This is a genomic window from Methylorubrum rhodesianum (assembly GCF_014199985.1).
GTDB lineage: Bacteria > Pseudomonadota > Alphaproteobacteria > Rhizobiales > Beijerinckiaceae > Methylobacterium > Methylobacterium rhodesianum.
On the sequence record NZ_JACHOS010000011.1, the window covers coordinates 165,029 to 218,412 of the forward strand.

Annotated in this window: 58 protein-coding genes and 1 tRNA gene (1 of these 59 cut by a window edge); 42 read left to right on the forward strand and 17 right to left on the reverse strand. The window is 69.0% G+C overall.

Annotated features, from left to right (window positions below; genetic code table 11):
* Both cysN and HNR01_RS17225 read left to right on the forward strand, forming a co-directional pair.
* A protein-coding gene (gene cysN / locus HNR01_RS17220; RefSeq protein WP_183668859.1) for a sulfate adenylyltransferase subunit CysN crosses the window boundary here: on the forward strand, positions 1–816 show its 3' portion. It extends 597 nt beyond the left edge of the window; the window shows 816 of its 1,413 coding nt (coding positions 598–1,413); the start codon falls outside the window, past its left edge; the stop codon is at positions 814–816.
* Between the two features lie 185 nt (positions 817–1,001).
* Positions 1,002–2,042 carry an alginate O-acetyltransferase AlgX-related protein gene (locus tag HNR01_RS17225; protein WP_183668861.1) on the forward strand — a complete coding sequence of 347 codons (1,041 nt, stop codon included), beginning with the start codon at positions 1,002–1,004 and terminating at the stop codon, positions 2,040–2,042.
* On the opposite strand, the gene HNR01_RS17230 is transcribed toward HNR01_RS17225, so the two are convergent.
* Positions 1,954–2,901 carry a YihY/virulence factor BrkB family protein gene (locus tag HNR01_RS17230; RefSeq protein ID WP_017485560.1) on the reverse strand — a complete coding sequence of 316 codons (948 nt, stop codon included), beginning with the start codon at positions 2,899–2,901 and terminating at the stop codon, positions 1,954–1,956. The two genes, HNR01_RS17225 and HNR01_RS17230, sit on opposite strands and share 89 nt — an antisense overlap.
* Before the next feature lie 107 nt (positions 2,902–3,008).
* On the opposite strand from HNR01_RS17230, the gene HNR01_RS17235 reads away from it, so the two are divergent.
* The 3 genes from HNR01_RS17235 to HNR01_RS17245 all read left to right on the forward strand — a co-directional run bounded on the left by HNR01_RS17235 (position 3,009) and on the right by HNR01_RS17245 (position 8,316).
* Positions 3,009–3,899: a DMT family transporter gene (locus tag HNR01_RS17235; protein ID WP_183668863.1), complete on the forward strand. Its 891-nt coding sequence runs from the start codon at positions 3,009–3,011 to the stop codon at positions 3,897–3,899.
* A 170-nt stretch (positions 3,900–4,069) separates the two neighbouring features.
* Positions 4,070–5,758: an acyl-CoA dehydrogenase family protein gene (locus HNR01_RS17240; protein WP_183668864.1), complete on the forward strand. Its 1,689-nt coding sequence runs from the start codon at positions 4,070–4,072 to the stop codon at positions 5,756–5,758.
* A 146-nt stretch (positions 5,759–5,904) separates the two neighbouring features.
* Positions 5,905–8,316, forward strand: a complete 2,412-nt coding sequence (locus HNR01_RS17245) for a putative bifunctional diguanylate cyclase/phosphodiesterase (protein ID WP_183668866.1) — start codon at positions 5,905–5,907, stop codon at positions 8,314–8,316.
* A 32-nt stretch (positions 8,317–8,348) separates the two neighbouring features.
* On the opposite strand, the gene HNR01_RS17250 is transcribed toward HNR01_RS17245, so the two are convergent.
* A complete protein-coding gene (locus HNR01_RS17250; RefSeq protein ID WP_153874556.1) occupies positions 8,349–8,549 on the reverse strand; it encodes a hypothetical protein in 201 nt (66 codons plus the stop codon).
* Positions 8,550–8,627: 78 nt separating this feature from the next.
* Positions 8,628–9,902: a glycosyltransferase family 4 protein gene (locus HNR01_RS17255; protein WP_183668868.1), complete on the reverse strand. Its 1,275-nt coding sequence runs from the start codon at positions 9,900–9,902 to the stop codon at positions 8,628–8,630.
* A gap of 225 nt (positions 9,903–10,127) precedes the next feature.
* Between HNR01_RS17255 and HNR01_RS17260 the strand changes: the two genes are divergently transcribed.
* From HNR01_RS17260 to HNR01_RS17280, 5 genes are all read left to right on the forward strand, one after another.
* A complete protein-coding gene (locus HNR01_RS17260) occupies positions 10,128–11,432 on the forward strand; it encodes a glycosyltransferase (protein WP_183668870.1) in 1,305 nt (434 codons plus the stop codon).
* 248 nt (positions 11,433–11,680) lie between these two features.
* Positions 11,681–12,034: a phasin gene (locus tag HNR01_RS17265; protein WP_017485553.1), complete on the forward strand. Its 354-nt coding sequence runs from the start codon at positions 11,681–11,683 to the stop codon at positions 12,032–12,034.
* Between the two features lie 188 nt (positions 12,035–12,222).
* Positions 12,223–12,972, forward strand: a complete 750-nt coding sequence (locus tag HNR01_RS17270; RefSeq protein ID WP_183668872.1) for a phasin family protein — start codon at positions 12,223–12,225, stop codon at positions 12,970–12,972.
* Positions 12,973–13,193: 221 nt separating this feature from the next.
* On the forward strand, positions 13,194–14,675 hold the full coding sequence (locus HNR01_RS17275) for a DegQ family serine endoprotease (RefSeq protein ID WP_017485551.1): 1,482 nt from the start codon (positions 13,194–13,196) through the stop codon (positions 14,673–14,675).
* Positions 14,676–14,939: 264 nt separating this feature from the next.
* A complete protein-coding gene (locus HNR01_RS17280; protein ID WP_183668874.1) occupies positions 14,940–15,191 on the forward strand; it encodes a hypothetical protein in 252 nt (83 codons plus the stop codon).
* A 120-nt stretch (positions 15,192–15,311) separates the two neighbouring features.
* Here HNR01_RS17280 and HNR01_RS17285 read toward each other — a convergent pair whose 3' ends face one another.
* Together HNR01_RS17285 and HNR01_RS17290 are read right to left on the reverse strand one after the other, a co-directional pair.
* Positions 15,312–15,542: a hypothetical protein gene (locus tag HNR01_RS17285; protein WP_153874559.1), complete on the reverse strand. Its 231-nt coding sequence runs from the start codon at positions 15,540–15,542 to the stop codon at positions 15,312–15,314.
* Between the two features lie 130 nt (positions 15,543–15,672).
* Positions 15,673–18,714, reverse strand: a complete 3,042-nt coding sequence (locus HNR01_RS17290) for a glycosyltransferase (protein WP_183668876.1) — start codon at positions 18,712–18,714, stop codon at positions 15,673–15,675.
* Positions 18,715–19,053: 339 nt separating this feature from the next.
* Between HNR01_RS17290 and HNR01_RS17295 the strand changes: the two genes are divergently transcribed.
* Together HNR01_RS17295 and HNR01_RS17300 are read left to right on the forward strand one after the other, a co-directional pair.
* Positions 19,054–20,325, forward strand: coding sequence for a hemolysin family protein (locus HNR01_RS17295; RefSeq protein WP_309236218.1), 1,272 nt, complete (start codon positions 19,054–19,056; stop codon positions 20,323–20,325).
* A gap of 78 nt (positions 20,326–20,403) precedes the next feature.
* Positions 20,404–21,117 carry a Sir2 family NAD-dependent protein deacetylase gene (locus HNR01_RS17300; RefSeq protein WP_183668878.1) on the forward strand — a complete coding sequence of 238 codons (714 nt, stop codon included), beginning with the start codon at positions 20,404–20,406 and terminating at the stop codon, positions 21,115–21,117.
* Between the two features lie 5 nt (positions 21,118–21,122).
* Here HNR01_RS17300 and HNR01_RS17305 read toward each other — a convergent pair whose 3' ends face one another.
* From HNR01_RS17305 to HNR01_RS17315, 3 genes are all read right to left on the reverse strand, one after another.
* Positions 21,123–21,869 carry a proteasome-type protease gene (locus HNR01_RS17305; RefSeq protein ID WP_017485546.1) on the reverse strand — a complete coding sequence of 249 codons (747 nt, stop codon included), beginning with the start codon at positions 21,867–21,869 and terminating at the stop codon, positions 21,123–21,125.
* A 127-nt stretch (positions 21,870–21,996) separates the two neighbouring features.
* A complete protein-coding gene (locus tag HNR01_RS17310; RefSeq protein ID WP_017485545.1) occupies positions 21,997–22,851 on the reverse strand; it encodes a transglutaminase family protein in 855 nt (284 codons plus the stop codon).
* 602 nt (positions 22,852–23,453) lie between these two features.
* Positions 23,454–23,921: a hypothetical protein gene (locus tag HNR01_RS17315; protein ID WP_183668880.1), complete on the reverse strand. Its 468-nt coding sequence runs from the start codon at positions 23,919–23,921 to the stop codon at positions 23,454–23,456.
* Here HNR01_RS17315 and HNR01_RS17320 point away from each other — a divergent pair.
* The 3 genes from HNR01_RS17320 to HNR01_RS17330 are packed head-to-tail and all read left to right on the forward strand — an operon-like array spanning position 23,920 to position 25,073.
* The gene (locus HNR01_RS17320) at positions 23,920–24,309 is read left to right on the forward strand and encodes a glycosyl hydrolase (RefSeq protein WP_153874563.1); all 390 of its coding nucleotides are present in this window, start codon (positions 23,920–23,922) and stop codon (positions 24,307–24,309) included. The two genes, HNR01_RS17315 and HNR01_RS17320, sit on opposite strands and share 2 nt — an antisense overlap.
* A 7-nt stretch (positions 24,310–24,316) precedes the next feature.
* Positions 24,317–24,781 (forward strand): hypothetical protein, encoded by a 465-nt coding sequence (locus tag HNR01_RS17325; protein ID WP_017485542.1) that lies wholly within the window; start codon positions 24,317–24,319, stop codon positions 24,779–24,781.
* 40 nt (positions 24,782–24,821) lie between these two features.
* Positions 24,822–25,073, forward strand: a complete 252-nt coding sequence (locus tag HNR01_RS17330; RefSeq protein WP_017485541.1) for a hypothetical protein — start codon at positions 24,822–24,824, stop codon at positions 25,071–25,073.
* A 124-nt stretch (positions 25,074–25,197) separates the two neighbouring features.
* Here HNR01_RS17330 and HNR01_RS17335 read toward each other — a convergent pair whose 3' ends face one another.
* The 5 genes from HNR01_RS17335 to map all read right to left on the reverse strand — a co-directional run bounded on the left by HNR01_RS17335 (position 25,198) and on the right by map (position 31,641).
* Complete coding sequence (locus HNR01_RS17335) at positions 25,198–26,673, reverse strand: MFS transporter (protein ID WP_017485540.1); 1,476 nt, start codon at positions 26,671–26,673, stop codon at positions 25,198–25,200.
* A 620-nt stretch (positions 26,674–27,293) separates the two neighbouring features.
* On the reverse strand, positions 27,294–28,238 hold the full coding sequence (locus tag HNR01_RS17340) for an alpha-E domain-containing protein (protein WP_017485539.1): 945 nt from the start codon (positions 28,236–28,238) through the stop codon (positions 27,294–27,296).
* Positions 28,239–28,344: 106 nt separating this feature from the next.
* On the reverse strand, positions 28,345–29,784 hold the full coding sequence (locus HNR01_RS17345; RefSeq protein ID WP_183668882.1) for a circularly permuted type 2 ATP-grasp protein: 1,440 nt from the start codon (positions 29,782–29,784) through the stop codon (positions 28,345–28,347).
* A 259-nt stretch (positions 29,785–30,043) separates the two neighbouring features.
* Entirely contained in the window at positions 30,044–30,787 is a 744-nt protein-coding gene (radC, locus tag HNR01_RS17350; RefSeq protein WP_183668883.1) for a RadC family protein, read from the reverse strand.
* A 14-nt stretch (positions 30,788–30,801) separates the two neighbouring features.
* Positions 30,802–31,641 carry a type I methionyl aminopeptidase gene (map, locus tag HNR01_RS17355; protein WP_017485536.1) on the reverse strand — a complete coding sequence of 280 codons (840 nt, stop codon included), beginning with the start codon at positions 31,639–31,641 and terminating at the stop codon, positions 30,802–30,804.
* 291 nt (positions 31,642–31,932) lie between these two features.
* Between map and HNR01_RS17360 the strand changes: the two genes are divergently transcribed.
* From HNR01_RS17360 to HNR01_RS17385, 6 genes are all read left to right on the forward strand, one after another.
* Positions 31,933–32,145, forward strand: coding sequence for a DUF4287 domain-containing protein (locus tag HNR01_RS17360; protein ID WP_017485535.1), 213 nt, complete (start codon positions 31,933–31,935; stop codon positions 32,143–32,145).
* Between the two features lie 135 nt (positions 32,146–32,280).
* Positions 32,281–32,547, forward strand: a complete 267-nt coding sequence (locus HNR01_RS17365) for a zinc-finger domain-containing protein (protein ID WP_153874567.1) — start codon at positions 32,281–32,283, stop codon at positions 32,545–32,547.
* A gap of 15 nt (positions 32,548–32,562) precedes the next feature.
* Entirely contained in the window at positions 32,563–33,750 is a 1,188-nt protein-coding gene (locus tag HNR01_RS17370) for an FAD-dependent monooxygenase (protein WP_183668885.1), read from the forward strand.
* 34 nt (positions 33,751–33,784) lie between these two features.
* Positions 33,785–33,871 (forward strand) — tRNA-Leu (locus HNR01_RS17375).
* Positions 33,872–34,179: 308 nt separating this feature from the next.
* On the forward strand, positions 34,180–34,527 hold the full coding sequence (locus HNR01_RS17380) for a hypothetical protein (protein WP_246417536.1): 348 nt from the start codon (positions 34,180–34,182) through the stop codon (positions 34,525–34,527).
* A 125-nt stretch (positions 34,528–34,652) separates the two neighbouring features.
* Entirely contained in the window at positions 34,653–35,312 is a 660-nt protein-coding gene (locus HNR01_RS17385; RefSeq protein WP_183668889.1) for an SOS response-associated peptidase, read from the forward strand.
* 189 nt (positions 35,313–35,501) lie between these two features.
* Here the strand turns inward: HNR01_RS17385 and HNR01_RS17390 are convergent, their stop codons facing one another.
* On the reverse strand, positions 35,502–35,981 hold the full coding sequence (locus HNR01_RS17390; protein ID WP_183668891.1) for a DUF992 domain-containing protein: 480 nt from the start codon (positions 35,979–35,981) through the stop codon (positions 35,502–35,504).
* A gap of 244 nt (positions 35,982–36,225) precedes the next feature.
* Between HNR01_RS17390 and HNR01_RS17395 the strand changes: the two genes are divergently transcribed.
* Positions 36,226–36,660 carry a hypothetical protein gene (locus tag HNR01_RS17395; RefSeq protein WP_246417537.1) on the forward strand — a complete coding sequence of 145 codons (435 nt, stop codon included), beginning with the start codon at positions 36,226–36,228 and terminating at the stop codon, positions 36,658–36,660.
* 18 nt (positions 36,661–36,678) lie between these two features.
* Here HNR01_RS17395 and HNR01_RS17400 read toward each other — a convergent pair whose 3' ends face one another.
* The 3 genes from HNR01_RS17400 to HNR01_RS17410 form a co-directional block, all read right to left on the reverse strand.
* Entirely contained in the window at positions 36,679–37,791 is a 1,113-nt protein-coding gene (locus tag HNR01_RS17400; RefSeq protein WP_183668895.1) for a phosphatase PAP2 family protein, read from the reverse strand.
* 88 nt (positions 37,792–37,879) lie between these two features.
* On the reverse strand, positions 37,880–39,133 hold the full coding sequence (locus tag HNR01_RS17405; RefSeq protein ID WP_183668897.1) for a sensor domain-containing diguanylate cyclase: 1,254 nt from the start codon (positions 39,131–39,133) through the stop codon (positions 37,880–37,882).
* Positions 39,134–39,243: 110 nt separating this feature from the next.
* Positions 39,244–39,624 (reverse strand): hypothetical protein, encoded by a 381-nt coding sequence (locus HNR01_RS17410; RefSeq protein ID WP_183668920.1) that lies wholly within the window; start codon positions 39,622–39,624, stop codon positions 39,244–39,246.
* Between the two features lie 912 nt (positions 39,625–40,536).
* Between HNR01_RS17410 and HNR01_RS17415 the strand changes: the two genes are divergently transcribed.
* The 20 genes from HNR01_RS17415 to HNR01_RS17510 all read left to right on the forward strand — a co-directional run bounded on the left by HNR01_RS17415 (position 40,537) and on the right by HNR01_RS17510 (position 53,290).
* Entirely contained in the window at positions 40,537–41,076 is a 540-nt protein-coding gene (locus tag HNR01_RS17415) for a thermonuclease family protein (RefSeq protein ID WP_017485525.1), read from the forward strand.
* Between the two features lie 306 nt (positions 41,077–41,382).
* The gene (locus tag HNR01_RS17420) at positions 41,383–41,664 is read left to right on the forward strand and encodes a hypothetical protein (RefSeq protein ID WP_183668899.1); all 282 of its coding nucleotides are present in this window, start codon (positions 41,383–41,385) and stop codon (positions 41,662–41,664) included.
* 409 nt (positions 41,665–42,073) lie between these two features.
* Positions 42,074–42,442, forward strand: coding sequence for a 50S ribosomal protein L14 (rplN, locus tag HNR01_RS17425; protein WP_012253654.1), 369 nt, complete (start codon positions 42,074–42,076; stop codon positions 42,440–42,442).
* On the forward strand, positions 42,442–42,756 hold the full coding sequence (gene rplX, locus HNR01_RS17430) for a 50S ribosomal protein L24 (RefSeq protein WP_017485523.1): 315 nt from the start codon (positions 42,442–42,444) through the stop codon (positions 42,754–42,756). The genes rplN and rplX overlap by 1 nt, the downstream gene beginning before the upstream one ends.
* On the forward strand, positions 42,749–43,315 hold the full coding sequence (gene rplE, locus HNR01_RS17435) for a 50S ribosomal protein L5 (protein WP_012454049.1): 567 nt from the start codon (positions 42,749–42,751) through the stop codon (positions 43,313–43,315). The genes rplX and rplE overlap by 8 nt, the downstream gene beginning before the upstream one ends.
* Positions 43,316–43,356: 41 nt before the next feature.
* A complete protein-coding gene (gene rpsN / locus HNR01_RS17440; protein WP_003597141.1) occupies positions 43,357–43,662 on the forward strand; it encodes a 30S ribosomal protein S14 in 306 nt (101 codons plus the stop codon).
* A gap of 12 nt (positions 43,663–43,674) precedes the next feature.
* Positions 43,675–44,070: a 30S ribosomal protein S8 gene (gene rpsH / locus HNR01_RS17445; protein ID WP_012454047.1), complete on the forward strand. Its 396-nt coding sequence runs from the start codon at positions 43,675–43,677 to the stop codon at positions 44,068–44,070.
* A 17-nt stretch (positions 44,071–44,087) separates the two neighbouring features.
* Complete coding sequence (rplF, locus tag HNR01_RS17450) at positions 44,088–44,621, forward strand: 50S ribosomal protein L6 (RefSeq protein WP_012454046.1); 534 nt, start codon at positions 44,088–44,090, stop codon at positions 44,619–44,621.
* A 12-nt stretch (positions 44,622–44,633) separates the two neighbouring features.
* Positions 44,634–44,996, forward strand: coding sequence for a 50S ribosomal protein L18 (gene rplR / locus HNR01_RS17455; RefSeq protein WP_017485522.1), 363 nt, complete (start codon positions 44,634–44,636; stop codon positions 44,994–44,996).
* Between the two features lie 90 nt (positions 44,997–45,086).
* Positions 45,087–45,665 (forward strand): 30S ribosomal protein S5, encoded by a 579-nt coding sequence (gene rpsE / locus HNR01_RS17460; protein WP_003597131.1) that lies wholly within the window; start codon positions 45,087–45,089, stop codon positions 45,663–45,665.
* Positions 45,666–45,676: 11 nt separating this feature from the next.
* Positions 45,677–45,871: a 50S ribosomal protein L30 gene (rpmD, locus tag HNR01_RS17465; RefSeq protein ID WP_012454044.1), complete on the forward strand. Its 195-nt coding sequence runs from the start codon at positions 45,677–45,679 to the stop codon at positions 45,869–45,871.
* Positions 45,872–45,884: 13 nt separating this feature from the next.
* Positions 45,885–46,394 carry a 50S ribosomal protein L15 gene (gene rplO / locus HNR01_RS17470; RefSeq protein WP_153874575.1) on the forward strand — a complete coding sequence of 170 codons (510 nt, stop codon included), beginning with the start codon at positions 45,885–45,887 and terminating at the stop codon, positions 46,392–46,394.
* A 114-nt stretch (positions 46,395–46,508) separates the two neighbouring features.
* Positions 46,509–47,852: a preprotein translocase subunit SecY gene (gene secY / locus HNR01_RS17475; protein ID WP_017485520.1), complete on the forward strand. Its 1,344-nt coding sequence runs from the start codon at positions 46,509–46,511 to the stop codon at positions 47,850–47,852.
* Positions 47,853–48,007: 155 nt separating this feature from the next.
* On the forward strand, positions 48,008–48,610 hold the full coding sequence (locus HNR01_RS17480; protein ID WP_017485519.1) for an adenylate kinase: 603 nt from the start codon (positions 48,008–48,010) through the stop codon (positions 48,608–48,610).
* A gap of 313 nt (positions 48,611–48,923) precedes the next feature.
* A complete protein-coding gene (rpsM, locus tag HNR01_RS17485; protein ID WP_012454040.1) occupies positions 48,924–49,292 on the forward strand; it encodes a 30S ribosomal protein S13 in 369 nt (122 codons plus the stop codon).
* Between the two features lie 170 nt (positions 49,293–49,462).
* Positions 49,463–49,852 (forward strand): 30S ribosomal protein S11, encoded by a 390-nt coding sequence (rpsK, locus tag HNR01_RS17490; RefSeq protein WP_009866710.1) that lies wholly within the window; start codon positions 49,463–49,465, stop codon positions 49,850–49,852.
* A gap of 38 nt (positions 49,853–49,890) precedes the next feature.
* Positions 49,891–50,772 (forward strand): MBL fold metallo-hydrolase, encoded by an 882-nt coding sequence (locus HNR01_RS17495; RefSeq protein ID WP_183668901.1) that lies wholly within the window; start codon positions 49,891–49,893, stop codon positions 50,770–50,772.
* Positions 50,773–50,868: 96 nt separating this feature from the next.
* Positions 50,869–51,888, forward strand: coding sequence for a DNA-directed RNA polymerase subunit alpha (locus tag HNR01_RS17500; protein WP_017485517.1), 1,020 nt, complete (start codon positions 50,869–50,871; stop codon positions 51,886–51,888).
* Between the two features lie 231 nt (positions 51,889–52,119).
* Positions 52,120–52,536: a 50S ribosomal protein L17 gene (rplQ, locus tag HNR01_RS17505; RefSeq protein ID WP_108940095.1), complete on the forward strand. Its 417-nt coding sequence runs from the start codon at positions 52,120–52,122 to the stop codon at positions 52,534–52,536.
* A gap of 289 nt (positions 52,537–52,825) precedes the next feature.
* Complete coding sequence (locus tag HNR01_RS17510) at positions 52,826–53,290, forward strand: MarR family winged helix-turn-helix transcriptional regulator (protein WP_026105680.1); 465 nt, start codon at positions 52,826–52,828, stop codon at positions 53,288–53,290.
* Positions 53,291–53,384: the final 94 nt, after the last annotated feature.

Sequence of the window (53,384 nt, forward strand, 5' to 3'; positions counted from 1 at the left end):
CCGCTCTCGGCCAAGAACGGCGACAACGTCGTGCTGCCGGGCACCGCCGCGACCTGGTACGATGGCGTTCCGTTGCTGCGCTACCTCGAAGAGGTGCCGGTGAAGTCGGAGGAGCGCGCCGCCGCCTTCCGCATGCCGGTGCAGTGGGTGAACCGCCCGAACTCGGATTTCCGCGGGTTTTCCGGGTTGATCGCCTCCGGCTCGGTGGCGCCGGGCGACGCCGTCACCGTCGCGCCCTCGGGCAAGACTTCGACCGTCGCCCGCATCTTCACCGCCGACGGCGATCTGGAGCGGGCGAGCGAGGGCCAGTCGGTGACGCTGGTGCTCGCCGACGAGGTGGACGCCTCCCGCGGCGCGGTGATCGCGACTTCGGGCGCGCCGCTGACGCTGACCGACAGCCTCGACGTGCGCCTGTTCTGGGCCGCCGAGTCCGATCTCGTCCCCGGCGCCAGCCTGTGGGCCAAGGTCGGCACGCAGACCGTGAACGCGGTGGTGAAGGCGGTCCACCGCCGGATCGACCCGGAGACCGGGCAGGCCGGCCCCGCCGACAAGCTCGCGGTCAACGATATCGGCGACGTGACCTTGACGCTCGACCGGCAGATCGCCGTCGATCCGTATGTCGAGAACCGCGACACCGGCAGCCTGATCCTGATCGACCGCGAGACCACGGACACGGCGGCGCTCGGCCTCGTCCAGACGGTCGCCGCTTCGGGTAACGCCGCCGCTCCGGCGCCGACGGCATCCGAGACAGCGTCGCAGGAGCCCGCCCGCAGCGGCGGCCTGCTCGCTGGCATCAAGCGGCTGTTCGGCGGGTAGGACACGCATCGAAAGACCCCTCTCCCCTCTGCGGGAGAGGGTGGCCCCCGAAAGGGCCGGGTTGAGGGGAGCGCCGTTTCCGGAGAGTTCGGAGCCGGCCCCTCTTCCGCCTCGTTCCGCGCGGCAACCTCCCCCGCAGAGGGGGAGGGTTTGGCCGCGGCCCGCTCCCCCGCTAAAATCCCCCGATGACCTCCGTCCCCGACCCGGCCGCCGACGTATACGAGGGCCGGGACGGCTGGCTGTTCCTGATCCGGGGCACCAACCGCGTGCTGGAGCAGTACGGCCGGCCGGGCGTCTCGCGCCGGACGCTCTGGCGCTGGCGGCGGCTGATCGAGAGCCGCGTGCGGCGCTGCGCCGGGCTCGGCGCGACCTACCTCCACGCCCTCGCCCCGGAAAAACTCACCGTCTATTCCGAACGCGCGGAAGACCTCGCCTTCGATCCGGCCCGGGCTCCGGCCCTGCGGCTTGCCCGCTGGCTCACCGCCTCGCCCGGCGCCCGCGCGTGGGTCGATCTCGCGGGCGCGTTCCGAGCGGCGCGAGACGGCCCGCCGCTCTATCTGCGAACCGACACCCACTGGACCTTCGAAGGCTGTTCGCTGGCCTACCGCACGATCCTGTCGCGGATGGGCGTGCCCCCGCGCGACGACGTCGAGGCCCGGCGCCAGCGCACCGCCCTCCCCTTCTCGGGCGATCTCGGCCGCAAGTTCACGCCCCACCGCACGGAGCTCGCGGAGGGCACGGCCTTCGCGAGCGCGGCGCGGCGCATCCACGCCAACGACCTCCTGCTGGAGATGGAGGCGCTGGGGCGCGGCGGCGACGCGCATCTCGGCAGCCACGCGGTGTTTTGCAACGACGACCCTCTCGCCGATCCGCGCCGCCTCGTCATCTTCGGCGATTCTTACGCGCAGCACACTGCCCACAGCCCGCTCGCAACGCTCACCGCGCTCTTCGCCGACCGGTTCCGCGAGGTTCATTTCCTGTGGTCGACGGGCATCGACTGGCGCTACCTCGAACGGGTCCGCCCCGACTTCGTCCTCGGCGAGATGGCCGAGCGCTTCGTGATCGACCTGCCGCCCCAAAACATCCGGATCGAACGGCTCGCGGAACTCGCCCGCGAGCGGAAGCTGATGGGAACGATCACGGGAGCGGATTGGCGCTCACCCGCGCCGCCTCCGCCTGACGCGCCCGCATCCGCGCCTGAAGCCGCTGGCGCCGCGCCGCGATGACCGTACCGTTGATCTCGCCGCCGAACAGGAACATCGCCGCGAGCCAGTAGAGGAACACCAGGAAGATCATCGCGGTCGCAAGGCCGCCATAGGTCGAGGCGTAGGCGTTCGAGAAGCGGTCGAGATAATAGCCGAAGCCGAGGCCGGCGAGGAACCACAGGCCGAGCGTCACGGCGATGCCCGGCAGCACGGACAGCACCGGCCGGCGCCCGGCGGCGACGAACTTATGGGCGATCACCAGCACCAGCGCGATCAGGAAGGCGGTGACGCCGATCCGGCCGATGGCGACGGTGAGGCCTAGCGGCTCCAGCCCAGGTGCCACGAAGACGAGTTGGCGCCAGATCAGCGGCCCGAGCACCACGAGCAGCGCGAAGGCCAGCATCGCGAAGGCGCCGCAGACGACGTAGCCGATCGATTCGAGCCGGGTGAGCCACCAGGGCCGCATCTCGCGGATGCCGTAGGCGCGGTTGAGTCCGACCCGGAGCGACTCGACGCCGGAGGACGAGAAGTAGAGCGCGAGCAGCGCACCGAGCGTCAGCACGCCGCCGCGCTGCTCGGTGAGCAGGCGGTGCACCTCGCCGACGATGGGCTTGGCCACCTCCCGCGGCACGGCGTCGAAGATCAGCGTGCCGGCCTCGTCCGCCAGCGACTTGGTGCCGATCAGGCCAGCGAGCGCCGCGAGCAGGATCAGGAACGGAAACAGCGAGGTCAGCATCGACAGCGCGATGTGGCTCGCGATCGCCCAGCCGTCATGGGCGACGAAGCGCTGCGCGGCCAGCCCCGTCACGTCGAGGATCTTTTTGAGTCGGCTCAAGGGCGGTGGCGGCTTCTGCGGCTGAGTCGAGGCGAGCCGCTCCATACGGGCCATCGGATGCTGCGCGTCAATCTCGGGTGCGGGCGGAGCATAGCCGCCCTCAGCATTCTCCGGTTGCCACGCGCCCGGTTGCGTGCTGCCTGCCGGGCGCCATGCCGACCGTCCTCTCCAGCCTGATCCCGGCCGCCTTCGTGCTGATCTGGGCAAGCGGCTTCGTCGCCGCGCGCTACGTGGCGCCCTACGCCGAGCCGCTCGCTTTCGTGGCGCTCCGACTGGCCCTGGTGGCGATGGTGCTGGCCGGAATCGCGTTCGCGCTCCGCGCGCGCTGGCCCCGGACCGCCGACGGCTGGCGCGACGGCATGATCGCGGGCGTGCTGATGCAGGGCATCTACGTGGCCGGCGTGTTCTGGTCGGTGCATCACGGCCTGCCCGCCGGCATCGCGGCGCTGGTGGGCAGCCTCCAGCCGCTGCTGACGGCGGCCGTGTCGCAGCCGCTGCTCGGCGAGCGGGTCGGGCCACAGCGCTGGGCCGGGATCGGGCTCGGCTTCCTCGGGGCGGGACTGGTGCTCGGGCCGAAGCTCGGCGCGGTCGATGCCGCCGGCATCCCCCCCGTTGCGCTCCTCGTCTCGCTCGCCGCGATGCTGGCGATGACCGCCGGCACGCTGTGGCAGAAGCGGCGCGGCGCCGGCGCCGACCTCGTCACCAATGCCTGCCTGCAATTCGTCGGCGGCACCGCCTTCGCGGTCCCGCTCGCGCTCGTCGCCGGTGAGACGCATCTCGCCCCGAGCCTGCCGCTCGGCCTCGGCATGGCGTGGTCGGTCCTCGTGAACTCCGTCGGCGGCATCCTGCTGCTGCTGGCGCTGATCCGGCGCGGGGCCGTGGCCGGCGTTGCCTCGCTGCTGTTCCTCGTGCCGCCTGTCTCTGCGGTGATCGCCTATCTCATGTTCGGCGAGACGCTGACGGCAATGCAGGTTGCCGGCATGGCGGTTGCGGCCGGCGGCGTCGGTCTGGCGAGCGGTCCTCAGACACGCTCAACGCGGTGAACTGTATGATGAATTCAGCCTAAAGACGGGGGATGCGGCGATGAGAAACCACTATTGTGCCGGCGATCCTGTCTATAAAGAAACCAACCGTCCGCCTTCCTAGAAGTCCCGCTCAGTCACGCCGGAACGCCATCCACTTCGGCTCAGAGCGCCCGAGAAGAGAGTTCGCCATGGCAGCATCTCCCGCGATCCAGCCCGCCAACGACCCGAGCGATTTCGTCGCCCTGGCCAAGGACGCCGCCGCCGGCGCCAAGGCCCTCGTCGCCGAGGCGACCGCCCGCGTGAAGGCGCGGGTGACGGGCCCCGAGGGCAAGCTCGATGCGGGTGCGCTGGAGCGCGAGCAGCACGCCGCCCACGGTCTGTCCTGGCTTGCCACCTACGGCGAGGCGGTGCGCGAGCTCGCCGACTACGCCGAGCGGCTCAAGGGCGAGGGCACCTTCGGCGAGACCGAGGCTCTGCTCGTGAAGATCGGCGTCGGCGAGTATCTCGACCAGATGTTCGGCGGCATTCCGATGAGCCAGGGTGAGATCGTCCGCCCGACGGCGCTCGGCTTCACCAGCGCCGAACTCGCGTCCCTGCGCACGCCCGCCATCGACGCGGCGATCGCCGAGGGCAATACGCCGGCCAACCGCGCTGCGCTGGTGGCGAAGATCCGCGAGGCCACGACCTCGGGTGCGGCCACCATCGGCCTCTCGGGCCTCGACGAGGACATGGAGGCGATCCGCACCGAGATGCGCCGCTTCGGCAAGGCCGAGGTGGTGGAGCAGGCCCAGGAGTGGCACCGCGAGAACGCCTACATCCCGATGCCGATCATCGAGAAGATGGCCGAACTCGGCGTGTTCGGCCTCACCATCCCCGAGGAATACGGCGGCATGGGCATGCCCAAGGCCGCGATGTGCGTGGTCTCGGAGGAGCTGTCGCGCGCCTATATCGGCGTCGGCTCGCTCGGCACGCGCTCGGAGATCGCCGCCGAGCTGATCCTGTGCGGCGGCACCGAGGAGCAGAAGCAACGCTTCCTGCCGCGCATCGCGAGCGGAGAGATCCTGCCGACCGCCGTCTTCACCGAGCCGAATACCGGCTCCGACCTCGCCTCGCTTCGCACCAAGGCGGTCAAGGAGGGCGACGTCTGGAAGATCACGGGCAACAAGACCTGGATCACCCACCCCGTGCGCGCCGACATCATGACGGTCCTCGTGCGCACCAAGCCGGAGGAGAAGGGCCACCGCGGCCTCTCCATGCTGATCGCCGAGAAGCCGCGCGGCTCGGACGAGAACCCCTTCCCCGTCGACGGCCTGTCCGGCGGCGAGATCGAGGTGCTCGGCTACCGCGGCATGAAGGAGTACGAACTCTCCTTCGAGGGCTTCTCCGTGCCCGCCGCCAACCTGCTCGGCGAGGTCGAGGGCAAGGGCTTCGCTCAGCTCATGCAGACCTTCGAATCGGCCCGCATCCAGACCGCGGCCCGCGCCATCGGCGTGGCTCAGTCGGCCCTCGATATCGGCCTGCGCTACGCCGAGGAGCGGGTGCAGTTCGGCAAGGCGCTGGTCGAGTTCCCGCGCGTGGCCGACAAGCTCGCGATGATGGCGGTGGAAATCAATATCGCCCGCCAGCTCACCTACTTCTCCGCCCGCGAGAAGGACGAGGGCAAGCGCTGCGATCTCGAGGCCGGCATGGCCAAGCTGCTCGGCGCCCGCGTCGCCTGGGCGGCGGCCGACAACGCCCTGCAGATCCACGGCGGCAACGGCTTCGCGCTGGAATACCCGATCAGCCGCGTGCTGTGCGACGCGCGCATCCTCTCGATCTTCGAGGGAGCCGCCGAGATCCAGGCCCAGGTCATCGCCCGGCGCCTGCTGGAGCAGTGAGAGAGACTTGATCCGTCCTTGATCGGCGCTGTGCTGGTCGAGGACGGGCCACCTCTTCAAGATCAGCCGTATAGCCGGCTCATATACTTCCCCTCAACGAACGCCTGTTAGGCCGTGCTTCGACTTCCTCGGAGCACGGCCTTCGCTTGCCCATCCCGACATCAGACGCGCACGCCGCCGCGCTGATCCAGCACTGGCGCAGCTGCCGCACCCGCCCCGGGGCGATGCCGGGCTACGACGCCGTCGTCCTGGGCAGGCTCGGCCGCCTGGCCGATCGCTGCGCCCTGATCGCCACCCGCGAGGGCCGTGCCGAGCGCATCCTGTGGGGCGGCCCGGGGTTCCGCGACTGGTTCGAGGACGAGATCCGTGACCGGCCGCTCGCCCAGATGCCCGACGAGATCCGCCGGCCGATCGAGGAGATCGGGGTGGCCGCCCTGCGCACCGGCGAGCCGGCGGGCGCACGCTGCGACCGCATCACCGATGGCATCGTCACCACCTGGAGCCTCGTGGGCGTCCCGCTCGCCAACGGCGGCGGAACCCCCCTTCTCCTCATCCACGTCGACAGCGAGGGCGTGCGCACGGAATTGATGCAGGCGGTGTTCGGTGCCACCGGCCAGGGGCTGATGGCGCTCGGCGCCGTCCGCGACGCCGAGAGGGCCGTCGCCGACTTCAAGGTCGTCGCCCTGAACCAGGGCGCCGCCGAGATCTTCGGGCGGTCGATCGTGAGCCTGCAGTGGCAGCGGCTCAGTGATTTCGTGCCGATGCGGCTCGGCATGACGCAGCGGCTGTCCGGCATCCTCGGATGCTCCGAGCGGGCGGTGTTCGAGCTCGCCACGCCGCGCTCCGACGGGACGACACTCCACTTGAAGGTCGAGGCACAGGCCATCGGCGACCTCATCGCCGTCGCCATGACCGACGTCGGCGACATCAAGGCGCGGGAGGATTCGTTCCGCTTCCTGTTCGAGAGCAACCCGCTGCCGATGTGGCTGGTCGACCAGGAATCGGCCCGCTTCATCGCCGTGAACGAGGCGGCGGTCGCCCATTACGGCTACAGCCGGGACGCTTTTCTGGCCCGGAGCCTGACGGACCTCTCGGAAGCCGGCGCACGCGGTCCCGCCCGTGACGGCCACCTGCAGCGTCACCTGCGGGCCGACGGATCGCTGATCGAGGTGACGCTGTTCGAGCGGACCCTCGCCTTCGAGGGACGCCACGCCCTTCTCGGCGCGGCCATCGACGTCACCGAGCAGCGCCGCGCCGAGGCCCGCATCACCCACATGGCCCATCACGATGCGCTGACGGGTCTGCCGAACCGGGCATTGTTCGGCCTCCGCCTCGCCGATGCGATCGCCGAGCAGGCCCGGACGGGCGCAGGCGCCGCCCTGCTGTGCCTCGACCTCGACAAGTTCAAGTTCGTCAACGACACGCTCGGCCATCCGGCCGGCGACGCCCTGCTCCGGGTGGTCGCGGAACGGATCACGGCCTGTCTGCGCCGGGAAGATCTCGTCGCCCGGCTCGGAGGCGACGAATTCGCCGTGCTGCTGCACAATGCCGAGAGTGCGACCGTGGCGGCCGTCACCGGCCGGATCATCGAGGCCCTGTCGCGCCCGGTGCGGCTCGGCGACCGCGAATGCCAGATCGGCGTGAGCGTCGGCATCGCGCGCCTGCCCGAACACGGCACCGACTCCGATACGCTGCTGCGCAACGCCGATCTTGCCCTCTACCGGGCGAAGGCCGACGGCGGCAGCGTCGCCCATTGCTTCGAGACGGCGATGGACAGCTGGGCCCGTTCGCGGCGGCGGCGGGAGACCGACCTGCACGAGGCCTTCGCCCGGGGCGACCTCGCCCTGGCCTACCAGCCCGTCGTCGACGTCGGGTCGCGGGCGGTCGTGGGGTTCGAGGCGCTGCTGCGCTGGCACCACCCCGTCGAAGGCACGATCCCGCCGGCCGAGTTCGTACCGCTCGCCGAGGAAGTGGGCCTCATCGTGCCGATCGGCGCCTGGGTCCTGCGGCAGGCCTGCGCCGAGGCCAGCCTGTGGGCCGATCCGGTTCGCGTCGCGGTGAATCTCTCGCCGGTGCAGTTCCGCGATCCCGGTCTCGTGGCGACGGTGCGCGAGGCACTCGCGCTCTCCGGACTCGCGCCGCACCGCCTCGAACTGGAGGTTACCGAATCGGTGCTGCTCGTCGCGAGCGAGGCCAATGTGGCGATGCTGCACGCTCTGCGGGATCTCGGCGTGCGGATCGCGATGGATGATTTCGGAACCGGCTACTGCTCGCTGAGCTACCTGCAGAAGTTTCCCTTCGACAAGATCAAGATCGACCGCTCCTTCGTGAGCCAGCTCGGCGAGAACCCGCACTCGACGGCGATCGTGCGGGCCGTGATCGGCCTCGGCGCCAGTCTCGGCATCGTCACCGTGGCCGAGGGCGTCGAGACCGAGGCGCAGTTCGCGCATCTGCGCGCCGAGGGCTGCCAGGAGGTGCAGGGATACCTGTTCGGCCGGCCGAATTCCGCCCCGGCGATCCGCGGGCTGCTCCGGCGGGAACCGGACCTCGCAGCCTGAGCCGCCAGGCGGTCCAGCGCCTCGTCCGGCTGCTACTTCGTGATCTTCACCGAAACCGGGTCGCTCGACGGGAAGGTCTCCTCCAGCGCCTCGTCGAGGCGCTCGTCCTTCTCGTCCTTGCGGTTCTCGGGGATCGCCTTGTCGCCCCCTCCGTCCTGCTGGAAGCCTTTGGATTTGGTCTCGTCGGTCGGCTGGGTCTTGTCGGACACGTCTACCTCGCGGTCTGTCGTCATGCGCCGCGCGTCACCGCGCGACTCTGATGCGGACCAACGCGAGCGCGGCCTTCCTGTTTCGTGCGATCGCACCTTCGGTCACGGTCCCGCGGGTGCCGCGCCGCGCAGGCCCGGCCGTTCTGCCGCGCGTGGGGCGAGCCGCGCTTCGCGCATCACGAGGCCGTAGACCTGCTCCAGGCGGTCGAGATGCGCATCGACGCTCAACGGCGCCGACCAGTAGCGCTCGTAGGCGCGCTCGGCCATGCGCGCCGCCAGAGCGTCGTCCGACAGCCGGGTCAGATGCGCGGCCAGCGCCCCGGCATCGCCCGAGCGGAACCAGAACCCGTTCTCGCCGTCCTCCACCGCCTCGCGCCCGGCGCAGGCGTCGGAGACGACGACCGGGCAGCCGCAGGCGAGCGCCTCGTAGACGGTGAGCGGCTGGCCCTCGTACCAGATGCTGGGGAAGACGAGGGCGCGGGCACCCCGCATCAGAGCCTGCACCTCGGGCCCGCTCTTCCAGCCGAGCATGACCGCCTCGGGATAGCGCGCCTTCAGTTCCGCCGCGCTCGGTCCGTCGCCGACGAAGACCGGACGGATGCCGGCCCGCCGCGCGGCCTCGGCGAAAATCGGCGCGCCCTTCTCCGTCGAGATGCGGCCGACGAACAGGAAATCGCCGCGTGCCCCACGCTCCGGCGGCTGCCGCTCGACCGAGATCGGGTTGTCGATCCGGTGGAACACCGTGCGCGGGGGCAGGAGCGGCGCGATCACCCGCTCCTGCAGCGCGCTGATCGTGACCACGTGGCGGAACAGGCCGGGCAGCCCGGCGACATGCTCCAGGCCGAGATGGCGCACCACCCGCAGCAGCTTGCGCGGATAGGAGCGCGCGTCGCAATTCGTGGTGAGGCAGGCGGCCGACATCGGCGTGCGGTGGCAGATCCGGTCGGCCGGATACTCGTAGAAGCCGCCATTGGGGCAGACGAGGAAGAACTCGTGCATCGTGTAGAGGCACGGCAGACCCGAGCGCCGGATCGCCGTGCCGATCGCGGGCGAGAGCGCCTTGGCGAAGGCGTGGACATGGACCAGCGTGTCGCGGGGATCGCACAGCTTCAGCTCCGCGGCGAGGCGGGCGGAGGCCCGGGTGTTCCAGATCGCCTGGGCGGCGAAGGCGAGCTTGTTGGTGGTGGAGGTGATGTCGTCCTGCCCGAGGCAGATCACTCGCGCCCCGCTGGCGGCGAGCCGGGGATCGACCGGGCCGACCGCCGCGAAGACCGTAACCCGATGCCCGCGCTGCCGCAGGCCGACGGCCGAATCGAGGGCGACCTTGGCCTGGCCGCCGTTGATATGGGCATGGTCGAGAACGAGGACGACGTGCACGGCGGCTCCCGACTCTTTCCCACGCATCGTCCCGAGAGCCGGCACCCGCTCCCGCGGCGACCCGCGGCTGATCGGCCCCGTTTACCAGCCGGCAGTTGATCTCCCGTAAACCTTGCGGGCGGACGTTCGCCGCGCTGTTTCGGCCTCGTCCCCGGAGCGTCGTCCTTGCCCGAGAACCGGATCATCCGTCGCGAGGACGCGCTTAAACTGGAGGGGAGCGCAGCGATGCACGTGGTCATCCTCGCCGAATTCGCTGCGGCCAGCGGCGGCGCCGAGAAGGTCGCCGTGGAATCCGCCCGCGCCCTGGCGGAGGCCGGCGCGGAGGTGACCTACATCCAGGCGATCCGCGGTCCCGTCGATCCGCTGCTCGACCATCCGCGTCTGCGCCGGATCGAACTCGGTCTGTCCGACGTCTGGTCGTTGCCGGCTTGGCGCGGCGCGGCGTCGGGGATCTGGAACGGGGCGGCCGCCGCGCGCCTCGCGACCGCACTCGACACCCTCGACGCCCTGCCGCGCCCACCCGACTGCCTCCATCTGCATCAGTGGACCCGCGCGCTCTCGCCCGCCGTGCTGCCGGTATTGCTCGGCCGCGGCATCCCCGTCGTGCTGACACTGCACGACTACGCTCTCGCCTGCCCGAACGGCGTCGACTATCGCTTCGACCGGGCCGAGCCCTGCACCGTCGCTCCCCTCTCCGGCGCCTGCCTCGCGGCCCCCTGCGATCCGAAGAGCCGGCTGCACAAGCTCGTGCGCGTCGGCCGCGCCGCCGCCCTGCGGCTGGCGCTCGGGCAGGCCGCACTCGACGTCGTCCATGTCTGCGACGGCAGCCGCGCACGGATGGAGCGACGGCTCGGCGCCTTGCGCGTGCGCCACCACCGCATCGACAACCCGGTGCGGATCGAGCGGGGGATACCGGCGGAGCCGGCCGCCAACGACGCCGTCGTCTATGTCGGGCGCCTTACCCCGGAGAAGGGCGCCGACCTCGTCGCAGAGGCCGCGCGCCGGGCCGGAATGCCGGCGCTGTTCGTCGGTGCCGGACCGCTGGAGGCGCGCCTTCGGGCCGAGGGCGCCGAGGTGCTCGGCTGGCGGAGTCCCGAGGCGGTCGCGGCGATTCTGCGCCGTCGGGCACGCGCGGTCTGCGCCCCCTCGCGCTGGCTCGAGACCGGGCCGCTCACCGTCTACGAGGCGCTGGCTCAGGGGCTGCCCGTCGTCGCCTCGCAACGCTCCGGCGCCGCAGAGAAGGTCGTGGACGGTGAGACGGGCTTCGTCGTCGCACCGGAGGTCGTGGCGCTGGCCGATGCGTTCCAGGCCCTCAAGGACGACGCGCTGACCGCGCACCTCGGCCGGGAGGCCTACGACCGGTACTGGCGCGCACCGCTGACGCTCGCCGCCCATGGCCGGGCACTGTTCGATCTCTACGCTCGGCTCAAGGATGAATACCTTATGCGGCAGTGCGGCATGACCGGCGATCCCACCCTGCCCCAAACCGCGCTCAGCGGCGGCGCTCCCCTTGGCAGATCCCATTTTTAGTCACTATAATGCCGACTTGGTGCCTGATGCTCGATGCCGCCGGCGCAGGGTCGGAGGCAAAATCTAGATTTATAACAAAAGCATAACGCCCGCCCCTCTCGCTACGGACATTGTTCGGCATCGGCCCGAAACTGTTCTTGACTTTCATGTTGCACCGCAACATACGAGGTGCGGGCCGGTTCGCCGCGGGGAGGCCTTCGGAGCTCCCCGAAACCGAATTCTCCCGGTCCGTCTGACAGGAGAGACAGATGAGCACCCAGAGCTTCGAGATCCCCGCTGAGTTCCGTGACTTCGCCGACAAGAGCGTCGATCAGGCTCGCAACGCCTTCGGCACGTTCCTGAACGGTGCGGTGAAGACCTCCGAGCAGATCCGGAACTCGGCCTCGACCGTTCAATCGACGCTGCACGCTGCGGTGCTCAAGAGCCTCGACCACGCCAAGGTCAACGCCGAGACGACCTTCGACTACGCGCAGCGCGTCGTGCGCGCGAAGGACCCGCGCGAGGCCTTCGAGCTCCAGTCCGAGTTCCTGAAGACCCAGTTCGCCGCCCTCCAGGCCCAGGCCAAGGAGTACGGTGCCCTCGCTCAGAGCGTCGCCCGCTAATCCAGTCCGGCTTCGGGCCACGGCGTCGAAGGCGCCATGGCCCGTTTCGGGGGCATGGCGCCGAATCCGTCACCCGACGGGCTCGGCATAGCCCGTGCTCCGACGCTATGCTCCGCCGCAGCGCCAGTCGGCCCCGTTGCCGCCCGGGACACGCGCGGGGCAAAGGGTTTCGAACGAGGAGAAGGCCCATGTCGTCGAGCCGCCGCAGAGGACGCTCATCCGGAGCGCCCGCCACTCCCCAGCCGCCGACGCTGAGCGCACCTCAATCCGAGGTCGCCGAGGCGTTGCTGGCCGAGGCCCAGGCCGACCAGGGCCAAGCCGACAAGAGCCAAGCCGACAAGGGTCAGACCGACCAGGGCCAGGAACCCGAGCAGACGCCCGAGGCGAACGCGATGGACGTTCCGGCCGTGGAAGCCGCCGCGGCACAGCCGGCCGCGGAAGCAGATCCCGAAATTTCAGAACTATCCGCCGAGACGCAGGCCGACCGACCGGTCGAGCATCCGGCGCAAGACGCGGCGGAGGCCCTGGCCTCTGCGCCGGAGCCGATCGCTCCGGACACCGTCGAAGCCGTGGAAACGGCGGTCGACGCGCCGAGCGAGACGCTCGCGCCAACCCTGGTCGAGGCGACCCTGGCCGAGACCAAGCCCGCCCTGGGCGCCCAGCCGAAGCCGCACAGCGTCCATATCGGCGCGAGCTTCGCCTTTGCCCCCGCGCTCGCGCCCCTCACCGAGATCAATACGAAGCTGTTCGCCTTCGCCCGCGGCGAGGGCGAAGCGGCCATCGCGCATTTCCAGGCCCTTGCCCGCGCCAAGTCCCCGGCGGAGGCGATCCGTCTTCAGGTCACGGAGATGCAGCGCGCCGCAGACGCCTCGCTCACCTGCTTCAGCGAGATCGTGCGCAGCGCCAACCGCCTCAGCGACAGCGTTCGCCGGCACTGAGGCCGGTCCTCATCGCCGAACCCATCGGGGCGGTCGCCTGAGGGGCGGCCGCCCTTTTTCGCGTCCGGCATCGGCGCGTCGCCTCCGGCTCGTGGCCGCGACTTCCGGCCCCGACTCGTGGCCGGGTGACGCGGGGGAGACAGGTGCTCGCGCCCCTCGCCCCCCGCCGCCGCGGGGTCTACATAGCCCGCACCGCTCCAGCGTTCATCGGGAGACCCCGCATGCCCTCCTCGCCGCTTCTGCCGGCCTGTCTCGTATCCGCGCTGCTCCTCGCCGCCGCGCCCGTCGGCGCGCAGATGGCGAACACGCCGACGAAGCTCGCGCCGGAGAAGGCGGCGTCGGACAAGCCGTCCGAGAAAGCGGTGCCCCTGTCGAAGGGCGAGATCCAGCTCTCCTTCGCCCCGGTGGTGAAGCGGGCGGCGCCCTCCGTCGTCAACGTCTACGCCTCGCATGTCGAGAAGCGCTCCGCGCGCTCCAACGCCATGGAGGAGTTCATGCGCCGCTTCTTCGGCGAGGACCGGCCGGGCCGCGGTCCCGGCGGCATGCCCGGCGAGCGGGCGCAGCGCTCCCTCGGCTCGGGCGTGATCGTCGACGCCTCGGGCCTCGTCATCACCAACAACCACGTCATCGAGAACATGAACGAGGTGAAGGTCGCCCTCGCCGACAAGCGCGAGTTCGAGGCGCAGTTCGTGCTGCGCGATCCCCGCACCGACCTCGCCGTGCTCAAGATCAAGAGCCCGGCCGACATCGCGCCGATGCCGATCGGCGATTCCGACCACCTTGAGGTCGGCGACTTCGTGATGGCGATCGGCAACCCCTTCGGCGTCGGGCAGACCGTGACGCAGGGCATCGTCTCGGCGCTGGCCCGCACTCAGGTCGGCTCGTCGGACTACCAGTTCTTCATCCAGACCGACGCGGCGATCAATCCGGGCAATTCCGGCGGCGCGCTGGTCGACCTCAAAGGACACCTCGTCGGCATCAACACCGCGATCTACTCGCAATCCGGCGGCAGCCACGGCATCGGCTTCGCCATCCCCGCCAGCATGGTCCGCGCGGTGGTCGAGACCGCCAAGAACGGCGGAAGTCTCGTGCGCCGCCCCTGGCTCGGGGCGCGGGTGCAGACGGTGACGCCCGACATCGCCGAGAGCGTCGGGCTCGACCGTCCGACCGGCGTGCTGGTGGCGAGCATGCAGGCCAAGAGCCCGGCCGAGGAGGCCGGCCTCAAGCGCGGCGACGTGATCCTCTCGGTCGACGGCCAGACCGTCGATGATCCGGAAGCCTTCGGCTACCGCTACGCGCTCAAGGGCATCTCCGGCACGGCCGACCTCGGCATCCTGCGCGGCACCAAGCGGCAGACGATTCCGGTCAAGCTCGGTCCCGCACCGGAGACGCGCCCGCGCGACAGCCTCAAGGTTCGCACGCGCACGCCGTTTTCGGGCGCGACCTTCGTCAACACCTCGCCCGCGGTGAGCGAGGAGCTGCAGACGGATCTGCCGGAGGAGGGCGTGGCGGTGACCGCCGTCGATGATGGCTCGCTCGCGGGCCGGGCGGGCTTCCGCAAGGGTGACGTGATCGTGGCGGTCAACGGCATGCCGATCACCTCGACCAAGGACCTGGATCGGCTGACGCAGCGCAATCTCGGCCTGTGGGAGGTCGCGATCAAGCGCGGGGGCGAGGTGCTCACCTCGGTGTTCGGCGGATAAGTTCTCGATCGGCCCGGGTCCGCGCCCGGGCCGTGGCAGGCCCGGATCGGGCCGCGGCACGACGTGCGATTTCGCTCATCGGCTCGGCGGGCTTCCCGCTAGTCTCCCGGACAGGTTCTCGGAGACGCTCTTCGCTCCGGATGTTTCTTCGGCCTTCCGGCCGACGCAATCCGGTAACCGTACGAAGCAATCCGCTGGCAACCCGGCGTCCCTAGAACGGCGCCATACGAGAGCCGGAAGGCTCCGAACGGTGGGGCGGACATCATGCGGGACCTGATCAAGATCGCGGCGGCCGGAACGGTGATGGCGGCCTACGCCCTGCTCGCGCCCTCGCTCGTCGAGGCGGTGCCGGGCGCGACGGGTTCGGCGAAGGTCTTCACCCAGCGCCTGCCGCAGGCCGGCGGCACCGTTCCGGTGAGCGCCCGGATCGACGGCGAGGCGCCGATTCCGGGACAGGTCGTGGTGACCCGCCGGCCGCTTCTGGTCGGCATCTCGACGGGCGAAACCTCCCGATGACCGCCGCAGACACGCCTCTGCTCGCGGCGGCATTCCTTCTCGGCCTCGGTGCGGCCGTTCTCCTGAATACCCTGCTCGCCTGACGCCGATCCGACCGCGCCGGGCGTCACGGGTGCTGCTTCAGGCCGCCACGCTCGCCAGGGCGTGGCGATTGCCGTGCAGACCCGCGCAGAGATCATCGATCTCGGTCACGTCGAGGGCATCACCGCTGCTGGCGGCGATGGTGTCGATCAGGTCGTCCTTCCGGGGATCGAACGGGTGACCCTGCATCCGGTAGAACTGGTAGTAGCGCAACGCCGCCAGAAGCGTGTCGCGCTCGCGGGCGGTGACGGTGAGGTTCTGCGTGGTCATGGGCTTCCCCTTGGCTTGCAACGAACGCCGAGGCGAGACCGCGCGCGACTCGCCTAGCTTGACCGTTGTAGCCGCCGGGCGGCAGCCCCGTCTATGACATGTGCGGGGATCGCGCCGGGCATCGCCCATCTCACGGCTCGACGGGTGCCTCTCGCGCCCGGTGCGGACGAGCCAAGGGTCCCGCAACGGCTGCGGAGGAGATGCCTTCGGGCAATCCGTAATAGTCTTCGAGAATCCGCGGATAGACGGTGGGCCGGAACGGCTTGCGGGCGGCCCAGAGCACGTCGATCGGCAGCGCCAGCAGAGCCGCGTTCAGACGCTGCGGGTCGTCGGCCAGTGCCGGATCGAGACGGTGACCCTCCCCGCTCGCGCGCAGCCGCTCGGCCTGGGCGCCGAGGTCGAACACCACCGGCGGCACGCCTGCCGCGAGCGCCAGGGAGAGCGTGTAGCAGTACGTCTCCGGCGAAATCGACGGAAACAGCACGAGATCGGGATCGACGCGGGCGATGTGTGTCAGCGCCGCGGCATCACCGCGGTAGGGGCCGGTCTCGCGCACGCCCGCGGCCTCCATGGCCCGTGGATCGGCGGATCGGCCGATGATCGTGATGTCGAGCGGCAGTTGTCGCAGCCGGGCATCGAGGGCGAGGTTGTGGATCACGTCGAAGCCCTTCTGCACGCCGACCGATCCGATCACCGCGACCCGCAACGGCCCACTTTTCCGCTGACGGGCCTTGAGTTCGACGCCGGCGAGCGTCTCTTCATGCGGGCGCAGCGCGATGTTGTCGAGGAGGAGGACAGTGCCGATGCGGCCGGCGAGATCGGCGGACGGCGCGAACACCGCGCGCGCGCGGCCGAGGAACCCGGCCCAGACCCGCCGCCGCTCTGCCGGGTCGGGCAGGACGATGCCGTCGGCGTCGCGGTCGAGACGGATGCAGTCGCGGCAGACGGCGGGCTCCGCCAGCCCGCAATAGACGCCCTCGGGCCGCACGAGGTTGTTGCGGTGGCAGACCGAGGCATAGTCGTGCAGCGTCACATCGTAGCCGACGCCCGCCTCCTCGATCAGCCGCATCGCCGCGCGGGTCGAAGGCGCGTCGAGCCCCGCCAACGAGTGGACATGCACCATCGCCGGGCCGAGCCAGCCGATCAACTCGGCGAGGAGATCCGCGTCCCGGTCGAGGGAGAGCGGGTCGAGGATGGAAACGGGAAAGTCGATCGCGCCGATTTCGGGCAGGCCGAGCTTGATCCCGCCGGGTTCGTCGGTGCGCAGGTAGACCGTGGCCAGACCGGCCTCGGCCAGACGGGCGCTCAGCGCCTCGACATGGGTCTCGACCCCGCCGCCGAAATCGTGGGTCACGATCAGGGCGATGCCGCGCTCGGCGCTCGCCGTGGCACGTTTGGCGAAGCGGTAGAGGTCGAGCCGGCGGCGGGCAAAGCGCGCGGGATCGACCTCGATGTGGTTGTGGACCCGGCGCTGATAATCGGCGTGCTTGGTCAAGAGCGTGCGGAAGATGTCCGCCCCCTTCGTCGCGAGGAGCGTGCCGAAGGAAACGCTGCCGGAATGGAACACGAAGATGTCGTGCGCCAGGAGGTTGGTGAAGCCCGCCTTGAGGGCGCGCATGCAGAAGTCGTTCTCCTCGCCGTAGCCGCGCCCGAAGGTCTCGGCGTCGAGGAGGCCCACGGCGGCGATCGCCTCGCGGCGCATCGCCATGCAGAAGCCGACCCCCGTCGGCACCGGCGAGCTCGTGCGGGCGTTGCAGACGCGGGTGAAGGCGTCGATCTCGTCCGGCGTGACCTCGAGCCGGGTCTGATTGTCGACATTCGGCCGCGGATAGCTGCAGATCGTGGCGTTGTTGGAGAACGGTGTGACCGTCGCGACGCGGGGATCGGCGTCCATGTGCCAGAGCAGGCGGTCGAGCCAGTCGCCGTAGACGACGATGTCGGCATTGAGGAGAACCACGTCCTTGCCCTCGGCCCGCTCCAGGCCGCGGTTGCAGGTCCGCACGAAGCCGAGATTCTCATCGTTGACGAGGTGGGCGAACAGGCCCCTGCCGGTGAGGTCGGCGAGTGCCGCGCTCAGGCGCGGATCGGGGCTGCGATCGTCGATGACGAGGAGGGCGAAGGCTGTGGCCTGCGGCGCGCTCAGCACCGAGTGGATCGCCCGCAGGGTGTCGTCGTAGCCCTTGTAGACGGGCATGATCAGGACGGCCCGGGCCGCCGCGATGTCGGCGGCGGGCCGCACCCGCTCCCACTCGGCCGACGTCGGAGCGACCTGCGCCGGCCAGGTGCCGAGGCCGAACGGCGTCGGCCGGAAGCCGCGCGTCCGGCCAACGGCGAGATAGTGGAAGAATGGGTTGACCCCGGCGCCGAGCTCCCGGCGGTAATGCTTGCGGTAGAACCGTACCGAGAAATCGGGGCTCGGATCGCGATCTTCGTGGGCGCCGAAATCGAGGAAGTGGCGGACCGGATCGACGCCGGAGCGGCGAATGTCGGCGTTGGTGTCGAGGTAATGCTCGCGGTCGAAGGCGGCCGCCACCGTCTCGTAGATCTGCGCATCGGTGGCCTCGGCCGGATCGGCGGGCAGCATCGCGGCCGGCGGCTGGGTGCGCCGAGCGGGCGGAGCCGCAGCCTCGGAGGCCAGGAGCCGCCGCGTCGAGGCGAAATGGTAGAGCGGGCTGACGCCCAGGCGCCGCATATGAGCGTGACGCTGCAGGTAGGCATCGCCGGAGAAGGCATCGTTCGGGTCGAGCCCCCGCCGCCATCCCTTGGTCAGGTAATGGGCGAGCGGATCCTCTCCCCCCTCCAGGCCGGCGCGGCGGGCGTAGTACGGCGCATCGAAATAGGGTTCGACCACCGCGGCCTGGAGCGTCTGAAAATCCGGGCCGGGCTGCGTCGGGATCCGCAGCCGCTCCGCGCCGGAGAGACCGGCGTAGTGGAGAAGCGGATTGATCGGCGCCCGGTCGGCGAGGTGCCGGTCGAGGTAGTACAGGGTCGAGAACACTGCGGAGGGATCGCGGCCCTCCAACCAGCCGTGGTCGAGGTAGTGCCGAAGCGGATCGCCCCCACCCGCGGCCACGTCGGGATAGGCGGAGCGGTAGAAGGCGGGATCGAAGAAGGGAGCGGCGGCCACGGCATCGCGGCGCCCGGGCCGAAACAGCCTCGGCAGCTTGATCACGGCCACATCCCTCGAACACGCAGATACAGGGCCTCGCCGCCGGGATCGCCCCTCCGGAAAGCATGGGAACGAAGTGTGGCGCGGCCGGGGCGATTTCGTCCGCATACAGCATCGTTCGAAACGATGCCTGCCGGCCTGCAGACGAGGGCGCGGCGCGTGCCCATCCAATGACGCAGACGAGGTCGCCCACGCGAGAATGCGCCCGAACCTCTTCCCCCGCGACCGGGTTCGGCTCTAAGCATCGGTGCCGCCTCTGGTGCGGTCAGCAGTGCGGCTTGGCCCCGGGAGGGCACGATTTCGGACGGTCTCTGGTCATCGGCGCTCGGCCTCGTCGCGGTCATCGCGCTCGTCTTCGCCAACGGTTTCTTCGTCGCGGCGGAATTCTCCCTCGTCGCGGTGCGGCGCAGCCGGGTCGCCGAGTTGGTCAACGAGGGCCGGGTCAACGCCCGTGCGCTCCAGCGCGCCACCGACCGGCTCGACGCGCATCTCGCCGCGACGCAGCTCGGCATCACCCTCTCCTCCCTGGCGCTCGGCTGGGTCGGCGAGCCGGCCCTGGCCCACCTGATCGAGCCGCTGTTCCACTGGCTGCCCGACATGACCGCCGGCGTGACCGCGCACACGCTGGCCGTGGCCCTGGCATTCGCCGTAATCACCACGCTGCACATCGTGCTCGGTGAACTCGCGCCGAAAAGCCTCGCGCTTCAGCGCAGCGAGCGCACCGCGCTGGTGATCGTGCGGCCGCTGACCCTGTTCCTGTTCGTCTTCGGCCCGGCGATCCACCTCCTCAACGGCCTCGGCAACGGCGTGCTGCGGCTGCTCGGCCTGCGGCCCGGCGAGGGCGAAGGCCACCTTCCCTCCCCGAAGGAGCTGAGCCTGCTCGTGACCGCGAGCCACGAAGCGGGCCTCCTGCACGAGGCGCAGGAGGACGCCGTGGCGCGCATCCTCGCCATCGGCGAGCGGCGCATCCGCGAGATCATGACGCCGCGCAACGAGGTCGATTGGGTCGATCTCGACGACACGCAGGAAGAGGTCATCGAGGCGGTGCGCGCCTGTCGCCACGAGCAGCTCGTGGTGAGCCGCGGGCAGATCGACGACGTCGTCGGCGTGCTGCGCAAGCAGGATCTGCTGGACCAGTTCCTCGACGGCAAACCCCTCGACGTGAAGGGGGCGACCCGCGAACCCATCGTCGTCCACGAGGGGCTGGCGATCCTGAAGGTGCTGGAGATGTTCCAGACCAAGCCGGTGCGCATGGCGATCGTCGTCGACGAGTACGGCAGCCTGGAGGGCATCGTCACCCAAACCGACCTGCTCGAAGCGATGGCCGGCGAGATCCCGGAGCCCGGCGAGGAGCGGATGGTGGTCGAGCGCGAGGACGGCTCGCTGCTCATCGACGGCATGATGTCGGCGACCGACGCCTTCGACCGCCTCGGTCTCCCGGAGCGTCCGCGCTCGGACGACTTTTCCACGCTCGCCGGCTTCGTCATCGTCCAGCTCGGACGCATCCCGTCGGAGGGCGATGCGATCGAGACGCAGGGCTGGCGGATCGAGGTCGTGGACATGGACGGGCGGCGCATCGACAAGGTGCTCGCCACCCGCCTGCCGGAGGCTTGAGCGAAGCCATGACGGTCATCCCATGACAGCCACTCCATGACGGTCATGGCATGACCGAGATGCCATAATAGCGATACTATGACCCGTAACGTCTTCGTCCTCACCGGCGCCGGGATCTCCGCGGAGAGCGGGCTCGGCACGTTCCGCGACACGGAGGGCGTGTGGGCGCGCTTCGATCCGATGCGCCTCGCCACCCCCGAGGGCTTCGCCGCCGATCCGGTGCTGGTCCAGGAGTTCTACAACCAGCGCCGCCGCGATGCCCGCGCCGCCGCGCCCAACCCGGCGCATGCGGCACTCGCCCGGCTGGAGGCAGGGCTGGCGGAGCGCGGCGGCCGGCTGTTCCTGTGCACGCAGAACATCGACGACCTGCACGAGCGGGCGGGCTCGCGCCATGTCGTTCACATGCACGGCGAACTCCTGCGGGCCCGCTGCACCGCCTGCGGGACGGAGCCGGTCTGGCACGAGGATCTGACCGTCGAGACGGCCTGTCCGCATTGTGCACATGGCGGCGGGATGCGGCCCGACGTGGTGTGGTTCGGCGAGATGCCCAAGCACCTCGACGCCATCGACGAGGCGCTGGCCGAGGCCGACCTGTTCGTCGCGATCGGCACTTCCGGCGCGGTCTACCCGGCGGCGGGCTACGTCGCTCAGGCCCGCGCCTTCGGCATCCCGACGCTCGCCCTCACCCTGGAGGCCGCCGACAATGCCGGGATGTTCGAGGCGACCCGGCTCGGGCGCGCGAGCGAGACCGTGCCGGCCTTCGTGGACGAGGTTCTGAGCGAGACGAGGTAGCCCCTCTATCGCGGCGGGCCGTAGGGCGGACGCGGGATGGCCCGGTGCGCCGCCCTCAGCGCCGCCGACCAGCGCTCGCGCAGGTCGTGAAAATAGCTCTCGCCGGCCTCGATGCGGTGGCTCACTTCGAGGTCGAGGCTGCCGCGGCGCTGCACGGCGATGTCGATCGGCAGGCCGACGCCGAGATTCGAGCGCATGGTCGAGTCCATCGACACGAGGCCGACCTTCAGCGCGTCGTAGAGATCGGTCTCGAAGGTCACCGCCCGGTCGAGGATCGGCTTTCCGTACTTGTGCTCGCCGATCTGCAGGAAGGGCGCCTCCCGGCTGCACTCGATGAAATTGCCCGCCGAGTAGATCATGAACAGCCGCATCGGCTCGTCGCCGATCTGGCCGCCGAACAGGAACGAGACCTCCATGCGCAGGTTGGCGGCCTCGAAGCCGGCCTGCTCGATCTCGCGCACCCGGCGGATCGCCCGTCCCACGAGTTGGGCCGCCTTGAACATGGTGGCCGCGTCCCCGAGCTTGGGCGGCGTCTCGCCCTCGACGTCGTCCACGCCCTCGCGGAGCATGCTGAGCACCGACTGCGTCATCGAGAGGTTGCCAGCCGAGGCCAGCATCATCACACGCTCCCCCGGCACGTTGAACATGTGCAGCTTGCGGTAGGTCGAGATGTTGTCGAGCCCGGCATTGGTGCGGGTGTCGGCGATCATCACCAGCCCGTCCTCGACGAGCACTCCGACGCAGTAGGTCATGGCGGCACCCGCCTCAGCAGAGGGGCCCGGCAATCCGGGCGGAACGAACCGGCTCGCTTCGCACGCGCCGAGCGCGGGCCGCAAGACAAGTTTTCCGAAGCCGCTCCGCTAATGCGGGAGACCCGGCTCAGCCCTGCGACTGACTCTGCTGACCGCGCGCCTGGTGCTGCGCCTGCACCTGCTCGACCCGCAGGGCTACGTCGAGCGTCTCGGTGCCCCCACCCATCCGGCTGCCGCGGATCGGCGCGGCGCCGAGATAATCGAGGCCGACGGCGACGCGCACATGCGCTTCCGTCGCCGAGAGGCCGTTGGCCGGGTCGAAGCCGACCCAGCCGAGTTCCGGCACCAGCGATTCCGCCCAGGCATGCCCCGCCTTCTGGTCGTCGCCGCCATCGTTGCGGCGAAAGTAGCCGGAGACGTAGCGCGAGGGGATCTCCAGGTGCCGGGCGGCCGCGAGGAAGATGTGGGTGAGGTCCTGGCACACGCCCTTTCTCGCCTCGAAGGACTGGGCGGCGCTGGTGCTGGCGCTGGTCGGGCCCGGCTCGAAGGTCACCGTGTCGTGCACGGCGGCGAGCAGGCGGTGCAGGATCGAGAGCGGATCGCGCTCCCCCTCCCTCGCGACCCTTTCCGCGAAGGCCTTGAGTTCCGGGCTCGCCTCGGTGAGCGGGGTGTCACGCAGGTAGAACAGGTCGGGCAAGCGCTCGACCGCGCCGCGGACGATGCCGCTCGTCTCGAAGGTCTCGATCTCGCCGGTCACCCGCACGGTGAGCGCGTCGGTGGGATCGTCGGCGGTGAACCAGTGGACGAGGTTGCCGAACCCGTCCTCGCGGGCGGTGAGGCGCCCGTTGACGGACGGCTCGATCCGCCACTCGCGCACGTGCTGCCCGTCATGATCGCGGGGCGTCAGCCGCAGGATCTGGATGAGGCCGCGAGCCGGTTGCTCATAGGTGTAGACCGTATCGTGGACGATCCGGATGCGCATGCCTTGATCCTGCCGGGACGACTCGCGGGAAGCTAGGGCAAGGACGGCGATTTGGAAATCCAAAGGCTTGCTCAAAGCTTTGGCAGGACGGGTTTTCTCAGGCTTCGCCCTTGTTGAGCGCCTCGGTGCGGGCCCGAGAAAAGTCGGTTCGGGGGTGCCTCAGACCGCAGGCGTCATCCGAACGGCAAGCGGGCGAAGCGTAACGGGATCGGCTCCGGCGTGCCCCCGGCAGCGCCGGAAATCATCGGAACGGTATTGTCGGCAGTACCGTTTCTGGCGCCCGAACCGATGGCTCACGTTGTTGGAATCCGATCCGACCGGAAATCGAACCAACGTCACCCGAACTTCGCGCTCCGTGCACGTCTCCAGGGCTCTGGCCCAAGGGGATATCTTTGCGTACTCCTAGATATTACTTCGTTAATCTGCCGTTCATTGCATCATTTTGTTCGAGATCGATGCAAATTTTCTGGAACGGTCTTTCCGATCTCTCCGTTTTTGGTCCCGCGACAAGCGAAACACTCGGAGGAATACATGCTCAAGCACATTCGCGTTGCAGCCCTCGCCAGCACCTTCGTCATCGGCGGCGCCGCCCTCGCGCTCGCTCAATCGTCGTCGACGACCGGCACCGGCGGTTCGTCGGCGGGCGGTGGCACCAGCTCGTCGACCGTCGGAACCGGCGGATCCTCGGCCGGCTCGGGCGGCGGCTCGGGCTCCTCGTCCACGCTCGGCACCGGCGGTTCGTCGGCAGGCGGCGGCACCAGCTCGTCGACCGTCGGAACCGGCGGCTCTTCGGCCGGCTCGGGCAGCGGTTCGGGCTCCTCCATGGGCACCGGCGGGTCGTCGGCGGGCAAGAGCGGAAGCGGCTCATCGATGGGTTCGGGCGGTTCCTCGTCCGGCATGTCCGACAGCGCGGGTAAGTCGGGCAGCGCCCCCGGCCATGACAAGAGCGGCCCCGGGAACTCCGAGAACGCACCGGGCCACAACAAGCGCTGAGCCCCGCCCGGCGTGAAGGCTCGGGCGCGGTTCGAATGAGCCGCGCCCGTTCCATCTCTTGAGGAGAGACGCATCATGGCACGCCTGATCCTGCCGCTTCTCGGCGGCGCACTCACGCTCGCGGGCATCGCCGCAGCTGCGGCACAGGCCAGCGCTCAGACCAGCACCGTCCAGACGGGTCCGAGCGGTGTCTCGGGCAGCACGACGGTCACCACCGGCCCCAACGGCAAGCCGTGCCGGGTCGTCCAATCCGACGACGCGAACAAGACCGGCACGCTGTCGAGCTCGGTCACCGCAGGTCCCGGCGGGGTGCAGAGTTCCACCACGGGAGGCCCGTCGGTGACGACCCGGTCGGGCGACGGCGCGACCAGCAGCTCGGCCACCAGCTCGAGCACCGGGAACGGCAGCACGATGACGACCACCGGCGACGGCGACTGCGTGGTCACCGTGCCGAAGAAGAAGTGAGGGTTCCATGAGCATCACTGAGACGATCTTCAGCACTGTCACCAAGCCGGCGACGGCGCTGGCCGCCCTCGGCCTGTTCCTCGCCCCGGCTCTCGCGCAGGCGCAGGGTGGCAGCGCGACGGCGGGCAGCGCCGGCTCGGCGGCCTCAGGCGGCACCTCCGCCTCGACCGTCGGCACCGGCGGCACATCGACGGGCGCGAACGGCGCCACTGGGTCCTCGCTGGCGACCGGCGGCAGCGCCGCCGGCGGCAAGACCATGGACCGCTCGCACGTGAACGAGACCGGCCAGGGCGGCCTCAACGGCCAGTCCAAGGCCATGGCTCATGACGGCGGCACCTTCTCCAAATCGCAGACCAAGACCAAGGTTCGCGACGGCGAGAGCGTGGAATCGCGCACCAAGACCATGTCGCACGAGCCCGGCTCGAAGCCCGTGAAATCCACGACGACCACCGGCTCGACGACCGGCCAGTGAGGCCGAATCGATTGTCTCGAACGCGACGGCAGGAGGCCCGATGCTGCGCAAGCCGACCCTGATTCTTCTCTCCGCCCTGGGGTTCGCCGGCGGCGTCCTCGGCGCCCCTTCCGCCGCCATGGCCGACCCGCCCTGGGCTCGTGGCGGGCGCGGGCTCCATCACGGCGGCCCTCCGCCCTGGGCTCCGGCGCACGGCTGGCGGCGCAAGCACGAATTCGGCGGACATTATGGCCGGCCGTACGGTCGCTCCCGGTATGACGGGGGGCGCCGCTACGACCGATACGGTTACTGACCGGCCACACGCTCCGGGCGGGACCTGACGGTTTCGACCACGATCCCTCGGATCGGAAATCGAGCCCCGGCCTTCAAGGGTCGGGGCTCGGCCATGGCTGGATCCGGGCCTGAGGCCGTCCCGGCTATGCCGCGGGCGCCGGCACGGGGCCTCGCGGCGCGTCGTCGAGCGTGCCCATATCTTGGTTCTGATCGTAGCTCTGGACGAGTTCGTGCGCCTCCTGCTCGCTCGCGGCGGCCGGCGGCGACCCCCACATGCTCGTCCCGTTGGGCTCACGGATGACGAGGATCGAGACGACCCCGATCACGCCGGCGATCATCAGGTAGTAGGCGGGCCAGTTGAGATCGCCCGTATACGCCACGAGCGATCCGACAACGACCGACGTGGTTCCGGCGAACAGGGACACCGACACGTTGAAGGAGATCGAGAGGCCGCTGGCCCGGACATTCGTGGGAAAGAGGGCCGGCAGCGTCGAGGGCATCGTCGCACTGAAACAGATCAGCAGCAGCCCCATGATGAGCAGGCCGAGGAAGACCGCGGTCTCGCTCTGGCTGCGGATCAGAAGGATCATCGGCAGGGCCAGAACCACGAGGCCGATCGACCCGATCAGAACGAAGGGCTTGCGCCCGAAGCGGTCGGACAGGCGACCGATGAACGGGATCGACAGGAGCGCGAGCAGCATCACGACGAGCTGCAGCACCTGCGACGCCGTCGGCGAGAGGCCGCCGGTCTGCTGCATCATCGGCAGGGTCTGCGTGACGTAGGTCGGCATGTAGGAGGTCAGCATGTAGTTCGGCACGTTCCAGGCGAGTGCCAGACCCATGCAGACGAGGACGTAGGGCCACAGGACGAGGATGTCCCGCGCCGTCTGTCCGGCCCGCGCTTGCTTCTCGCGATCCTCCGCCTCCTGCTCGAGGGCCGCGAAGGCGGGGGTCTCGGCGAGTTGCGAGCGCATGTAGACGCCGACGAGTCCGAGCGGCAGGGCCAGGAAGAACGGCAGGCGCCAGCCCCAATCGAGCAGTTGCTCATCCGTCAGAGCCGCACCCGCCAGGGTCACGACGATCGCGCCGAGCAGATATCCGGTGAAGGTGCCGAATTCGAGCCAGCTACCGAGATAGCCGCGCCGCCGGTCCGGGGCGTACTCGGCGATGAAGGTCATGGCACTGCCGTACTCGCCGCCGGTGGAGAAGCCCTGAACCAGGCGGGCGACGAGGAGAAGGAGGGGGGCTGCGATGCCGATGCTCTCCTGGCTCGGGATGCAACCGATGGCGAAGGTGCCCACCGCCATCAGGATCATCGTGGCCGCGAGAACCTTGTTGCGGCCGATCCGGTCGGCCAGGGGACCGAAGAACATGCCGCCGAGCGGCCGGATCAGGAACGCGACCGCGAACAGCCCGAACGTCGCGATCTCACCCATCGTGTGGGAGAGATTGGAGAAGAACACCTTCTGGATCGTCGGCTCGAAGAAGGCGTAGACGCCGAAATCGTACCACTCAGCGACATTGCCGATTGAGGCCGCCGAGATGGCCCGCCGGATCGTCGACGGCTCGGTCACCGTACAGTCCGAGGCCTTCCAATCCTTGTCGTCGTCAACATGCATTGACAGCATATTCAGCACATCTCCGCAGGGCCTCTGAGAAGAAAAATATTATTGAGAAATGGCAGGCGCGCGAATGCGCTCGCCGCCTCGTTCAACGGCGCGATGGCGGCGCTGAGCAAACACAATCCGAGACCGGTTCCGGTCTTCCTCCCTGACGGCAATGCCGCGTATTCTTATGCGTTCGAGCCGCAGCCGGCGCCCGCACTGGCTGCAACCGAGGATGAGTTTGATCGAGTCACCCGAAACGACTTGTCAGAGAGCGACACATTTTTTCGATTTGCTGCGATGCGGACGGATCCTCCGCGTCGACCGTCCGCGCCCTGCAAGGCGAGTTTTCTCGAAAAGGGCGCCGTCGGATCGGGGCGGGCACAGATCTTAGAAGTATTGAGGCGGGTATCAGCGCGGCAAAATGGCAGCGACCTCGGCCTTCGGCAATCGAAATCAACAATCGCGGCGGATGTCTTCATCGCCGCCCTCGGGCGGCGCGAGCCCTCCCGGAGACGGGCCGGGGACGAACAGGCCCCCGCGAAGATCGAGGCATCGTCGCCCCGAGCGGCCGATCCCGGAGGGCTCGCGCCGCGAGCTTCCCGTGCCGAGCGGAGGTCCTCCCGAATGCAGTGTCAGACCAGATACTGCTCGCTGATCGCCGCTCCGAGCCCGTTGTTCTCGACGATGAAGCCCTGGATGAACTCGTGCAGGCCTGAGGCGAAGATGCGCTCGATGTCGGCCCCCGCGAGCTTCGCCCGCATGTTGCTCGCCAGACGCTGGCTCTCGCCGCGGCGCCCGTAGGCGTCGGCGATGAGGTCGAGATGCTCCACCAGCATCCGGTAGCAGCTCGCCAGCGAGCGCGGCATCTCGGGATTGAGGATCAGCAGGTCGGCGACCAGCACCGGCTTGATGCTCTCGCGGTAGACCCAGTGATAGGCGTTGAAGGCCGAGACCTCGCGCAGGATCGTGGTCCACTGGAAGTAGTCGAGCGAGCCGCCGACCCGCTCGGAGGCCGGCAGCAGGATCTGGTACTTCACGTCGAGGATGCGCGCGGTGTTGTCCGCCCGCTCGATGGCGGTGCCGGCGCGGGTGAACCAGTAGGCGTCGTTGCGCAGCATGGTCCGATAGGCCGAGCCGTCGAAGGTCAGCGAGACCCGCTTCACCCAGTCGAGGAACTGGGTGAACTCCTCCCGGGAGAGATCGCGCCCCTCGTAGGACCGCAGTTCCAGCCACGCGCCGTTGATCGTGTCCCACATCTCCGTGGTGAGCGCGGTGCGGATCGAGCGGGCGTTCTCCCGTGCCGTGGCGATGCAGGAGCGGATCGAGGACGGGTTCTGGGCGGAGAAGGCGAGGAAGTTGCAGACGGTGTGCTCGTTGACGGCGTCGTAGAGCGTCTTGAACAATTCGGGATCACCCGCCGAGGAAAGGGCCGAGGCCCACTCGTTCGAGGTGCGCCCACCGTAGTTCGACGGCAGCGCCGTGAGCCGCAGGGCCGCGTCGAGGATGCGGGCCAGGAAATCCGCCCGCTCGGCGTAGCGCGAGAGCCAGTAGAGGTTGTCGGCAGTCCGGGACAGCATGGATCAGCTCGCGGGCACGGTGGCGACAGGGACGGCAGATGCGCGGTGCTTCATCACCGCTGCCACCCGACCTGCCGAAAGACTGCCAAACGTTTGGGCAAAGCGCTTACGCATCGAGCACCCACGTGTCCTTGGTGCCGCCGCCCTGGCTCGAATTGACCACCAACGAGCCCTCTTTCAGGGCGACGCGGGTCAAGCCGCCCGGCACGATGCGGATCTCGTCGGCGCCGGCCAGCACGAACGGGCGCAGGTCGACGTGGCGCGGGGCGACGCCGGACGCGACGAAGGTCGGGCAGGTGGAGAGCGACAGCGTCGGCTGGGCGATGAAGTTGTCAGGTGCGTGGCGCAGCTTCTTGGCGAACTCGTCGATCTCGCGGCGCGTGGCGTGCGGGCCCACCAGCATGCCGTAGCCGCCCGAACCGTTGACCTCCTTCACCACGAGGTCCTTGAGGTTGTCCATCACGTAGGAGAAGGCTTCCCGCTCGCGGCAGCGATAGGTCGGCACATTGTGCAGGATCGGCTCCTCGCCTGTGAAGAACTTCACGATCTCCGGCATGTAGCTGTAGACAGCCTTGTCGTCCGAGATGCCGGTTCCGACCGCGTTGGACAGGGTGACGTTGCCCCGTTCGTAGGCGTTCATTAGACCCGGCACGCCGAGAACCGAGTCGGGCCGGAAGACGAGAGGATCCAAGAAGTCGTCGTCGAGGCGGCGGTAGATCACGTCGACCCGGCGCGGACCTTCGGTCGTGCGCATGTAGACGACCTCGTCCTTGGTGAAGAGGTCGCCCGCCTCGACCAGCTCGACGCCGAGCTTATCGGCCAGGAACGAGTGCTCGTAGAAGGCCGAGTTGTAGCGGCCGGGGGTGAGCAGCACGACGGTCGGGTCCCGCGTCGCGGAGGCGGGCGCGAGACTGCGCAGGGTCGCGAGCAGGGCGTCGGGATAGTTCTCGACCGGCGCGACGCGGTGACGGGAGAACAGCTCGGGGAAGAGCCGCATCATCACCTCGCGGTTCTCCAGCATGTAGGACACGCCGGACGGGGTCCGGGCATTGTCCTCCAGCACGAAGAAGTCGTTCTCACCGGTACGCACGATGTCGATGCCGGCGATGTGGACGTAGAGGTCGTGCGGCACGTCGAAGGCCCGCATCTCCATGCGGTAATGCGGGTTGCGGTAGACGAGGTCGGGCGGGATGATCCCCGCCTTGATGCACTCCTCCGCGCCGTAGATGTCGTTGATGAAGGCGTTGAGGGCGGTGACGCGCTGCTTGAGGCCGCGCTCCAGGAAATCCCATTCCGGCTTCGTCAGCACCCGGGGGATGATGTCGAAGGGGATCAGCCGCTCGGTCGATTCGTTGGCGCCGTAGACGGCGAAGGTGATGCCGATGCGCCGGAACAGCATCTCGGCCTGGCTGCGCCGGGTGTTGAAATGCTCCGGCGGCGTCTTGTCGAGCCAAGCCTTGAGGATGTCGTAGGCCTCACGGACGGAAGCCGGCTCCGGCTGCCCCGATCCGCCTCCGCTCATCTCGTCGAACGCCGTGAGCGCCATCCGCGCGATTCCCCCTGATGTCTCGTCCTGCCGATGCCTTGCCCTGCCGGAGCAAGAGGCAGGCCACCCGGACGGCGGCCGGACTGCCCGATGCCGCCCGCCTTCAACGTGCCGTGGCACCCTATCGCGGACAACCGCATCCGCGTTCGTGCAGCGGCAGGTTTGCCGGACAACCTGTCGGAGATGTAGCGGAGGCTCGGCGCGCGCCCATCCCTCGCGGGCCGGTCGGCGGTGCCGGACGATGCCCGTCGAAGACGCCTCAGATCAGCTTGAGCCCCTTGAGGCTCGCATGGCCCTCGCGGCCGAGAATGACGTGGTCGTGAACCACGATCCCGAGGGGATCGAGCACCGACACGATCTCCCGCGTCATGCGGATGTCGGCCCCCGAGGGCGTCGGGTCGCCGGAGGGGTGGTTGTGGGCCAGGATGATCGCGGTGGCCGAGAGTTCGAGCGCCCGGCGCGCCACCTCGCGGGGATAGACCGGCGTGTGATCGACGGTGCCGCGGCCCTGGACCTCGTCGGCGATCAGGTGGTTGCGCCGGTCGAGGAACAGCACCCGGAACTCCTCGCGGCCCGAGAAGGCCATGGTGGCGCGCAGATACTCGATGAGGGCGCCCCAGGAGCCCAGCAACGGGCGGGCGGCGATGGCGCCGCGGGCGAGGCGCCGGCCGGCGGCCTCGATCAGCTTCAGGTCGGCGGCGACGCCGGCGCTGACGCCCTGCACCTCGGTGAGCCGGGCGGGATCGGCGCTGATCACCTCGGCGAACGAGCCGAACCGGCGGATGAGCGCCTTGGCCAGCGGCTTCACGTCCCGCCGCGGGATCGACCGGAACAGGGCGAGTTCGAGGAGTTCGTAATCCGCCAGCGCCTCGGGCCCGGCCTCCGCGAAGCGGGCGCGCAGGCGCTCGCGATGGCCGTGATAGTGCGGGGCCTCCCCGGCGGAGGCCGGAGCCGCCTCGGCGAGACCCGGCAGGGCGGGCGGTTCGGCCGTCCGGCGGACCATCTCCCGGCGGGCCGTCAGTCGGCCTGGGTACCGTGAGGCTTGGGTTGATCGAGTCCCTTGGGGGAGAGCGTGAAAATCTCGAAGCCGTCCTCCGTCACCGCCACCGTGTGCTCGAACTGCGCCGAGAGCGAGCGGTCGCGGGTCACCGCGGTCCAGCCGTCCGAGAGCACCTTCACCGCCGGGCGGCCGAGATTGATCATCGGCTCGATGGTGAAGAACTGGCCGGGTTTGAGCGGCACGTCGTAGCTCGGCTCGACGTAGTGCAGGATCGTCGGCGCGTCGTGGTAGACGCGGCCGAGCCCGTGGCCGCAGAAATCGCGTACCACCGAGCAGCGCTCGGCCTCGGCATAGGCCTGGATCGCGCGGCCGATATCGTTGGTGGAGCCGCCCGGCCGGACGGCGCGGATGCCGCGCATCAGCGCCTCGTAGGTGATCTCGCACAGGCGCTGCGCCTTGCGCGGCACCTCGCCGATATAGGCCATGCGGCTCGAATCACCGTGCCATCCATCGAGGATCAGGCAGCAATCGAGGTTGACGATGTCGCCCTCGCGCAGGGGCTTGTCGTTGGGGATGCCGTGGCAGACGACGTGGTTGATCGAGGTGCAGATCGACTTGCGGTAGCCGCGGTAGAACAAAGAGGCCGGGTAGGCGCCGTGATCCATGCCGAACTCGAAGGCGAGCCGGTCGAGATGCTCGGTCGTCACGCCGGGCTGGGCGGCCTCGACGAGGAGATCGAGCGCCTCCGCCGTGAGGCGGCCGGCGCGGCGCATGCCCTCGAATCCCTCCGGACCGTGGATCGGCGGCTCCGGGGCGCGGCGCCCGCCTTCGGCGACGGCTTGCTCTTCACGGCTCATGGGCGTTCGGGCGCTTTTGCAGGAATTGGAGGCTGAACTCCGTCTTACGCTGCCGCAGGGCCGCCGCCAACCCGAGTGCACGCGTCGACGCCACCCCTCGGCGAAAGTATTGCCGAACTTGAGGCTCGAGCAAGTGGGTATCGTGAGCAGAAAGCCGATGCATCAAGGTGATGATCATTCAAAATAGCGGCCATAAACGTCTTCCTCATGGCACCCTGCAAGATACCGTTGCGTTTCACGCTCTCTGTCAGCAACCTGCCGACGGCACTCTCGCCCGGAGCTTGAAACATCGTGTCCGCCGAATCGATCAGAGGACCGGCCTCATACTTCCCATCCATCGAAAAGAAGTACGGGCGGCCCATCAGCGAGTGGCAGCAGCTCGTCCGTTCGAGGCTGCCGGCGAAGCACATGGAACTCGTCGCGATGTTGAAGACCGATCATGGCCTGGGCCATGGGCACGCCAACGCGATCGTGGCGCACGTCCTGGCGGAGCAGAAGGCGTGATGTCCTTGCGAGGCGCCTCTGCGCCCGCATTCGCCGGCCGCAGCCCTGCATGGAATGGTCAGACGCGTCGGGAGCGGGCCTAGGCTTGCGCCCCCGAACGCGCTAGACCACGGCCTCCGTTTTCAGGGACGTGCGATGGCTGACAAGGCGGTTCCCCACTTCCACAATCAGGCCGGCGTGACCGTGATCGCGGTGGGCTCGAAGGAGTTCATGTGCATCGGGGCGCTGCCGCCCTTCGATCACCCGCACGTCTTCCTCGACATGGGCAGCGACAGTGAGATCATCTGCCAGTACTGCTCGACCCTGTTCCGCTACGACCCGCGGCTGAAGCCGGGCACTGCGGATCCGGCCGGATGCGTCTGGCATGACGAGGCGCCCCAGGAGGCCCCCAGGGCGGCCTGACGGGCGGCGTTGCCGGTGACGGCGCTCTCCATCGCCATCGTCGGCGCCGGGATCGGCGGCCTCACCGCCGCGCTGGCGCTCTCCGCCGCTGGCCACGCGGTCACGCTGATCGAGCGCCGCACCGGGTTCTCCGAAGTCGGCGCCGGCCTCCAGCTCTCGCCGAATGCCAGCGCGGTGCTGATCGGCCTCGGACTCGGCGCGGCCCTGCGCCGGGCGGGGGACGAGCCGCCGGGCGTGACCGTGCGCGCGCTGGCCTCGGGCCGCGTCATCGGCGGCATCCGTCTCGGACCGGGCATGCGCGAGCGCCACGGCGCGCCCTACTATGTGCTGCACCGCGCCGATCTCCAGACCCTCCTGCTCGACGCCGTGCGCGGGCGCCCCGGCATCCGCCTCTGCGTCGGGCGCGAGGTATCGGACGTCGAGGAGACGGCGGACGGCGTCGGCCTGACCATGAAGAGCATCGACGGCGACCGCAGCGAGAGGCTCAGCGCCGACCTGCTCATCGGCGCCGACGGGGTGCGCTCGGCCCTGCGCCGACGCTTCGATACGCGCCCGCTGCGCCCCCACCGGCAGGCGGCGTGGCGAGCGGTGATCCCGCGCGAGGCGGCACCCGAGGCGCTTCAGGGCAACGAGACCGGGCTCTGGCTCGGACGCAAGCGGCACGTGGTCCACTACCCGATCAACGGGGGCAAGCGGCTGAACGTCGTGGCGATCGTGCCCGAGCGGGAGGGCGACGAGGATTGGGGCCGGCTCGGCGATCCGGCGGTCCTGCGCGACCACTTTCCCGATGCGGCCAGTCCGCTGACGGAGCTCTTGAGCCTTCCCGACACCTGGGTGGTGTGGTCGCTGGTGGACCGCCCGGCGGTGCGGCCGATGGCGCGGGGCCGGATCGCGCTTCTGGGCGATGCCGCGCACCCCGTCCTGCCGTTCCTGGCGCAAGGCGCGGCGCTCGCGATCGAGGATGCGGCGGTGCTGACGGCGAGTCTGTCCGGGACGGCGAGCGTGCCGGAGGCGCTGGCGGCCTATGCCGCGGCACGCCAGTCCCGCGTCGGTGCGGTGCAGCGGGCTGCCCGCCGCAACGGCCGCTTCTACCACGCCGGCCGCCTGATCGGCTTCGCCCGGGACATGATGATGCGCCGCCTTGGCCCCGAGGGCATGAGCAACCGCTACGCCTGGGTCTACGGCTGGCACCCGCCCGCTTGATCTGGCCCCGGCGGGCGGCTACCGCTGCCCGGATGCGGACGTGGCGAAACCGGTAGACGCACGAGACTTAAAATCTTGCGGCCGCAAGGCTGTGCGGGTTCGAGTCCCGCCGTCCGCACCAATCCGTTGGAATGGCGAACACCGTCAGCAAGACACGGACACGCAGGTGTTTTTCGGCGCCCCGGGGCTTTCGCAGCGCGGACGACGAGGTCGAGACCGACGTCCAGCGGCGCCATAGGCCAGGCATGACCGGCGCAGTAGGGCGTCACGCGGCCTTCCTCGAAGAACCGAGCGTCAACCTCACGCAGGAGGCTCCGGGCAGTCGGATACCTCCCGGGTGCAGGCGGGTTGCCTTCGATGCAAGCCGATGGAGTGGCGCCCGAACATGCGGCTGACCATCGGCCTCAAGAGCAGGAGGGAGCTACAGCCATGGCAGACATTCGCTCACAGGACCCGCTCGGCAGGTCCGATGGCGGGCCCGCATCCGGCCGGGGCGGCTCATCGCGTGAGGGCGGGGTGGCGGATCAGGCGCGACAGGCGTTGCGCGATGCGACTGATAGAGCTTCCGACGCCTGGGACAGCGCTTCGGAGTACGGCTCTCGGTACTACCGCCAGGGAAGCCGAGCCGTTGGCGATGTGGATACGACAACGATGACGGGTTTCCTCGTCGCGGGAGCTATCGGCTTCGGGCTCGGCTGGTTGGTGTTCGGTCAGCACTCTTATTCAGGCGATTACGTCGCCAGACGCATGAGCCGCAGCAGCGAACGCGGCTATTAGGAGTGGCGCTGCCGGCGACGGGTCAAGCTGAGCAAGGCGCAACCTGTCGTCGGCCCCCTCAGTCCCTCTTCCGCGTTGACTGCCGCCCTGCGCCGTCGTCTCCGCATCGGCGCTAGGCTGGCCCCATGTGCAATCTCTACAGCCTCAACCGACCTCAGGATGAGATACGGCGCTGGTTCGATGTGAGCCGCGACAGCGCCGGAAACCTCCCTCCCATGCCCGGCATCTTTCCCGACCAAATGGCCCCGGTGATCTTGGGCGGCAGGGAGGGCCGTGAGCTGACGATGATGCGGTGGGGCATCCCAGGGCCGAAGGCGTACGGGGAGCAGCCCGTCACCAACGTCCGCAACGTGAAGAGCCCTCACTGGCGCCCCTGGCTCAAGCCGGAGTTCCGCTGCCTCGTCCCCGTGTCGTCGTTCAGCGAGTACGCCGACACGAAGCCTCGCAAGACGCCCGTGTGGTTCGCCCTGGACGATGACCGGCCGTTGTTCGCCTTCGCGGGCATCTGGCGCCCCTGGACGGGCGTGAGGGGGACCAAGAAGGAGAACCCCGACAGGGTGGAGGAGGAGCACCGTTTGTTCTCCTTCCTCACGACGGAGGCCAACGGCGTGGTCGGGCCCGTGCATCCGAAGGCCATGCCCGTGCTGCTCACCACGAAGGAGGCGTGCGGGATGTGGCTTGAGGCGCCGACCGAAGAGGCGCTGAGGCTGCAACGTCCGCTGCCCGATGGGCTCATGAAGGAGGTGGCGAGAGGCGAGCGGCACGATGGAGAGGCACAAGGCTGAAGTGCGTGCAAAGCCCTTCTTGCTCCTCGCAGACCCTCGCCGGTCGCGACAAGGCCCTCGCCCGTTCTCGGAAAACATCAGTTATTTTAAGCACAACGCCGGTACGGGGGCCCGCCGCCCGTACCAGGGGTTCGAAGATCGAGGGCTTGGAGCGGCGTCCGCGAAGCGGCACGCGCCGCCCCCTCCCCTTCACCGTTCCATGTCCGGCCGGGCCGCCGCGAGTTGAACACGCGGCTGGGCCAGGGCAAAGGTCGCGCTCGACTGGCCGGAATGGCTGAGCAGCCGAAGCGTGGCAGTGCGGCCGACCAGTTCGGGCTCGGCGGCGGCCTCGCCCTGCGGCGCCGTGAAGCTGTCCGCCAGCATGCCCGGGCGGGCGAAGCCGTCCTTGGTCAGCACCTGCCAGATCACCGTCTGTGCCGTTTCCAGCTCGGCCGTGCCGGCCGCAGGCGAGAAGACCGCCGCGTAGCTCTGGCGGAACCCGCCGCGCTCGGCCGTGAAGATGCACGTCGCGACGGGCGTGCGGCCGAAGACGAGCGTGGCCTCGGGCTTGGTCACGCAGGTCAGGGTGCCGGCGGCGCGCTGAATGGCGGGCGCGGCGCCGAGGCCGTGCGCGCCGGCGGCGCCCGCAGCGAGGATGCCGGCGGTGAAGGCGAGAGTGAGTGAACGCATCGGAGCCCCCTAGGCGGTTCGTCGTGGTTGGCCGCTTCGTTTCGAAGCGTTGCGTTAACCATGAGGGGGTGCCGTTGCGGGCATATTCCGTCGATTGTTGCTTGGGCGTAAAGGGGCGATCGAGACAGCGCGGAGAAGCGTCGGAGAGACCGCGGCGATCGGCCTGAAGGCGCGCTCTCCACAGGGCATCGAGGGCGACGGCTCGACCTGAATGGCCCGGGCATGCAAGCCTTTTGCGGTGTCGATGACCAAGTCCCAACTCTGCGCGCTGCTCGCCGACGCGCTTGGCGTCCCGGAGCGCGAGCGCGTCGCGGCCTTCCTGCGTGACCCGGCCACTCAGCTCATCGAGAACCCGTTCTCGGCGGCCCGCGCCGCCACGGCGCGCAATACCTGGGCCGGCAGAAGCTTCGACTTCCGTGTGATGGGCGTCGAAGCCGCGGGCCTGTCCGATCTGGTCAGCGCGCTGGCCGCGCTCCCGGTCGCGGAGCCGCTGATCGAGGAAGTCGCCCGGTCCGGCCCGCACACCGCCTCTGTGATCCTCGGCGCGGACCGCGGCCGCGTGATCGGCGTCGCCCTCTACGGGAAGCCCGGCATCCCGCTCCCCCGCTTCGTCCCGCGCCGGCCGCGCCGCCGCGCGGAGGCCGCGACCCAGCTCGACCTGTTCGCCGACGCCCGATGAGGGTTTGACGTCCTCGCCTTACCCGCCTCCGGCCGAAGCGGGACGCCGCGCATCGATCAGGCGGATGACCGGGCGCGGATGAGGGATAGGCTCCATCGTTGGGATCGATGGTGCAAGAGGCGTCGCGCGCGCCGCGGCGAACGTCCGCCCCTGACCGACCCGGCGACAGGCGACCAGACCGATCCCCATCAGGGTCCCGGCCAGCACATCCGGCAGGTAGTGCCCGCCCGCGCCGAGCGTCGCGACGATGATCGCGCCGTTGAGGAGGATCGCGAGCGGACCGATCACCGGCACGGGGGCGAGCGCCCAGGCGGTGAGAACCGCGAGGCAAGCGTGGAAGGAGGGGAAGGTGACGAGGCCGCGGATCTCGGAGAGCGCGATCACCGGCAGCCTGTGGTCGCGCAGGGCCTGCAGCGCGTCGAGGTGCCAGAGGGCGCCCACCGTCTCGAGATGCCCCTGCGGATAGACCTGCGGCGCGTAGTGGGCGTAGGGGCCGACTGCCGGAAACAGGGCCGAGACCGCGATCGAGGCGAGCAGCGCCAGCGTGAACAGACGGGCATAGGCCCAGAGGCGGGCGACCCGCGACACCGCGCTGAGTGCGATGACGACGAGGCCGACCTGGGGTCCGCTCGAATGATAGGCGAGCGCCAGCCACCAGGACAGATCGGGGTGTTCGGCGAGGAAGCCGACCCAGCCGCGCCAATCGAAGCCCAGGACGGCCTCGATACGGGCGAGGGCGGGATCGGCGAGCGGAAGCGCCAGCGTGGCGCTCAGGTAATGCAGCAGAGCCGCCGCGGTGGTGAAGGTGGCGAGATAGGCGCTCGACAGGGCCATGGCCCGCAGCTTCGGCTCCGGCCTGACCGCGCTGAACAGGAACGCGAGCCCGAGCAGGACGGCGACCGCGCCGGAGACGGCGAGCGGGCCGGGCCAGGCGAGGTCGATCCCCGCGAGGGCGAGCCAGAAGGCGTCGAGCCCGATCAGGATGCCGACGAGTGCCCAGTAGCCTCGACCTGGCGCGGCAAGCCCCGCACTCGGCCGCCGCGGGAGCGTGTCGGCCGGAGGGCGAGCGGGCCGGCCGCCCGTCGGGTCGGCTGTCCTCGAGCCGGCTCCGCGTTCCTCGTCGAGCCGCATCCGTCCGTCGCTCCTTGCGCGCAACCCGAAGGCCGCTCCGGACGGGAAGACGCGGCAGCGCCGGTTTTGTTCGGAACGAGGGGCCGTTTCAGACGGACGGGACAACGGCCTGGATGCGCCCGCTGCCCGCAGCCGGCCGGTTGGCATTCGCGGCGGGCATGAAGCTTTCGACCCTGTTGCGGCCCTCGTTCTTGGCCGCGTAGAGCGCGAAATCGGCCGCCTTCAACAGATCGGCGGCCTGGATGCCGAAATCCCGCGTGCGTCCCCGCGCGGCGGTGACGCCGACGCTCACGGTCACCGGCACCTCCGCGGACAGACCGGGATGGCGGATCGCGAGGTCGGCAACGGCCGCGCGGACCGCCTCCCCCGCCAACCGCGCCGCGGCCGGCTCGGCGCCCGGCAGCAGCGCCGCGAATTCCTCGCCGCCGTAGCGCGCCGCGAGCCCGCCATGAGCCTCGACGGAGGCCTGAAACGCCGCCGCGACCGCCACCAGGCAGAGATCCCCCTCGGCATGCCCGGCCGTGTCGTTCAGGAGCTTGAAGTGATCGATGTCGATGAGGATCACGCCCAGCCACGCATCCTGCTCGCCGGCGAGATCCCAGGCTGCCTCCAGCCGTTCGGTGAAGTGGCGGCGGTTCGACAGGGTGGTCAGCGAATCGGTCTCCGAGAGCACGGTGAGCCGCGCGTTGGCGCGGGCGAGCGCCTCGGCCTGAAGCTTCACCCGCAGGGCGATGAGGAACGTGTTCCGCGCCGCCCATTCCCGCGAGTAGCAGAGCTTCAACGGCACCAGGATCAGCCCGGAAACCAGGAGGGGCAGGCCGCTGCGCTCGGCGGTGCAGAGCCCGAGGCCCAGAACGAGACCGACATAGAGGACGAAGGAGCAGCCGCAGAACCACAGGCAGTGCCGGAACGGCAGGGGCGCGATCAGACCCACCACCAGCGGCACGATGGTCGCGATGATGATGTAGACGTCTGTGTGCGAGGCCGGCGCGAGGCGTGCGCTGTTGAGGACGACGACGATGTCGACGAGCGCGGTGGCGAGGACGGCGCCGGAGATGCGCACCATCGTCGGCCGCCCCCGCAGGGACGCGATCGCGATGAGCGCGACCGGGCAGAAGACGCCGAGCGTCATCGCCAACGGCACGATGAACCGCTCCGGACCGAAGACGTCATGGTCCATCGCGAGGGAGAGGATGTTGAACAGGGTGAAGACGGCGAGCCAGGACTGGACGTAGAGGCCGTCCTGCCGAGCTGTCTCCGCGCGGTACTCCGCTTCGAGCACCTCCGGCAGCTTGAGCCGGTACCAGGGACGGCTCAGGCCGGCTTCGATCGGCTGTAGCATCGATGCGCCAAGTCAAGCCTCTGCTGTGCAAGCGTTACCGTAAGAGACCGAGTCCGCTCAATGCCGAATGTCAATCGGGATGCGCGGAAGTGGATGCCGTCCGCACGATGTCAGTCATTTTCCGGTCTCGAGACCGGATCGCCGGCCACGCCGTAGCCGCGCTTGGCCGCCGCGCGGTTGACGATGCCGAAGCGCAGAACCGCCTCCTCCAGATAATCGATCGCCCTGAAGAGGCCGCGGCGCGCCCGATCCCACTCGTCCGCTTCCGCGTCCTCGGGCGTCTCGGCCAGCGTCACGGATGCGATCAGCACACGGTCGCGCTCGTCCTCGATGCGCCGGTCGCGCTCGACATGGCCGCGCACGTCGGCGTCGAAGGCGGCGATCACCGCCCAGGGCAGGTCGTCCTTGCGGCTGCCCGCCGGGAACGCGGCGGCGAGACGCCGCCCCTGCGCCGCCGCCCCGCGCGTCAGATCTGCCAAGCTCACCGCCACGCTCGTCCCCTCTCGCATCGGAAGGTCCCGGTCTCCGCTCCTGCCAACGCCGGCCGCGCCCCTCCTGTTCGAAGGAGCCCGCGAAGGGAGCTCGGCGCCTGACCCCGTGCCGATCGATCCGGCCCCGGCAACGGGCGGGCCATCGAAGCGCGCAGGACGCTGGTATCGGCAGTTTCGGTGCCATGACCTGCACGAAACCTCGCCCCAATGCCCTCGATTGCGCCTTATTGCCTTCACACTCACCGTCGATCTGCGCCAGCCTCAACTCGGAAGAGCGAAGATTAGTATCGGCTCCGGTGATGATTGATTTCGAAAACCTGCCCTCGTGGGCCCGCCGTCGTCTGAACCGGCACCGCGTGCGCGGCGGCACCGGGCTCGTCGTGCGCTGGATCTCCGTGCCGGTTGGACGGGGCACCACAAACGGAGGCGCGGAACCTCCCTCGTCACCTCCCGGATCGCAGGGCGACGCGACGAACGGCGACGATCAACGCTCGCGCCCGCCGAACGGTTTGGGGGCATCGCCGTCCGGTGGGCGCGGGCGACCGGTGGACGAACCGACCGGCGCGGCGGAGGATAGAGCCGACGCACCGCTCCGACAGGGGTTGCCGGAACAATTATCGCTGCCCGCCCGCGGCCCAACCGCGCGCATCGGTTGAGCGGCCGGGACCGGCTCGCCGCCGCCCCGACGAGAGTCGCGGCACCGGCATGATGCCACGACATGCCGCCGGCCACGAAAAGGGCATAAGCCCTGCTTTAGGTTTGCCGACTGACGTCTGTCCTCCCCCGCCGACGCTCGGCGCCCGGGAAATCGGGTGCTTCGTCGGACACGTGACGGACAGACACGTGAGAGTCCTCGGCAGAGCAATCGGCCGGCGCCTTCGCAGGGAAGCGTCGGAAACCCATGGTGTTTCGATGAGACGAACCGGATTTCTCGGCCTCAGCATCATCGTCCTCGCCGCCGCCGGCGCGCGTGACATCGGCCCCGCCCAGGCCAGCGAGAGCGTGAGCGGGCGAGCGCGGATCCTGAGTGGCGACACGCTGGTCGTGGGCGGACGGGTGATCGGCCTCTACGGCGTGGCGGCGCCGGGCCTCAAACAGACCTGCCTGAACGCCAAGGGCCAGAACTACGCCTGCGGCGCTCACGCGGCGAAGGCGCTGGCCGCGCACCTGAAGGACGCGACCATCACCTGCCAGATCCACGAGACCGACCGTTACGGCCGCGCGCTCTCCGTCTGTCATCGCGACAAGGAGGATCTGAGCGCCTGGATGGCCGAGAAGGGCTACGCCATGGCGGAGCGGGGCGGAAAGGCCGCCTATGTCGGCGCGGAGACGGTGGCATGGGGCAAGCGCCTCGGCCTCTGGGCGGGATCCTTCGAGGACCCGACCGGGCGGCCGCGGACGAGCTACTCGAAAGCCAGTGCGGTGGCCGACGCGCAGCCCGAGACGCACTGATAAGGCCAGAGCCACCCACGGCGAAGCCCGCTTCCGCGATGCCGGCCCCGACGCGGTTACTTCCATGCGCGGGTGCGTCTCCGCACGGGACCGGCCGGCGCGGCGCCGCAGCGCCGCTTGCCGCCGGCTCGCTCCGGTGCCACCTAGGTCGCTCAGGCGCGTGGCAGGTCGGCGACGGGCACGCGACCGTCACGCGGCAGGGATGTCGGCCCGACGTCGATCGTCCGAGATCATCCTTCGCGCCAAACCAGATCCGTCCGGGCCCATCGGCACCGGTGGCCCGCGCCAGGGAGTGATTGAGAAGCCATGCGTCGTTCGATCGCCGTCTCCGCCCTCCTGCTCTCCAGCCTCATGGCAGCCGGTCCCGCGCTCGCGCAGGACGGGGGCGACACACGCCTGACCCCGACCGGCCGTAGCGTCACGGCGACGGGACAGACCAAGCCGCCGGCGCCCGGCATTCCCCAGGGGCAGGTCACCCCGACCTCCCAGGATCAGATGCTCAAGGCGCAGCGCGCCGCCCAGGCGCGCGATAAGGCCTGGGACGCCAAGATGAACAAGACCATGGGTTCGATCTGCAAGGGCTGCTGACGGCCCCCACCGAACGGAAACCCTGAGAACGCCCGTCCGCAAAGCGGATCCAGGAGGGGCGCCAGCGCGGCTCGATCGCGAGCGGGCCGCAATGCCGTCGGCGCCGGCCTCCGCCATGCCGATGACGCCCACACGCCTGGGCTCGCGCGGGCCAGACAGCCCCCAGCGCCGAACGATTTCGCATCGCTTCCCGCTTGCACACCGCACGCGTCCGTAGTATCGGGCACGCCTTCGCGACAGTCCTTGGGATGTTCGCATCCCTTCGTACGCGGTGACCGCGCCGGCGTTCCCACGCCGATAGCGCGGTCTCTCACATGAGCCGGGGACATCAGATCCCCATCAGGCGTCGTCCGCCGGGCAATACCGTCCGTGTGCGGAAACCCGCCTGAAACAAGGAAAGGTCACTCCCGTGATCCAGATGCAGACGAATCTGGACGTCGCCGACAATTCGGGTGCGCGCCGCGTGATGTGCATCAAGGTGCTCGGCGGGTCGAAGCGCAAGTATGCCGGCGTCGGCGACATCATCGTCGTCTCCGTCAAGGAGGCGATCCCGCGCGGCCGCGTGAAGAAGGGCGACGTCATGAAGGCGGTCGTCGTTCGCACCGCCAAGGACGTGAAGCGCGCCGACGGTTCGGTGATCCGCTTCGACAAGAACGCCGCCGTTCTGATCAACAATCAGAAGGAGCCGGTCGGCACCCGTATCTTCGGACCGGTGCCGCGCGAGCTGCGCGCCCGCAACCACATGAAGATCATCTCGCTCGCTCCTGAGGTGCTGTGATGGCCGCCAAGATCAAGAAGGGCGACACGGTCGTCGTTCTCACCGGTCGCGACGCGGGTCGCTCCGGCGAGGTCATCCAGGTCATGCCGAAGGACGGCAAGGCCTTCGTGCGCGGCGTCAATCTGGTCAAGAAGCACCAGAAGCAGACGCAGAACGCCGAGGGCGGGATCATCTCGAAGGAGGCTGCGATCCAGCTCTCCAACCTCGCGTTCCAGGACGTGAACGGCAAGCCGACCCGCGTGGGTTTCCGCATCCTCGAAGACGGACGCAAGGTCCGGTTCGCCAAGACCACGGGGGATCAGATCGATGGCTGAGGCCGACAAGAACGCCTACGTCCCGCGTCTGCGCAAGCACTACGACGAGGTCGTCCGGCAGAAGCTGATCGAGCAGTTCGGGTACAAGAACCCGATGCAGGTTCCGCAGATCGAAAAGATCGTCATCAACATGGGCGTCGGCGAGTCCACCGCGGACTCGAAGAAGGCGACCGTGGCTGCCGGCGACCTCGCTCTGATCGCTGGCCAGAAGCCGGTCATCACCCGCGCCCGCAAGGCGATCGCGACCTTCAAGGTCCGCGAGGGCATGCCGATCGGCTGCAAGGTGACCCTGCGCAAGGCCCGCATGTACGAGTTCATGGACCGCCTGATCACGATCGCGCTGCCGCGCGTTCGCGACTTCCGCGGCCTGAACCCGCGCTCCTTCGACGGCCGCGGCAACTACGCCATGGGCCTCAAGGAGCACCTCGTGTTCCCGGAGATCTCCTACGACAAGGCGGAGCAGACCTGGGGCATGGACATCGTCGTCCAGACGAGCGCCACCACGGACGAAGAGGCCAAGGCTCTCCTCGCCCATTTCAAGTTCCCGTTCCGGCAGTAAGCGGCGGCAACGTCGCTTAGACGCGGACACTGGAGACAGACATGGCTAAGAAAAGCTCAGTCGAGAAGAACAACCACCGCAAGGATCTGGTGAAGCGCTTCGCCGAGAAGCGTAAGGCCCTCCTTGCCATCGCCAACGATGAGTCCCGCGAGATGGAGGAGCGCTTCGAGGCGCGCCTGAAGCTCGCGGAGCTGCCGCGCAACTCGTCGGCCACCCGCATCCGCAACCGCTGCGAGATGACCGGCCGCCCGCGGGCCTACTACCGTAAGCTCGGCATCTCGCGCGTCGCTCTGCGCGAGCTCGGCAACCGGGGTCTTATCCCCGGTCTCGTGAAGTCCAGCTGGTAAGGGGAGGCATCCATGGTGAACGATCCCGTGGGTGATATGCTCACCCGCATCCGCAACGGCCAGAGCCGTCGCCGCAACGTCGTCCAGACCCCCGGCTCGCGCCTGCGCGCCTCGGTCCTCGACGTGCTGAAGTCCGAGGGCTACATCCGCGACTACGCGGTGCAGGACCTCGGCAATGGCCGCACCGAGTTCGCGATCGAGCTCAAGTACTACGACGGTCGCCCGGTCATCCGGGAGATCAAGCGCGTGTCGAAGCCCGGCCGCCGCGTCTACTCGTCGGTTGGCGAGTTGCCGCGCGTCGCCGACGGCCTCGGCGTCACCATCATCTCGACCCCGCAGGGCGTCATGGCCGATCACGAGGCGCGCGAGCGCAACGTCGGCGGTGAAGTGCTCTGCAAGGTGTTCTGATCCGGAGGACTAGCGACATGTCTCGCGTAGGCAAGAAGCCCGTCCCCGTCCCGTCCGGCGTCACCGCCACGGTCACGGGTCAGACGGTGAAGATGAAGGGCTCGAAGGGCGAACTCCAGTTCGTCGTCCCGCCCCAGGTCATCGTGGAGTTCAAGGACGGCGCCGTCTCGGTGCAGCCCAAGGACCAGTCGAAGCAGGCGCGCTCCCTGTGGGGCACGTCGCGCGCCCAGGTGGCGAACCTCGTCGAGGGCGTCTCCAAGGGCTTCGAGAAGAAGCTGGAGATCACCGGCGTCGGCTATCGCGCCGCGATGGCCGGCAAGGCGCTCAAGCTCTCGCTCGGCTACAGCCACGACATCGAGTACGAGATCCCGGCCGGCATCACCATCGTGACGCCCAAGCCCACGGAGATCGTGGTGTCGGGCATCGACCGGCAGCGCGTCGGTCAGGTCGCGGCGGAGATTCGCGAGTACCGCGGTCCCGAGCCCTATAAGGGCAAGGGCGTGAAGTACGCCGGCGAGTTTATCTTCCGCAAGGAAGGCAAGAAGAAGTAAGGAGGGCGATTCATGTCGAACAAGAACGAAGCCCTCCTGCGCCGCAAGGCGCGGGTCCGTCGGGCCCTCAAAGCCACCGCCAACGGCCGTCCGCGGCTGTCGGTGTTCCGCTCGTCCAAGCAGATCTACGTCCAGGTCATCGACGATGCCGCGGGCCGCACGCTCGCTGCCGCGTCGAGCCTCGACAAGGATCTCAAGGCCAGCCTCAAGACCGGCGCCGACAAGGCGGCGGCCGAGGCGGTGGGCAAGCTCGTCGCCGAGCGCGCCAAGGCTGCGGGCGTCACCAAGGTCGTCTTCGACCGCTCCGGCTACATCTTCCACGGCCGCGTCAAGGCTCTCGCCGACGCCGCCCGCGAGGGTGGCCTGGACTTCTAAGACACCGTCTCCCTCCCCCTCGCGGGGAGGGACGCACATCGAGCGAGCGGGTCTTACCGATCCGCGTCAGTGAGATAACAGGAAACAGATATGGCACGTGAACGCGAGGGTCGTCGCCGCGACGACCGCGAGGAGCGCGACAGCGAATTCGTGGACAAGCTCGTCCACATCAACCGCGTCGCCAAGGTGGTGAAGGGTGGCCGTCGCTTCGGCTTCGCGGCGCTCGTCGTCGTCGGTGACCAGAAGGGCCGCGTCGGCTTCGGCCACGGCAAGGCCCGTGAGGTGCCGGAGGCGATCCGCAAGGCGACGGAAGCCGCCAAGCGCGGTCTGATCCGCGTGTCGCTCCGCGAGGGCCGCACCCTGCACCACGACGTCAACGGACGTCACGGCGCCGGCAAGGTGATCCTCCGTGCGGCGCCGCAGGGTACCGGCATCATCGCCGGCGGCCCGATGCGCGCCGTGTTCGAGACGCTCGGCATGCAGGACGTCGTCGCCAAGTCGCTCGGTTCGTCCAACCCCTACAACCTCGTGCGCGCCACCTTCGACGCGCTCAAGAACGAGGACAGCCCGCGCTCGGTCGCGGCCCGTCGCGGTCTCAAGGTGTCGGCCCTCCAGGCCCGTCGCCGCGATGCCGACCCGGCCGACACCTCCGACGCGGCCGTCGCGTAAGGGAGGGCAGCATGGCTACCAAGACTGTCCGCATCGAGCAGATCGGCTCGCCGATCCGCCGCGAGGCCTCCCAGCGCGCGACGCTGATCGGCCTCAAGCTGAACAAGCTGCACCGCGTCTCCGAGCTGGAGGACACTCCCTCGGTTCGCGGCATGATCCGCAAGGTCGCGCACCTCGTGCGCGTCCTCGACGACGCCGCGGCGTAAGGAGGGCTCCACCATGAAGCTCAACGAGATCCGCGACAACGAAGGCGCGACCAAGAACCGGATGCGCGTCGGCCGGGGCATCGGCTCCGGCAAGGGCAAGACCGGCGGACGCGGCGTGAAGGGTCAGAAGGCCCGCACCGGCGTCTCCATCAAGGGCTTCGAGGGCGGCCAGATGCCGCTGCATCGTCGCCTGCCGAAGCGCGGCTTCAACAACATCCACGCCCACGACCTGAACGAGGTGAACCTCGGTCGCGTCCAGGCGGCGGTGGATGCGGGCAAGCTCGACGCCTCCGCTCCCGTGACGGTCGATGCGCTGGTGAAGGCCGGCATCATCGCCCGGGCCCGCGACGGCGTGAAGCTGCTCGGCGTCGGCGAGCTGACCGCGAAGCTCAGCTTCGAGGTCACCCGCGCCTCCAAGTCGGCCGTCGAGGCCGTCGAGAAGGCCGGCGGCTCGGTGACCACGACCTTCGCCTCCGGCGTCGCCCATCGCGGCGCGACCGACGGCGCGGTTGCGTCCGCCTGACACCACGATTAAGTCGAACGCCGAAGCGGCGGCCCGTGCTCGCACGCGGCCGCCGTTTCCGCTTTCAGGGACCGCTCGAGACGCGTCCCGACGGCATTTTCCGGGATATGAGACATGGCCTCAGCCGCCGAGCAGCTTGCCGCCAACCTGAATTTCGGCGCCATCGCCAAGGCCGACGAACTCAAGAAGCGCATCTGGTTCACCCTGGGTGCGCTCATCGTCTTCCGGCTCGGCACCTACATTCCGATTCCGGGAATCGATCCCGAGCAGTTCGCGCGGAACTTCCAGAACCAGGCCGGCGGCGTGCTCGGCATGTTCAACATGTTCTCGGGCGGCGCGGTCGAGCGCATGGCCGTCTTCGCGCTCAACATCATGCCCTACATCTCGGCCTCGATCATCGTGCAGCTCCTCACCTCGGTCGTGCCGAGCCTGGAGGCGCTGAAGAAGGAGGGCGAGTCGGGCCGCAAGGTCATCAACCAGTACACCCGCTACCTCACGGTGGTGCTGGCGCTGGTCCAGTCCTGGGGCATCGCCTTCGGCCTGCAGGGCTCGAACGCGGTGATCAATCCGGGTCCCTTCTTCATCCTCTCGACCGTGGTGACGCTGACCGGTGGCACGCTGTTCCTGATGTGGATCGGCGAGCAGATCACCTCGCGCGGCATCGGCAACGGTTCCTCGCTGATCATCTTCGCCGGCATCGTCGCCCACCTGCCGGCCTCGATCTTCGGCGCCCTGGAGCTGACCCGCACCGGCGCGCTCTCGCCGGCGATCCTGCTCGGCGCCGCGGTCGCGGCGATCGCGCTGATCTACTTCATCGTCTTCATGGAGCGCGCCCAGCGCCGCCTCCTGATCAACTACCCCAAGCGCCAGGTCGGCAACCGGATGTACGAGGGCCAGTCCTCGTTCCTGCCGCTCAAGCTCAACACCTCGGGCGTGATCCCGCCGATCTTCGCCTCGTCGCTGCTCCTGCTGCCGACGACCGTGGCGAGCTTCTCGGCCAACCAGGGCTCGACCGGCATCCTCGGGACGCTGACGGCCTATCTCGGCCATGGCCGGCCGCTCTACATGCTGGCCTATGCCGGGCTGATCATCTTCTTCACGTTCTTCTACACGGCCATCGTCTTCAACCCGCAGGAGACTGCCGACAACCTGAAGAAGCAGGGCGGCTTCATCCCCGGCATCCGCCCCGGCGAGCGCACGGCGGCCTTCATCGACAAGGTGCTGACCCGCATCACGGTGATCGGCGCGGCCTATCTCACCTTCGTCTGCCTCGTGCCGGAGATCGTGGCCTCCTACACCTCGGCCGCGCTCGGCTTCGGCGGTACCTCGCTCCTGATCGTGGTCTCGGTCACCATGGACACCGTGGCGCAGATCCACGGGCACCTGATGGCGCACCAGTACGAGGGTCTGGTGAAGAAGGCGAAGCTGCGCGGCGCGTCCACGACACGCCGGCGCTGATCCGCCTGACAATCGAGCAGCCTCCGACAAAGGTTCGGTGGACGCGCGCGCCGGAATTGCGCATCACAGCGGTGTGACGACGGCGTGGCTTAGGATGGGGCCCGCCGCCCATGAAAAACGAGCCCGGCGCCGGGCCTTGAGGACGGGGAGACGCTATGCGGATCATTCTGCTCGGACCGCCGGGAGCGGGTAAGGGCACGCAGTCCGAGCGGATCGTGGAGCGCTACCGCGTTCCGCAGTTGTCGACGGGTGACATGCTGCGCGCGGCGGTCGCCGCCGGGACTCCGGTCGGACTGGAGGCGAAGTCGATCATGGAGAGCGGCGGCCTCGTGCCGGACGCGGTCGTGGTCGGGATCGTCGCCGACCGCATCGAGGAGGCGGATGCCAGGAACGGCTTCATCCTCGACGGCTTCCCGCGCACGGTCGAACAGGCCAAGGCGCTCGACGCCATGCTGGCGGACAAGGGCATCGCCCTCGACGCGGTGGTCGAGTTCGTCGTCGACGAGAACGCACTCGTCGGCCGCATCGCCAAGCGCGCCGAGGAGACGGCGGCGAAGGGCCAGCCGGTGCGCAAGGACGACACGCCGGAGGTCTTCAAGACCCGCCTCGACGCCTACAAGCGGCAGACGGCGCCGCTCTCCGACTACTATGCCGGAACCGGCCTGCTGCGGAAGATCGACGGCATGAAGCCGATCGACGACGTGACGGGCGACGTGACCGGGCTGCTCGATGCCTTTCGGGAGAAGGCCGCCTCCTGAGGCCCTCTCGCTCCGACGATGATGAAGCCCGCCGCCGGTCCACCGGGGCGGGCTTTTCCATCTTCTCTCATGCGTCGTCAGCGGGTCGACGGCGCGTCGAGCGCTTTCCGGCACGCGAAGCGTTGACAAGCCGGCAAGCCCGCGCTAGGCGGACCCCCTTCGTCCAAGCGGGATGTGGTTCGGGGCACCTCTGAGAGGCTGCTTGCGGACCGATTTGTCGTTTCGGGCGGGCGCGCAGGGGCCGGCCTCCACCGGACGCGCGCTTATCCTTGTGTGACGGCGGATAAGAGTTCCGCCCCATGGAGAGATCATCTTGGCCCGTATCGCAGGCGTCAACATCCCGACCGCCAAGCGCGTCGTCATCGCGCTCCAGTACATCCACGGCATCGGCCCGAAGAAGGCCGAGGAGATCACGGAGAAGGTCGGCATCCCGGCCGAGCGCCGCGTGAACCAGCTCACCGACGCCGAGGTGCTCCAGATCCGCGAGACCATCGACCGCGACTACCTCGTCGAGGGCGACCTGCGCCGCGAAGTCTCGATGAACATCAAGCGCCTGATGGATCTCGGCTGCTACCGTGGCCTGCGTCACCGCAAGCAGCTCCCGGTCCGCGGCCAGCGCACCCACACCAACGCCCGCACCCGCAAGGGCAAGGCGAAGCCGATCGCCGGCAAGAAGAAGTAATTTTTGGCATTGGAAGGCCGTGCTTCGCTCGGCCTTCTTTCCGTCGCGCCGGGTGTCCCTCGGCGTCGGCGGCTGATCGGGACGGCCCTGCACGGCAGCCGCGCCCAAGTGACAAAAGAATCCCGAGCGCCTGGTGTTACGGGCGTGATTGAAGGACCAGCGAGAACAGAATGGCCAAGGAACCGACCCGCGTCCGCCGCCGCGAACGCAAGAACATCGTCTCCGGCGTGGCGCACGTGAACGCCTCGTTCAACAACACGATGATCACCATCACCGACGCGCAGGGCAACACGATCTCGTGGTCGTCCGCCGGCGCGATGGGCTTCAAGGGCTCGCGCAAGTCGACCCCGTACGCCGCCCAGGTCGCCGCCGAGGATGCCGGCCGCAAAGCCGCCGAGCACGGCATGCGCACCCTCGAGGTCGAGGTTTCCGGCCCCGGTTCGGGCCGTGAGTCGGCGCTCCGCGCGCTCCAGGCCGCGGGCTTCACGGTGACCTCGATCCGCGACGTCACCTCGATCCCGCACAACGGCTGCCGCCCGCGCAAGCGTCGCCGCGTCTGATCGGACGAGACTCGGAGCAATCCCGAACGGAGAAGCCCATGGCGGACGGATCGAAGCCCCTTCCCGGCGCGCTGCGTTGGAATCTCGGCGACCTCACGGTCACCGCGCTCAACGACGGCTGGTTTCAGGGCTCGCTCGATCTCGTCACGGGCATCTCCAAGGAGGAGGCCGGCGCGCTCCAGCGCGCGGGCTTCCGCTCCGAAGCCCCGGTCGTCACGCTCAACGCCTTCCTCGTCACCGGCGCCGGCCGCAAGCCGGTGCTGATCGATTCGGGCTACGGCCATTTCGGTCCGGCCACTATGGGCCGGGTTCCCGCGGCCCTCGCGCTCGCCGGCGTGAAGCCGGAAGAGATCGAGACCGTGCTCCTCACCCACCTCCATCCCGACCATGCGGGCGGGCTGATCAAGGAGGACGGCAGCGCGGCCTATCCGAACGCGGAACTCGTCGTTCATGCGACGGAAGCCGCGCACTGGCTCCCCGACGAGGCGCTGTCGCGGGCTCCCGACGCGGGGAAGCCGTATTTTGAGAACGCCCGCAAGGCAGTCGCGCCCTACGGCGCGCGGCTGCGCAAGCACGAGGGCGGTGAGCTGGTGCCCGGCATCACCGCCGTCCCCCTGCCCGGTCACACCCCGGGCCATTGCGGCATGCGGATCGTATCGGGGGACAAGTCCCTGCTGATGTGGACCGACGTGGTGCATATGCCGGCGATCCAGTTCAAGCAGCCGGAGGCGGGCGTCGCCTTCGACGTGGACGGGGATCAGGCGCGCGCCACCCGCAAGCGGGTGCTCGACGAGGTGGCGACGGAGAAGACCTTCATCGCCGGCTCGCATCTTGAATTCCCGGCGCTCGGCACCGTCGCCCGCGACGGCGCCGGTTACAGCTTCGTTCCCGCCCTCTGGGTGGCAGGCGAGCAGCAGTGATTTTTGGGACCGGTCCGGATGCTCTCAGAGCCATCCAGGGCCGGCCGAAGCGCTTTCCGGGACGCCGGCGGCGCGGGTTTGGCAAGAGGTAGGACCGTGGTCATTCAGAAGAACTGGCAAGAGCTCATCAAGCCGAACAAGCTGCAGGTCTCCGCCGGCGACGATCCCAAGCGGGTCGCCACCGTCGTGGCCGAGCCGCTGGAGCGCGGCTTCGGCACGACGCTGGGCAATTCGCTCCGCCGCGTGCTGCTCTCCTCGCTTCAGGGCGCCGCGGTCACCTCGGTGCAGATCGACGGCGTGCTGCACGAGTTCTCGTCGATCCCCGGCGTGCGCGAGGACGTGACCGACATCGTCCTCAACATCAAGACCATCGCCATCCGCTCGCAGACTGACCAGCCCAAGCGCATGACCCTGCGCAAGACGGGCCCCGGCCTCGTCACCGCGGGTGACATCGGCGCCGTCGGCGACATCCAGATCCTGAACCCCGACCTCGTGATCTGCACCCTGGACGACGGGGCCGAGATCCGCATGGAGTTCACCGTCGCCACCGGCAAGGGCTACGTCCCGGCCGACCGCAACCGGCCCGAGGACGCGCCGATCGGCCTGATCCCGGTCGATGCGCTCTACTCGCCCGTGACCAAGGTCAGCTACCGCGTCGAGACCACCCGCGAGGGTCAGGATCTCGACAAGGACAAGCTGACCATGACGGTCGAGACCAACGGCGCCGTGTCGCCGGAGGATGCCCTGGCCTACGCCGCCCGCATCATCCAGGACCAGCTCCAGGTCTTCGTGAACTTCGAGGAGCCCCGCAAGGAAGAGGCCGCGCCGCTCGCGCCGCAGCTCCCCTTCAACCCGGCGCTGCTCAAGAAGGTGGACGAGCTGGAGCTGTCGGTCCGTTCGGCGAACTGCCTGAAGAACGACAACATCGTCTATATCGGCGACCTCATCCAGAAGTCGGAGGGCGAGATGCTGCGCACCCCGAACTTCGGCCGCAAGTCGCTCAACGAGATCAAGGAAGTGCTCGCCGGCATGGGACTGCACCTCGGCATGGACGTTCCCGGCTGGCCGCCGGAGAACATCGAGGATCTCGCCAAGCGCTTCGAAGAGCACTACTGAGGGGCGAAGCCGCCCTTGGCCGGATTGGGCGGCGCTGCACGGCGCCGCTCGTTTGGCCGTCTGACCAGGTGCTAAGCCGCTGGGTCGACGCTCCCTCCCGCCCCAGCGAAGCCGGGGCGGACGCTCCCAAAAGAATCCCGCCGCTGGGTTACGCGGAGTTCGATGAAAACAGCCCCAGGGCACTCGGCCGTACCGTGGCACGGCGGCCGTGACTGAGAAGGACCAGCCACCATGCGTCACTCCTACCGCGGTCGCCGCTTCAACCGCACGGCCGAGCACCGCAAGGCGATGTTCGCCAACATGTCCGCCGCGCTGATCAAGCACGAGCAGATCGTCACCACCCTGCCGAAGGCCAAGGACCTGCGTCCGGTCGTCGAGAAGCTGATCTCGCTCGGCCGCACCGACAGCGTCCATGCCCGCCGCCTCGCCATGGCCCAGATCCGCGACGCAGACATGGTCAAGAAGCTCTTCACGGTGCTCGGCCCGCGCTACCAGTCGCGTCCGGGCGGCTACTGCCGCATCATGAAGGCCGGCTTCCGCTACGGCGACAACGCTCCGATGGCCGTCATCGAGTTCGTGGACCGGGACGTCGATGCCCGCGGCAAGGATTCCGGGCCGACCGCGGTCGAGACCGCCGACGCCGCCTGAGCCCATTTGCTGCCGCAAGACGCGGCAGAACGGGTGACAATCTGACCGGTGCGAAAGGCGGCCTCACGGCCGCCTTTTTGCGTGTTCGCTCAAGAGCAGTAAGAACGAACGGCCGAACCGGCGGTGGAGAAAGTGCCGGTGCGCGGTCACTGGGACAATTGTGCATATGCCCCGCCGCCCTGCATCCGTTATCGTCGGCAGTCGCGGTAGGGTTGAGGATCGTCGGCAGGTACGCCCCGTCTCCCGGCGTAGCGGCCGGAAGGCGTTGTCGAACGGCAGGATGTGAACCGTGAATGCTCCCAATGAGAGCGCAGAGGTGCTGAGGGATCCGCTGCTGCTCGACAATCAGCTCTGCTACGCGCTCTACGCCGCAGCTCACCGGATGACGAAATCGTACCGGCCGATGCTCGAACGGATGGGGCTGACCTACCCGCAATATCTGGTTCTGCTCGTGCTCTGGGAAAACGACGGCATCACCGTCTCCGAGATCGGCCGACGGCTGCGCCTGGATTCCGGCACGCTCACACCCGTGCTCAAGCGGTTAGAATCCAGCGGCCTGCTGAATCGTAGCCGCCGGCAGTCCGACGAACGCGAGGTCGAGATCGCTCTGACCGATCAGGGTCGAGCGCTTCGCTCGGAGGCGGTCGCCGTGCGCCAATCCGTCATGTGCCAGCTCAACATGTCGGAGCCGGAGATCCAGGCCATGCGGGCCGACCTGAACGCGCTCATCGAGAATCTGTCGAGCGCGAGCTGACGGCCGTAAGGCGGGGCAGCTCGCTTCCCTTTGCCGGTTAAATTTCGGTTGAGTTGCAGGCGCCGCTTCCGGTACTGACGCTTGTCGCTCATCG

What these genes read in the sequence shown, in the direction of transcription:
- HNR01_RS17380 (WP_246417536.1), top strand. Translation starts at nt 34,180, where the DNA reads ATGGCAGACATTCGCTCACAGGACCCGCTCGGCAGGTCCGATGGCGGG.
- rpsK (WP_009866710.1), top strand. Translation starts at nt 49,463, where the DNA reads ATGGCCAAGGAACCGACCCGCGTCCGCCGCCGCGAACGCAAGAACATC.
- HNR01_RS17315 (WP_183668880.1), bottom strand. Translation starts at nt 23,921, where the DNA reads ATGATGCGTCTCTCCTCAAGAGATGGAACGGGCGCGGCTCATTCGAAC.
- HNR01_RS17240 (WP_183668864.1), top strand. Translation starts at nt 4,070, where the DNA reads ATGGCAGCATCTCCCGCGATCCAGCCCGCCAACGACCCGAGCGATTTC.
- rpsN (WP_003597141.1), top strand. Translation starts at nt 43,357, where the DNA reads ATGGCTAAGAAAAGCTCAGTCGAGAAGAACAACCACCGCAAGGATCTG.
- HNR01_RS17390 (WP_183668891.1), bottom strand. Translation starts at nt 35,981, where the DNA reads ATGCGTTCACTCACTCTCGCCTTCACCGCCGGCATCCTCGCTGCGGGC.
- HNR01_RS17495 (WP_183668901.1), top strand. Translation starts at nt 49,891, where the DNA reads ATGGCGGACGGATCGAAGCCCCTTCCCGGCGCGCTGCGTTGGAATCTC.
- HNR01_RS17415 (WP_017485525.1), top strand. Translation starts at nt 40,537, where the DNA reads ATGAGACGAACCGGATTTCTCGGCCTCAGCATCATCGTCCTCGCCGCC.
- rpsE (WP_003597131.1), top strand. Translation starts at nt 45,087, where the DNA reads ATGGCACGTGAACGCGAGGGTCGTCGCCGCGACGACCGCGAGGAGCGC.
- HNR01_RS17400 (WP_183668895.1), bottom strand. Translation starts at nt 37,791, where the DNA reads ATGCGGCTCGACGAGGAACGCGGAGCCGGCTCGAGGACAGCCGACCCG.
- HNR01_RS17235 (WP_183668863.1), top strand. Translation starts at nt 3,009, where the DNA reads ATGCCGACCGTCCTCTCCAGCCTGATCCCGGCCGCCTTCGTGCTGATC.
- HNR01_RS17420 (WP_183668899.1), top strand. Translation starts at nt 41,383, where the DNA reads ATGCGTCGTTCGATCGCCGTCTCCGCCCTCCTGCTCTCCAGCCTCATG.
- HNR01_RS17325 (WP_017485542.1), top strand. Translation starts at nt 24,317, where the DNA reads ATGAGCATCACTGAGACGATCTTCAGCACTGTCACCAAGCCGGCGACG.
- HNR01_RS17365 (WP_153874567.1), top strand. Translation starts at nt 32,281, where the DNA reads ATGGCTGACAAGGCGGTTCCCCACTTCCACAATCAGGCCGGCGTGACC.
- rpmD (WP_012454044.1), top strand. Translation starts at nt 45,677, where the DNA reads ATGGCTACCAAGACTGTCCGCATCGAGCAGATCGGCTCGCCGATCCGC.
- HNR01_RS17345 (WP_183668882.1), bottom strand. Translation starts at nt 29,784, where the DNA reads ATGGCGCTCACGGCGTTCGACGAGATGAGCGGAGGCGGATCGGGGCAG.
- rplQ (WP_108940095.1), top strand. Translation starts at nt 52,120, where the DNA reads ATGCGTCACTCCTACCGCGGTCGCCGCTTCAACCGCACGGCCGAGCAC.
- HNR01_RS17280 (WP_183668874.1), top strand. Translation starts at nt 14,940, where the DNA reads ATGCGGGACCTGATCAAGATCGCGGCGGCCGGAACGGTGATGGCGGCC.
- HNR01_RS17270 (WP_183668872.1), top strand. Translation starts at nt 12,223, where the DNA reads ATGTCGTCGAGCCGCCGCAGAGGACGCTCATCCGGAGCGCCCGCCACT.
- rpsH (WP_012454047.1), top strand. Translation starts at nt 43,675, where the DNA reads ATGGTGAACGATCCCGTGGGTGATATGCTCACCCGCATCCGCAACGGC.
- HNR01_RS17225 (WP_183668861.1), top strand. Translation starts at nt 1,002, where the DNA reads ATGACCTCCGTCCCCGACCCGGCCGCCGACGTATACGAGGGCCGGGAC.
- HNR01_RS17230 (WP_017485560.1), bottom strand. Translation starts at nt 2,901, where the DNA reads ATGGAGCGGCTCGCCTCGACTCAGCCGCAGAAGCCGCCACCGCCCTTG.
- HNR01_RS17310 (WP_017485545.1), bottom strand. Translation starts at nt 22,851, where the DNA reads ATGCGCATCCGGATCGTCCACGATACGGTCTACACCTATGAGCAACCG.
- rplR (WP_017485522.1), top strand. Translation starts at nt 44,634, where the DNA reads ATGTCGAACAAGAACGAAGCCCTCCTGCGCCGCAAGGCGCGGGTCCGT.
- HNR01_RS17395 (WP_246417537.1), top strand. Translation starts at nt 36,226, where the DNA reads ATGACCAAGTCCCAACTCTGCGCGCTGCTCGCCGACGCGCTTGGCGTC.
- HNR01_RS17330 (WP_017485541.1), top strand. Translation starts at nt 24,822, where the DNA reads ATGCTGCGCAAGCCGACCCTGATTCTTCTCTCCGCCCTGGGGTTCGCC.
- rplE (WP_012454049.1), top strand. Translation starts at nt 42,749, where the DNA reads ATGGCTGAGGCCGACAAGAACGCCTACGTCCCGCGTCTGCGCAAGCAC.
- HNR01_RS17285 (WP_153874559.1), bottom strand. Translation starts at nt 15,542, where the DNA reads ATGACCACGCAGAACCTCACCGTCACCGCCCGCGAGCGCGACACGCTT.
- HNR01_RS17385 (WP_183668889.1), top strand. Translation starts at nt 34,653, where the DNA reads ATGTGCAATCTCTACAGCCTCAACCGACCTCAGGATGAGATACGGCGC.
- HNR01_RS17405 (WP_183668897.1), bottom strand. Translation starts at nt 39,133, where the DNA reads ATGCTACAGCCGATCGAAGCCGGCCTGAGCCGTCCCTGGTACCGGCTC.
- rplF (WP_012454046.1), top strand. Translation starts at nt 44,088, where the DNA reads ATGTCTCGCGTAGGCAAGAAGCCCGTCCCCGTCCCGTCCGGCGTCACC.
- HNR01_RS17250 (WP_153874556.1), bottom strand. Translation starts at nt 8,549, where the DNA reads ATGACGACAGACCGCGAGGTAGACGTGTCCGACAAGACCCAGCCGACC.
- HNR01_RS17265 (WP_017485553.1), top strand. Translation starts at nt 11,681, where the DNA reads ATGAGCACCCAGAGCTTCGAGATCCCCGCTGAGTTCCGTGACTTCGCC.
- HNR01_RS17305 (WP_017485546.1), bottom strand. Translation starts at nt 21,869, where the DNA reads ATGACCTACTGCGTCGGAGTGCTCGTCGAGGACGGGCTGGTGATGATC.
- rplX (WP_017485523.1), top strand. Translation starts at nt 42,442, where the DNA reads ATGGCCGCCAAGATCAAGAAGGGCGACACGGTCGTCGTTCTCACCGGT.
- HNR01_RS17335 (WP_017485540.1), bottom strand. Translation starts at nt 26,673, where the DNA reads ATGCATGTTGACGACGACAAGGATTGGAAGGCCTCGGACTGTACGGTG.
- HNR01_RS17480 (WP_017485519.1), top strand. Translation starts at nt 48,008, where the DNA reads ATGCGGATCATTCTGCTCGGACCGCCGGGAGCGGGTAAGGGCACGCAG.
- HNR01_RS17300 (WP_183668878.1), top strand. Translation starts at nt 20,404, where the DNA reads ATGACCCGTAACGTCTTCGTCCTCACCGGCGCCGGGATCTCCGCGGAG.
- HNR01_RS17260 (WP_183668870.1), top strand. Translation starts at nt 10,128, where the DNA reads ATGCACGTGGTCATCCTCGCCGAATTCGCTGCGGCCAGCGGCGGCGCC.
- HNR01_RS17275 (WP_017485551.1), top strand. Translation starts at nt 13,194, where the DNA reads ATGCCCTCCTCGCCGCTTCTGCCGGCCTGTCTCGTATCCGCGCTGCTC.
- HNR01_RS17320 (WP_153874563.1), top strand. Translation starts at nt 23,920, where the DNA reads ATGGCACGCCTGATCCTGCCGCTTCTCGGCGGCGCACTCACGCTCGCG.
- HNR01_RS17340 (WP_017485539.1), bottom strand. Translation starts at nt 28,238, where the DNA reads ATGCTGTCCCGGACTGCCGACAACCTCTACTGGCTCTCGCGCTACGCC.
- secY (WP_017485520.1), top strand. Translation starts at nt 46,509, where the DNA reads ATGGCCTCAGCCGCCGAGCAGCTTGCCGCCAACCTGAATTTCGGCGCC.
- rplO (WP_153874575.1), top strand. Translation starts at nt 45,885, where the DNA reads ATGAAGCTCAACGAGATCCGCGACAACGAAGGCGCGACCAAGAACCGG.
- map (WP_017485536.1), bottom strand. Translation starts at nt 31,641, where the DNA reads ATGAGCCGTGAAGAGCAAGCCGTCGCCGAAGGCGGGCGCCGCGCCCCG.
- radC (WP_183668883.1), bottom strand. Translation starts at nt 30,787, where the DNA reads ATGGTCCGCCGGACGGCCGAACCGCCCGCCCTGCCGGGTCTCGCCGAG.